The organism is Achromobacter pulmonis (assembly GCF_002885955.2).
Classification (GTDB): Bacteria; Pseudomonadota; Gammaproteobacteria; order Burkholderiales; family Burkholderiaceae_B; genus Achromobacter; species Achromobacter pulmonis_A.
This window is the reverse complement of record NZ_POQS01000002.1, coordinates 509,573-565,570: the sequence shown is the minus strand read 5'-3', so window position 1 is coordinate 565,570 and position 55,998 is coordinate 509,573. Positions and strand designations below refer to the sequence as shown.

Sequence of the window (55,998 nt, the reverse complement as noted above, 5' to 3'; positions counted from 1 at the left end):
GGCATCGCCGCCGGCGTGTTGCTGGCGTTCGCCCGCGCGCTGGGCGAATTCGGCGCCACGCTGATGATCGCCGGCAACCTGCCCGGACGCACCCAGACCCTGTCGGTGGCGATCTACGAAGCGGTGCAGGCCGGCGACGACGCCACCGCCAACCTGCTAGTGCTGGTGACTTCCGCGACCTGCATCGTGGTGTTGCTGCTGGCCGGCAGGCTGGTGCCGCTGGCCGGCGGGCGGCGCGAGGAGGGCGCGCGATGAGCGTCAGCATCCAGGTGCGTAAGCAGATGCAGTCGGGCGAACGGCGTTTTTCGCTGGACGTGGCCTTCGATTCCTCGGCCAAGCGCATCGCGCTGTTCGGCCCGTCCGGCGCCGGCAAGAGCCTGACCCTGCGCGCGGTGGCCGGCCTGCTGCGCCCGGACGCCGGGCGCATCGAGATCAACGGCCGCGTGCTTTACGACGCCGCGGCCGGCATCTGCCTGCCGGCGCAGTCGCGTCGCGTGGCCTATCTGTTCCAGGACTACGCGCTGTTTCCCCACCTGACCGTGGCGCAGAACATCGCGTTCGGACTGCGCCGCGGCTGGCTCAACCCGCCCAGACGCGAGGTCGGCCCGCAGGCGCGCCGCTGGGTGGAAGCGTTCGAACTGGGCGCCATCGTAGGCAGTTATCCCGCCGAGATTTCCGGCGGCCAGAAGCAGCGCGTGGCGCTGGCGCGCGCCCTGATGCTGCAGCCGGACATCCTGCTGCTGGACGAACCGTTCTCGGCCCTGGACGCGCAGCTGCGCGGCAAAATGCGGCTGGAGCTCAACGCCTTGCAGCGCCAGCTGGACGTGCCCATGCTGCTGATCACGCACGACCCCGCCGACGTGGACGCCCTGGCCGACGAAGTGTTCGAAGTGCGCGAGGGCAGCGTGCGCCGCTATGACGCGGACGTGGGCGTGTAATCTCCCGGACCGCCTTAATCCAGCACCCCGAGAATCACGCTCGAAGCCTTGAAGATCGCCACCGCGTCCGCGCCGACGTCCAGCCCCAGGTCCTTGGCGCTTTCGTTGGTGACGATGGCCGCCAGCGTGACCCCGCCCTCCAGCGCAATCAGGATCTCGCTGTTGACCGCGCCCGGATGCAGCGCCGAGATCGTGCCCGGCAGCTGGTTGCGCGCCGACAGGCGCAGGCCCGGTCCGGGCGCGCCGACGATGACCGACGAGGCCTTGATCAGCGCGATCGCCTCCTTGCCCACGGCCAGGCCCAGTTCCTGCGTGCTTTCGCGGGTGATGGTGGCGGTGATGGCCTGGCCGCCGGCGATGCGCAGCACGATCTCGTCGTTGACGGCGCCGGCGCGCACCTGGATGACGGTGCCCAACAGCTTGTTGCGCGCGCTGGTCTTGAGCATGAAGCGCCTCATGAGGTCGATGTCGCCGCTGGCGTCCAGGCCGGCGCGGGTCAGGTTTTCCATGAACTTGCGGTGTTCCGCCTCCAGCGCCCGGAAGGTCGCGATCAGGCGGCGGGCGCGGTCGGTGAGGCGGGTGCCGCCGCCGCCCTTGCCGCCGGCCGCGCGGATCACCAGCGGTTCGCCGGCCAGGTTGTTCATGGCGTCGATGGCGTCCCAGGCGCCCTTGTAGCTCATGCCTACGGCGCGCGCGGCGTTGGTGATCGAGCCGGTGGCGTCGATCTGCGCCAGCAGGTCTATGCGGTTTTTTCCGCCCCAGGTCTGGGCGCCGGAACGAAACCAGATCGAGCCGTCGAGTTCCAACATCGGTAGCGGGCCTGTGCGGTGTGTAGACAGGCGCAGAGTGTACTGGACGGCGCGCCGCGCGGGCACGGTGAGAATGAGATTCTGTTGATATTTCGCGGGCTTCGCGGCACTATGTTTGCGCCTTGGGCTCTCGGAGAAAACGACATGAAAGCGTTGAAATGGCTGGCGGCGGGTTCCATGACGGGGTTGTTGGCGGCCTGCGCCTCTGGCCCCACGGTGAAAGGCGACTACGACCACCAGGCCGATTTCGCCCAGTACCGCACGTTCGGTTTCATGACGCCGCTGGGCACGGACCGGGCCGGCTACAGCACGCTGCTGACCGAGCGGCTCAAGAACGCCACGCGCAGCCAGATGGAGATGCGCGGCTACACCTATAGCGCCTCCAGTCCCGACCTGCTGGTCAACTTCGGCGCCAAGATGCAGCAGAAGACGCAGGTCACCCCGGCCGCCCCGATGGGGCCGTACTACGGCTACCGCGCGGGCTTCTACGGCGGCTGGCCCGGCTACGGCTGGGGCGAGGACGTCTATCAATATACTGAGGGCACCCTGAACATCGACCTGGTCGACGCGCGCCGCAGGCAGCTGGTGTGGGAAGGCGTGGCGGTGGGAGAGGTGCAGGACCCGGACAGCACCGGCTCCCCCCAGAAGGTGGACCAGGTCGTCGCCGAGATCTTCGCCAAGTATCCGTTCCGCGCCGGCGTGGCCGCGCCGCAGGTGCCGGACAAGCAGAGCAAACCCTAGCAGCAAGGAATTCCCGCATGAGCGCACGCCGCAAGGCACAGTCCAGGAACACCGGCGATACGCCGCCCTACGAAGTCGTCGCCCTGGTGCTGCAGGGCGGCGGCGCTCTCGGCGCCTACCAGGCCGGGGTCTACGAGGGGCTGCACGAGGCGGGCATCCGGCCCAACTGGATCTCGGGGATCTCCATCGGTTCCATCAATGCGGCCATCATCGCCGGCTCGCCCGAGGACGAGCGCGTGGAGCGGCTGCGCGGCTTCTGGGAAAGCATCTGCCGCCCGGCCGGTTTCGCCGCGCTGCCCTGGGGCGAGACGCTGGCGCAGATGTTCGCCGGCGTGCCGTTCGGCTTCGGCTCGCCGGTGCTGAACGGGCAGATATCGGCGATGCAGGCCCTGTTCTCCGGGCAGCCGGGGTTTTTCAAGCCGCGCGTGCCGCCGCCGTATCTGGTGCGCGGGCAGGGCGCGGCCTCCACCAGTTTCTACGACACCACGCCGCTGGCCGCGACGTTGCGGCAATTCGTGGATTTCGATCTGCTCAACAGCGGGGCAGTGCGCGCCAGCTTTGGCGCGGTCAACGTGCGCAGCGGCAACTTCGCCTATTTCGACAGCCTCAAGCACAAGCTGGAACCCGAGCACATCATGGCTTCGGGCGCCTTGCCGCCGGGTTTTCCGGCGGTCGAAATCGACGGCCAGCATTATTGGGACGGCGGCCTCGTCTCGAATACGCCGCTGGCGCAGGTGCTGACCACCGAGACCATGCGCGACACCCTGGCGTTCCAGGTCGATCTATGGCCGGCGCGCGGCAATTTGCCGGCCTCGCTGGAAGACGTGGCCGAGCGCCAGAAGGACATCCAGTATTCGAGCCGGACCCGCCTGGTCACCGACCAGCTGCGGCGCGTGCTGAAACTGCGCCACGGGCTGCAGCGGCTGCTCGAGCGCCTGCCCCAGGCCGAGCGCAACGCCGCCGACCTGGCGGAATTGCGCAAGCTCTCGCATACGCCGGCCACCAATATCGTCAACTTGATATACGAATCCAAGCACGAAGAGCGATTTTCCAAGGATTATGAATTCGGCACCGAGGCCATGCGCGAGCACTGGGAAGCGGGGCTGGCCGATATACGCCATACCCTCGCCAAGCCCGGCATCCTGGACCGGCCCACCGAGAACAGCTGCTTCGTGACCCACGACATACACCGCAATGGCACGCGCACCTGAGGGCGCAGATTGTTGATTCCATGCCGCAAACCGGCGCGCGCGGGCGATTTTGCGAGATGAAAATCCGTGGTTTCCCCGATAACTGAGTTACATTAACGGGCTATTCAAACACCTTGATGACGAATGCGTTATTTTGACCGCGGGCAAAAGTCGCGGAAAAATAACGCGCTTGCTTGTCGCGACTACGGATACCTACGCGGGGGTTTCAATGCGGTTTTCGCCTAAGGAAGGTCTGAAGAACTCGATTTCAAACATCCAAAAATCGACCTCATGACCAAAGTATTCAAAAATGGTTAAAAACTGCTCAAATCATCGCCACTTTCGGGTTGTTTGCACCCCGATCAGGCCCGTTTTCGGGCCTGTTGGCGCTTTTTGGGCGCACTTACCCTGCCACCGCCGTCAACGGGCGGCGTGCCATCCAGATATTGGACAGCGTAAACAACATTTTCAAATGCGCAGTGTTCTTGGCCAGTCCACGGAATCTGACTTTACGAAACCCGAATTGGCATTTGATGACACGAAACGGATGCTCAACCTTGGCTCGAAGACTGGATTTGGCCCGCTCAATGTTTTGCGTCAAACGATCAATTGCGCTGTTACCCAAGGCGCGCCGTTTGCCGGGGCGCATGGCAATGTGCCAGGTTACGTCACGCCCTTGGTGCTCGGGTCGTTTGTCTACGCCTTGATAACCGGCATCGCCAAAAGCCAACGTTTCTTCACCATGCAGCAACGCAGCCGCCTGAGTAACATCATGCTCATTGGCAGCGGTGCCCACCACCGTGTGGACCAGCCCGCTGTGAAGATCAACCCCAATGTGGGCCTTCATCCCAAAGTGCCACTGGTTTCCCTTTTTGGTCTGATGCATCTCGGGGTCCCGCGTGCCGCTGGCGTTCTTGGTCGAGCTGGGTGCATCGATAATTGTGGCGTCCACAATGGTGCCTTTGCGCACCTGAATGCCTTGATCCTGCAACAGCAGGTTGACCGCCTCAAGCGCTTGGTCGGCAATGTTGTGCTGCTCGAGCAGATGACGGAAGTTCAAAATGGTGGTCTCGTCCGGCACACGACCTCCAGGCAGTTTGGCAAACTGGCGCATCGAAAAGCTGTCGTACAGCGTCTCTTCCATGGCCGGGTCCGACAGCGAAAACCACAGTTGCATGAAGTAGATGCGCAGCATCGTTTCCAGCGGATACGGTGGACGACCGATGCCCGGTTTGGGGTAATGCGGATCGACCAGATCGGCAAAGAGCTTCCACGGCACCGCACGCTCCATCTTGGCCAGAAACTTCTCACGGCGCGTTTTCTTGCGTTTGCCAACGTACTCGGCTTCGGAAAAACTCAACTGGCTCATCGGGTTCACTCGGATCGGACTGTTTTCAATAACTTATATTCTGACAGGTTCGTTGGACTTGTTCAGAGGTTCCCTAAACGTGTTTCGAGGCTGGCTTTTTCGGGCGGCGTCCTCGCGCTGATATTGGCGGGTTGCGGCGAAAAGCCGCAGATGAATCCAGGCATGCCGCAGGTAAGCGTCATCACGATCCAGCCGCAGCGCGCGCCCATCGTGTCGGAGCTGCCGGGCCGGGTCGACGCCGTGCGCGATGCGCAGATCCGTTCGCGGGTCACCGGCATCGTGCAGAAGATCACCTTCGAGCAGGGCGGCGACGTCAAGGAAAACCAGCTGCTGTTCAAGATCGACCCGGCGCCCTACAAGGCCGCCTACGATCAGGCCACCGCGCAGCTCAAGCAGGCGCAGGCCAACCTGTTCAGCGCCAAGCTGCTGGCCGACCGCTACGCGCCGCTGGTCAAGGCCAACGCCGTCAGCAAGCAGGAATACGACAACGCCGTGGCTTCGTACCGCCAGGCCGACGCCGCGGTCGCCGCTGCCAAGGCGGCGCAGGACAATGCCGCCATCAACCTGGGCTACACCGACGTCTCCTCGCCCATCACGGGCCGCATCGGCAAGCCGCTGGTCACCGAGGGCGCGCTGGTCGAGGCCACGTCCGCCACGCAGATGGCCATCGTGCAGCAGCTCGACCCGATCTACGTGGACTTCACCCAGTCCACCGCGGAACTGGCGTCGCTGCGCCGCGCCTTCGCCAGCGGCAAGCTGCAGCAGGTCGGCAAGGACATGGCGCGCGCCACCATCGTGCTGGAAGACGGCACCGAGTACGACCATCCCGGCAAGCTGCTGTTCACCGGCATCACCGTGGACCCGTCCACCGGCCAGGTCAACCTGCGCGCCGAAGTGCCCAACCCCGACGGCATCCTGCTGCCCGGCATGTACGTGCGCGTGCGCCTGGAGCAGGGCGTCGACGACAAGGCGCTGATGGTGCCGCAGCAGTCGCTGCAGCGCACGGCCGACGGCATGCAGAGCCTGATGCTGGTCAAGGACAACAAGATCGAGCAGGTGCCGGTGACCACCGGCGGCGCCATCAAGAACCAATGGGTCGTCACCAGCGGCCTGAAGGCCGGCGACGTGGTGGTCGTGGAAGGCTTCCAGAAGGTCCGCCCGGGCGCGCCGGTCAAGGCCAGCCCCTGGACCAAGCAGCAGGGCGCGGCGCACGCGCCGGGCGCCCAGCCCGCCGCAGCGCCGGAAGCCAAGCCCGAAGCCAAGCCCGAAGCCAAGCCGGACGCCAAGCCGGCCGAGCCCGCAGGCCAGAAATCTTAAGCGGCACGCGGCGCTTGCGCCGCGTTCCTCTTTCGTGAGCATCGCTTTCAGAGTCAGCCCACATGCCGCAATTTTTTATCGATAGACCGATTTTCGCCTGGGTAGTCGCCCTGTTCATCCTGCTGGCCGGGATACTGGCCATCCCGAACATGCCGGTTTCGCAGTATCCGGACGTGGCGCCGCCGGCGATCACCATCACGGCCACCTATCCGGGCGCCTCGGCCAATGAAGTGGCCGAGCAGGTCACCAGTATCATCGAGGACCAGCTCAACGGCGCCAAGGGCCTGATCTACTACGAGTCGGTCAGCGACTCGTACGGCACTTCGACCATCACCGCCACCTTCCGGCCCGGCACCAACCCCGATCTGGCGCAGGTGGACGTGCAGAACCGCGTGTCCAACGTGGTCGCGCAGCTGCCGACCGCCGTGCAGCAGCAGGGCCTGCAATACGAGCAGACCAGCACGGGCTTCCTGATGGTGGCGGCGGTGTCGTCCACCGACGGCTCGCTGGACCAGACCGCGCTGGCCGACTACATCACCCGCAACATCAAGAACCCGGTGTCGCGCGTGCCCGGCGTGGGCCAGTTCCAGCTGTTCGCCGCCCCGCGCGCCATGCGCGTCTGGGTGGACCCGGCCAAGCTGGTGGGCTTCAACCTGAGCATGTCGCAGGTCAACCAGGCCATCGCCAGCCAGAACGTGGTGATTTCGGGCGGCAGCATCGGCGCGCCGCCCAATCCGGATTCGCAGCGCATTACCGCCACGGTCACGGCCAACGGCCAGCTGAGCACGGTCGAGGGCTTCGGCCAGATCGTGCTGCGCGCCAACACCGATGGCTCCAAGGTGCTGCTGCGCGACGTCGCCCGCATCGAGGTCGGCGCCGACAACTACCAGTTCGGCGCCCGCCTGAACGGCAAGCCCACGGCGGCCTTCGCCATCGTGCTGTCGCCGGACGCCAATGCGCTGGCCACCGCGCAGGGCGTGCGCCAGCAGATGGAAGAACTGTCCAAGTACTTCCCCGGCAACATCACCTATTCCATCCCGTACGACACCGCGCCCTACGTGAAAGTGTCCATCGAACAGGTGGTCCACACCCTGGTCGAGGCCATGGTGCTGGTGTTCCTGGTGATGTACCTGTTCCTGCAGAACGTGCGCTACACCCTGATCCCGGCGCTGGTGGTGCCGGTGGCCATGCTGGGGGCGTTCGCGGTGATGCTGGCGCTGGGCTTTTCCATCAACGTGCTGACCATGTTCGCGATGGTGCTGGCCATCGGCATTCTGGTGGACGACGCCATCGTGGTGGTCGAGAACGTCGAGCGCATCATGGCGACCGAAGGGCTGCCGCCCAAGGAAGCGACCAAGAAAGCCATGCCGCAGATCAGCGGGGCCATTATCGGCATCACGCTGGTGCTGGTGACCGTGTTCCTGCCGCTGGCCTTCATGAGCGGTTCGGTGGGCGTGATCTACCGCCAGTTCTCCGTGGCCATGGCCGTGTCGATCTTCTTCTCGGCGCTTTTGGCGCTGACCTTCACGCCGGCGCTGTGCGCCACCATTCTCAAGCCGGTGCCCAAGGGCCACCACAACGAGAAGAAGGGTTTCTTCGGCTGGTTCAACCGCAAGTTCGACGCCACCACCCACGGCTACCAGAACTGGGTGTCGCGCATCCTGCACCGCGGCGGGCGCATGATGCTGGTGTTCGCGCTGCTGGTGGTGCTGCTGGGCTGGCTGTACCTGCGCCTGCCTTCGTCCTTCCTGCCCGAGGAAGACCAGGGCTACGTGGTCAGCAACATCGAGCTGCCTACCGGCGCCACCGCCAACCGCACGGTCGAGGTGATCGAACAGGTCGAGAAATACTTCTCCGAGGTGCCGGCCGTCGAGAACGTGATCGCGGTGCAGGGCTACAGCTTCAACGGCAACGGCCTGAACGCCGCCATCGCCTTCGTCACGCTCAAGGACTTCGCCGAGCGCAAGGAGCGCCAGGATTCCGCCGGCGCGATCGCGTTCAAGGCCTTCGAGACGCAGCTGATGGGCATCCACGACGCGCAGGTGTTCACCCTGGTGCCGCCGGCCATCTCGTCGCTGGGCAACGCCACCGGCTTCGACTTCCGCCTGCAGGACCGCGCGGCGGCGGGTTCGGCCGCGCTGGCCGCGGCCACCGGCCAGCTGATGGGCGAGGCCATGAAGAGCCCGGTGCTGTCGCAGGTGCGCATCACCGGCCTGGGCGCCGGCACGCAGCTGAACCTGACGATCGACCGGGACAAGGCGGCCGCGCTGGGCGTGGACTTCAACGAGGCCGCCTCGCTGATCTCCACGGCGGTGGGCTCGGCCTACCTGAGCAAGTTCCCCAACATGGGCCGGATGCAGAACATCTGGGTGCAGGCCGACGCGCCATACCGCATGCAGCTCAACGACGTGCTGCAGCTCAACGCGCGCAACGCCCAGGGCGGCATGGTGCCGCTGTCGACCTTCGTCAAGGCCGAATGGCAGCAGGGTCCGGTGCAGGTGGTGCGCTACAACAGCTACGAGTCCATGCGCATCAGCGGCGACGCGGCGCCGGGCTACACCACCGGCGAGGCCATGGCCGAGATGGAACGCCTGGTCGGGCTGCTGCCGCAGGGCTTCGGCTTCGAGTGGAACGGCCTGTCCTACCAGGAACGCCAGGCCGGCAACCAGGCCCCCATCCTGATGGGCCTGTCGCTGCTGGTCGTGTTCCTGGTGCTGGCGGCGCTGTATGAAAGCTGGGCGATCCCGCTGTCGGTGATGCTGGTGGTGCCGCTGGGCATGCTGGGCGCCGTGGCGCTGATCAGCGCGCTGGGCATGTCCAACGACGTGTACTTCCAGGTGGGCATGGTGACCGTGATCGGCCTGGCGGCCAAGAACGCCATCCTGATCGTGGAGTTCGCCAAGGACCAGTACGCCCGCGGCATGGGGCTGTACGAGTCCGCGGTGGAAGCCGCCAGGCTGCGTTTCCGCCCCATCCTGATGACCTCGCTGGCCTTCATCCTGGGCGTGGTCCCGCTGGCGATGGCGACCGGCGCGGGCGCGGCCAGCCAGCGCGCGGTGGGCCTGGGCGTGCTGGGCGGCATGCTCGCCGCCACGCCTTTCGCCGTGATTTTCGTGCCGACCTTCTTCGTGGTGGTGCTGGGCCTGTTCAAGACCCGCCCGCGCCTGCTGGGCGCCGAACTGCGCGCCTTCGAGGAAGAGCAGGCCGCCAGGAAGGCTGCCGGCGAGTCCGCGCAGGAACCCGCACAACCCAATGGTGGCCCGGAGGGCAAGCAATGATGGCCCTGAAGTTCAGACAGACCGCCTTGTCCGCCTGCGTGGCGGTGGCGTTGGCCGGCTGCTCGCTGGCGCCCGACTACAAGCGTCCCGATCCCCCGGTGTCGGGCCTGTGGCCCGACCAGCCCAAGGTGCAGTACGGCGGCTACGCCAAGCCCACCACGCTGGGCACCCAGCCGTCGACCGGGGTGATGCCGCAGGACGGCACGCCCGCGGCCGACCTGGGCTGGCGCGACTTCTTCCGCGATCCGCGCCTGCAAAGCCTGATCGAACTGGCGCTGGTCAACAACCGCGACCTGCGCGTGGCGGTGCAGCGCGTCGAAGAAGCCCGCGCCCAGTACGGCATCCAGCGCGGCGCGCAATGGCCCAGCATCGGCGCCGGCATCCAGGGCCAGCGTCAGCACCTGCCCGAAAACATGCGCATGCCGGGCGCCGGCTCGATCAGCAGCTCCTACCAGGCCGGCATCGGCCTGACGACCTTCGAGATCGACCTGTTCGGCCGCCTGCGCAACCTGTCCGAGGCCGCCTATCAGCAATACCTGTCGACCGAACAGGCGCAGAAAAGCGTGCACATCACGCTGGTGGGCGCGGTCGCTCAGTCGTATTTCAACCTGCGCGCCGCCGAGGTCCAGCTGGACCTGACGCAGCGCACGCTGGCCTCGCGCCAGGAGTCCTATGACCTGGTCAAGCGCCGCTTCGACGGCGGCGTGGCCTCGGAACTGGACCTGAACCAGTCCAAGTCGCTGCTGGATTCGGCCTCGGCCGACCTGGCGCAGCTGGCGCGCGCCCAGGCCCAGGCGACCAACGCTCTGGTGCTGCTGGTGGGCACGCCGCTGCCGCAGGATCTGCCGGCGCCGGCCACGTTCGGCCGCGACCAGCTGCTGGCCACGGTGCCGGCCGGCCTGCCGTCCGACCTGCTGGAGCGCCGCCCCGACATCGTCGCCGCGGAGAACCAGCTGAAGGCCGCCAACGCCAATATCGGCGCGGCGCGCGCGGCGTTCTTCCCGACCATCTCGCTGACCGGCCTGCTGGGCGTGGCCAGCCCGTCGCTGGGCGATCTGTTCAAGGGCGGGCAGGGGTACTGGAGCTTCTCGCCCTCGATCACCACGCCGCTGTTCGCCGGCGGCAGCATCCGCGAAGGGCTGAACCTGGCCAAGGCGCGCGACAATATCGCCGTGGCGCAGTACGAGCAGACCATCCAGCAGGCGTTCCGCGAAGTCTCGGACGCGCTGGCGGGCGAGGCCACCTATTCCGCCCAGCTCGACGCCCAGCGCGCGTTGCAGACCGCGTCGGCGCGCACCCTGGAACTGTCGAATCTGCGCTATACCAATGGTATCGACAGCTACCTGCAGGTGCAGACCGCGCAGGTGGACTTTTTCAATGCCCAGCTCGCGCTGGTCCAGACCGGCCTTGCGGCGCTGATCAACCGCGTGGAACTGTACAAGGCCCTGGGCGGCGGCTGGGAAGCAACGACGAAAGTGCAATGATAGAACTTGGTGTAAACATCGATCACGTCGCCACGCTGCGGCAGCAGCGCCACACGGCCTATCCCGACCCGGTGGCCGCCGCGCTGCGCGCCGAGGACGCCGGCGCCGACCTGATCACGCTGCATCTGCGCGAAGACCGGCGCCACATCCAGGACGCCGACGTCTACGCCATCCGGCCGCAGCTGCGCACGCGCATGAACCTGGAATGCGCGGTCACGCCCGAAATGCTGGAGATCGCCTGCGCGGTCAAGCCCGACGACGTCTGCCTGGTGCCCGAAAAGCGCACCGAGCTCACCACCGAGGGCGGGCTGGAAGTGGCCGGCGCCCTGGGCCCGGTGTCCGACGCCGTGGCGCTGCTCTCCGAAGCCGGCATCCGCGTCTCGCTTTTCATCGATCCGGACCCGGTCCAGATCGAGGCCGCGGCCAAGGCCGGCGCGCCGGTGATCGAACTGCATACCGGCGCCTACGCCGAAGCCGAAGGCCAGGCCGCCGAGGCCGAGCTGCAACGCCTGCGCGTGGCGCTGGCCGAGGGGCTGCGCCACGGCCTGCGCGTGAACGCCGGCCACGGCCTGCACTACGGCAACGTCGCGCCGGTGGCCGCGCTGGACGGCATCTCCGAGCTCAATATCGGCCACGCCATCGTGGCGCAGGCGGTGTTCGACGGCTGGGAGAAGGCCGTGCGCGACATGAAGGCGCTGATGGTGCAGGCCCGCCTGCAGGCGCTGCGCGGGCGCTGAGCCCCGGCTTCGCATGGCTGCTCCCGTTCCCGCTCCCGCAGGCGCCATCGCCGGCATCGGCATGGACCTGCTGCGCATCGACCGCATCGAGCGCGCGCTGGCGCGCCACGGCGACCGCTTCGCCGAAAAAATCCTGGGCGCCGAGGAATTGCAGAAATTCCACGCCCGCCGCGCGCGCGATCCGGCGCGCGGCCTGCGCTTTCTGGCCACGCGTTTCGCGGCCAAGGAAGCGTTTTCCAAGGCGATCGGCCTGGGCATGCGCATGCCCATGACCTGGCGGCGCGTGCAGACGCTGAACGCGCCCGGCGGACGTCCGGTGCTGGTGATCGCGCCCGAATTGCAGGACTGGTATGCGCAGCGCTTCGGCGCCGCCCATGTTTCCATTACCGACGAATCCGACATGGCCGCCGCCTACGTGGTGGTCGAACGCAAGCCCTGATTCCGGCTTCGCCGGCCGGCTTGCCGGACACAGACAGAAGGACAGCCTGACATGGCCAAGAAAAAATCCAGCAAGGCGCTGCCGCCCGGCCCCGTGATGGTCGACGTGGCGGGCTACTCGCTGACCAAGGAAGAAAAGCAGCGCCTGCGCCACCCGCTGGTGGGCGGCGTGATCCTGTTCGCGCGCAATTTCGAGAACCGCCGCCAGCTCACCAAGCTGACCCGCCAGATCCACAAGGCCCGCAAGGAACCGCTGCTGATCCTGGTGGACCACGAGGGCGGGCGCGTGCAGCGCTTCCGCGAGGACGGCTTCACGCCGCTGCCGCCGATGCGCGAGCTGGGCGCGCTGTGGGAACGCGACCCGCTCATGGCCATGCGTCTGGCGACCGAGGCCGGCTACGTGCTGGCCGCCGAGCTGCGCGCCTGCGGCGTGGACATGAGCTTCACGCCGGTGCTGGACCTGGACTACGGCGTGAGCAAAGTGATCGGCAACCGCGCCTTCCACCGCGATCCGCGCGTGGTGGCCATGCTCTCGCGCGCGCTGATCCAGGGCCTGCAGCTGGCCGGCATGTCGGCCTGCGGCAAGCATTTCCCCGGCCACGGATTCGTCGAGGCCGATTCGCACCACGAGATTCCCGTGGACGAACGCCCGCTGGAACGCATCCTGGAAGAGGACGCCGCGCCGTACGCCTGGCTGGGCGACGCCGTGCTGCCCTCGGTGATGCCCGCCCACGTGATCTATCCCAAGGTCGATTCCCAGCCGGCCGGCTTTTCGCGGCGCTGGGTGCAGGACATTCTGCGCAAGCGCCTGGCCTATGATGGCGTGGTGTTCTCCGACGACCTGACCATGGAAGGCGCCGCGGTGGCCGGCGACATCCTGGCCCGCGCCCAGGCCGCGCTGGGCGCCGGCTGCGATATGGTGCTGGTGTGCAACCGGCCCGACCTGGCCGACGACCTGCTGGCGCGCCTGGAATTCGAGCATCCGCCCGAATCCGTGGCCCGGATCCGCCGCCTGATGCCGCGCTACGCGGCGCCGGACTGGGACGCCCTGCAGGCCGAAACCCGTTACCAGAATGCCCGACGACTTCAATCTCAAATCGTTCCTGGCTGACCTGCCGCATCTGCCGGGCGTGTACCGGCACCTGGATGCGGCCGGGGAGGTCATGTATGTCGGCAAGGCGCGCGACCTGAAAAAGCGCGTCTCGTCGTATTTCCAGAAGAACCTGGCCAGCCCGCGCATCGCCCAGATGGTGGCGAAGGTGGCGCGGCTGGAGGTCACCGTCACGCGCTCGGAGGCCGAGGCGCTGATCCTGGAAAACAACCTCATCAAGAGCCTGAAGCCGCGCTACAACATCCTGTTTCGCGATGACAAGTCGTATCCGTACCTGCTGATCACCGGCCATGCCTGGCCGCGCATCGCCTACTACCGAGGCGCCACCAACAAGCGCGGCCAGTTTTTCGGCCCGTTCCCCAACGCCTGGGCGGTGCGCGAAACCATACAGATCCTGCAGAAAGTCTTCCGCCTGCGCACCTGCGAGGACACTGTTTTCGCCAATCGTTCGCGGCCCTGCCTGCTGCACCAGATCGGCCGCTGCTCGGCGCCCTGCGTGGGCGCGATCGAGGCCGCGGAATACGAACGCGACGTACAGCGCGCCGTGCGCTTCCTGAACGGCGAAGCCAAGGACGTGATGGGCGAGATCGAAAGCCGCATGCTGCAGGCCTCCAGCGAACTGCGCTTCGAGGAGGCCGCGGCGCTGCGCGACCAGATGGGGTCGCTGGCGCGCGTGCTGCATCAGCAGACCATGGAAAACGTCAGCGGCGAGGACACCGACATCATCGCGGTGGCCATCGCCGGCGGCAAGGTCTGCGTGAATCTCGCGATGGTGCGCGGCGGCCGCCACCTGGGCGACAAGCCTTTCTTTCCCTCGCACGCCGAGGGCGAGGCCGCGCCCCAGGTGCTGGAGGCCTTCGTGGCCCAGCACTACACCGACAACGTCATGCCGCCCGTGCTGGTGTGTTCGCACGCGCTGCCGGACGCCGGCCTGATCGAACTGCTGGTGGAGCAGGCCGGCGGACGGCCCGCCAGGGTGCTGACCCGGCCGCAAGGCACGCGCCGCGCCTGGCTGGAGCAGGCCGGCAAGAACGCCGAGATGGCCCTGGCGCGCGCGCTCACCGAATCCGGCGCGCGCGCGGCCCGCACGCTGGCGCTGGCCGAGGCGCTGGACCTGGACACCGACGAAGCCGCGCTGGACGCGCTGCGCATCGAGTGCTTCGACATCAGCCATACCGCCGGCGAGGCGACGCAGGCCTCCTGCGTGGTGTTCGAGCACCACGACATGCAGCCCTCGCTGTACCGCCGCTACAACATCGCTGGCATCACGCCGGGCGACGACTACGCCGCCATGCGCCAGGTGCTGACCCGCCGCTTCGCCAAGGTCGCCGACGGCGAGGCGCCGATGCCCGGCCTGGTGCTGATCGACGGCGGCAAGGGCCAGGTCGAGGTGGCGCGCAAGGTGTTCGCGGAACTGGGCCTGGACATCCAGACCCTGGTGGGCGTGGCCAAGGGCGAGGGCCGCAAGGTCGGCCTGGAAACCCTGGTCTTCGCCGACGAACGCCCGCCCGTCGCCCTGGGCGGCGAATCCGCGGCCCTGATGCTGATCGCCCAGGTCCGCGACGAAGCCCACCGCTTCGCCATCACCGGCATGCGCGCGCGCCGCGCCAAGGCGCGCAATGTCTCGCGCCTGGAAGAAATAGAAGGCGTAGGCGCCCGCCGCCGCCAGCGCCTGCTGGCCCGCTTCGGCGGCTTCTCCGGCGTGGCGTCGGCCAGCATAGAAGACCTGGCCTCGGTAGACGGCATCTCCTACGACCTAGCGATAAGAATCTATGAAGCCTTGCGTTAACCCCACAACGCTAAACTCCAAGCCCCCGACCTAGCCAAAAAACCCCACCCCCCGCAAGCAACCGCCGCCCCACAATTCAGGCCGCACAGATCCGGCTCCGCCGGTCTGTAGCGGCGCCCCCCTGGGGGGGAAGCGCCGCAGGCGCTTCGGGGGGGGTCTTGCTGTAGCATACGGACACTATGCCAATTAACGTACCCATTATCCTGACATGGCTGCGTATCGCCATGATCCCGCTGGTGGTCGGGCTGTTCTACCTGCCCGATAGCTGGATGTCCGTGCCCACGCGCGATACGCTCGCGGCCTGGGCCTTCATCATCGCGGCCCTGACCGACTGGTTCGACGGCTGGCTGGCCCGCCGCTGGAACCAGACTTCCGCGTTCGGCGCCTTCCTGGACCCGGTGGCCGACAAGCTCATGGTCTGCGCCGCGCTGATCGTGCTGCTGGACCTGAGCCGGGTGGACGCCTTCATCTCGCTCATCATCATCGGCCGGGAAATCACCATTTCCGCGCTGCGCGAATGGATGGCCAAGATCGGCGCCAGCGCCAGCGTGGCGGTGCACCGCCTGGGCAAGTTCAAGACCGCCGCGCAGATGGTGGCGATTCCCTGTCTGCTGTACAACCAGCCGATCTACGGCATCGACGCCAAGCTGCTGGGCGACGTGCTGATCGTCATCGCCGCGGTCCTGACCGTTTGGTCTATGCTGTATTACCTGCAGCGCGCCTGGCCCGCGATCCGCGAAAAGGCCATGTAGCGGCCGGGCCCGTCACGGCCCTGAACCTCAACCAGAATCCGACGCCGGGCCCATGCCGGACGTCGGCCGGAGACAACCCGCGCGGCGCCCCGGGCGCTGCGCACTTTGCCGCTATCGGCGGCCTTTTGCGATGAATACCGCTGCGAATACCCTGGCCGTGGACGCCGCCGTCCGCCGGCGCGACTGGAAAATCATTCTGCTGATCGGGGTGGCCCATGCCTCCTCGCACTTTTTCCAGCTGGTGCTGCCCTCGCTGTACGTTTCGCTGGGCAATGAATTCGGGCTGGACTTCGCCCGCCTGGGGCTGCTGGTTTCCACCTTCTACGTGGTGTCGGGCATCGGCCAGGCCTCCTCGGGCTTCGTGGTCGACCGGGTCGGCGCGCGGCCGGTGCTGTGGTTCGGGCTGGCCTGCTTCGTGCTGTCGGGGCTGCTGATCGGCTCGGCCACGGGCTACGCCATGCTGGTCGCGGCCGCCGTCGTGGGCGGCGTCGGCAACTCGGTATTCCATCCGGCCGACTATTCCATCATCAATCACCGCATCACCGCGCCGCGGCTGGGCCACGCGTTTTCCACGCACGGGCTGACCGGCAACCTGGGCTGGGCGCTGACGCCGGTGTTCATGACCACCATCACGCTGCTGGCCGACTGGCGCGTCGCGGCCTACAGCGCGGCCGGCCTGGTCGCGCTGGTGCTGCTGCTGACCGTGCTGGGACGCGACCTGCTCGGCGGCCCCTTGCCGCAGGCCGAACAGGGCGAGGCCGAACCGAAGCCCGCCGCCGGCAAGTCCTCGCCCAAGCCGCAGGAAGGCGTGCTGACCACGCTGGCCACGCTGCTGTCCAAGCCGGCGTTGTGGGGCGCGTTCCTGTTCTTCGCCTGCACCTCCATCGCGCTGTCCTCGGTGCAGAACTACACCATCCCGCTGCTGGGCCAGTTGTACGACTTGTCCAAGGTCGCCGCCAGCTCGGCGCTGTCGGGCTATATGGTGGCTTCGGCCGTCGGCATGGCCGCGGGCGGCTTCCTGGTGTCGGCCAATCCGCGCACCGAGCGCACGGTAATGGTGGCGCTGATCCTGGCGGGCCTGACGCTGGTGGTGCTGGCGCTGGGCCTGGTGCCGGCCGTGCTGGCCGCGCCCGTGGTGGGCCTGGCCGGTTTCTGCTCCGGCGTGGCCGCGCCTTCGCGCGACATGCTGATCCGCCGCGTCACGCCCAAGGGCGCCACCGGCTCGGTCTACGGCCTGGTCTATTCCGGCATGGACGTGGGCTCGGCCCTGGGGCCGCTGGCCTTCGGCCTGCTGCTCGACGCCGGCCTGCGCCAGGGCCCGTGGGTGGGCGCCGGCGTGGCGTTCGCGGCCGCGGCCCTGCTGGCGCAGTGGATCGCGGTGCAGGCGCGCCGCGCCGAACCCGCCGCCGCCGGCGGAGCGGTGGCGCGCCCCTGAGCGCACGGCCGGCGCCCGCCGGCCGCCTCTTGACACGACGCAAAGCCCGCCCGGCTTCAGCCTGATGTAATGACCTTGCAGTCATAAAGGTCATTACCCAGGAGAAGCAAATGAAGAAGGCAAGCGTGTTGCTGGCAGCGGGGATCGCCTTGGGCGGCTGGAACGCCCTGGCTTCGGCGGCCTCGCAGGAACCGATACAGCCGGTGGAACCCGCCGTCGTCAAGGACCCCGCCAAGGTCGAACTCGGCAAGAAACTGTTCTTCGATCCGCGCCTGTCGCGGTCCGGCGCGATTTCCTGCAACTCCTGCCACAACCTGGGCATGGGCGGTTCGGACAACCTCAAGGCCTCCATCGGCCACCAGTGGCAGAAGGGCGGGATCAATTCGCCCACCGTGCTCAATTCCAGCCTGAACATCGCGCAGTTTTGGGACGGCCGCGCCAAGGACCTGCGCGAGCAGGCCGGCGGCCCCATCGCCAACCCCATGGAAATGGCGTCCACGCACGAACTGGCCATCCAGGTGCTGAGCTCGATTCCCGGCTACCGCGCCGAATTCAAGCAGGTTTTCGGCAAGGACGGCATCACCATCGAGGAAGTGACCGGCGCGCTGGCCGCGTTCGAGGAAACCCTGGTCACGCCCAACTCGCGCTTCGACCAATGGCTGCGCGGCGACAAGAAGGCGCTGACCGTGCGCGAGCTGGCCGGCTACGAACTCTTCAAGAACAGCGGCTGCGTCGCCTGCCACAACGGCGTGGCGGTGGGCGGCAACTCGTTCCAGAAGATGGGCCTGGTCATGCCATATCAGACCGAGAACAAGGCCGAGGGCAGGGCGGCGGTGACCGGCAAGGACGCCGACCGCTTCAACTTCAAGGTGCCCACGCTGCGCAACGTGGCGCTGACCTATCCGTACTTCCATGACGGCGAGGCCGCCACGCTGACCGAAGCCGTGGACATCATGGGCCGGCTCCAGCTGGGCCGCACCTTCACGCCCGACGAGAACGGGCAGATCGTGGCCTTCCTGAAGACGCTGACCGGCGACCAGCCGGCGATCCAGTACCCGATACTGCCGCCGTCGGCCGACGACACCCCGCGGCCCGAGCCCTTCGTGAAGTAAGGCCCGGGCCGGGGCAGGGCGGCGCTACTGGCGGACCGTGCGCAGGTCCGGCGGCGGCGCCGCCTCGAAATTGCTGCGCCACGGATTGATGTCCAGCCCGCCGCGGCGCGTGTAGCGCGCATACACGGTCAGCTGCTCGGGCCGGCAGGCCTGCATGATGTCGGTGAAAATCCGTTCCACGCAATGTTCATGGAATTCCGCATGCTGGCGGAACGACACGATATAGCGCAGCAGCGACTCGCGGTCTATGGGCGCGCCGCGGTAGCGGATCTGCACGCTGGCCCAGTCGGGCTGGCCGGTCACCGGGCAGTTCGACTTGAGCAGGCGCGAAGCCAGCGTTTCCTCGACCGGATCGCCGGCGCGCGTGCGCAGCAGCTCGGGCGCCGGCTCGTACGTGTCGATCTCGATGTCCAGCTTGTCGATATAGATCCCGTCCAGCTCGCCCATCTGCAATTCGGAAAAGCGCTGCGGCAGGAAGAAGTCCAGCCCGACCGGCGCGCCGGCCGCGGCGCTGAGGTCGCGCTCCAGGCGGCCGCGCAAGGCGGCCGAATTGACCAGCCGGGTCTGGTTGAACGAATTCAGGTACAGCTTGAACGACTTGGACTCGATGATGTTGGGGCTGTCGGCCGGCACCGAGAACGTGGCCATGGCGATGCGCGGCTTGCCCTTGGCGTCCAGCCACGACAGCTCATAGGCGTTCCACAGGTCCACGCCCTTGAACGGCAGCTTGCCGTCGGCCAGGTTCAGGGCGGCGCGGTTGTGCGAGCGCGCGATGGGAAACAGCAGCGTCGGATCGTATTGCGAGACGTAGGACACGCTCTGGCCGAGCGGACCGTGGGACAAGGTCATGGCGGTATCTGGAAAACAGGGGAATGGGCGTATTTTAGGCGCTCCGCGGTGCCTTATTTTTCGCATCGTGAAATGTAACCCTCGCCATGTGAAAGTGCCTGCTGCGCAGCAGCGTCAGTGCATTTCACAGATGACAATTGGGTTTCGTGATACGAAATTGAGTTTATAACATGTTGATTATATTGAATAATATTTTTTGTCTTGTATAAGACATATGCCTACCTTGCTCTGCAGCACGGGCTTAGACTTTCTCCAACGATTCAAGCAATGCAGGACCCCGAATCCAGAAGTCTTTCCCATCACTGACCAGGAGCATCACCATGAGCAACCGCGAAACCGAAATCCGCAATCTGCAGAAGGACTGGGCCGAGAATTCCCGCTGGCAAGGCATCAAGCGCGACTACAGCGCCGAAGACGTGATCCGCCTGCGCGGCTCCGTCGCCGTGGAGCACACGCTGGCCCGCCGCGGTTCGACCCGCCTGTGGGAACTCCTGCACAGCGAGCCCTTCGTCAATTCGCTGGGCGCCCTGACCGGCAACCAGGCCATGCAACAGGTCAAGGCCGGCCTGAAGGCCATCTACCTGTCCGGCTGGCAGGTCGCCGGCGACGCCAACCTGGCCGGCGAAATGTACCCCGACCAGTCCCTGTACCCCGCGAATTCGGTGCCGCAGGTCGTGCGCCGCATCAATAACTCGCTCACCCGCTGCGACCAGATCCAGTGGATGGAAGGCAAGAACCCGGGCGACGAGGGCTACATCGACTTCTTCGCGCCCATCGTGGCCGACGCCGAAGCCGGCTTCGGCGGCGTGCTCAACGCCTTCGAGCTGATGAAGGCCATGATCGAGGCCGGCGCCGCCGGGGTGCACTTCGAAGACCAGCTCGCCTCCGTGAAGAAGTGCGGCCACATGGGCGGCAAGGTCCTGGTGCCCACCCGCGAAGCCGTCTCCAAGCTGGTCTCGGCCCGCCTGGCCGCCGACACCATGGGCACGCCCACCGTGCTGCTGGCCCGCACCGACGCCGACGCCGCCGACCTGGTGACCAGCGACGTGGACGAGAACGACCGTCCCTTCATCACCGGCGAGCGCACCGTCGAAGGCTTCTTCCGCACCCGCGCCGGCATCGACCAGGCCATCTCGCGCGGCCTGGCCTATGCGCCCTACGCGGACCTGATCTGGTGCGAAACCTCGACGCCCAACCTGGAATACGCCCGCAAGTTCGCCGAGGCCATCCACCGCCAGTTCCCCGGCAAGCTGCTGGCCTACAACTGCTCGCCCTCGTTCAACTGGAAGAAGAACCTGGACGACGGCACCATCGCCAAGTTCCAGCGCGAACTGGGCGCCATGGGCTACAAGTTCCAGTTCATCACCCTGGCCGGCTTCCACGCCCTGAACTACGGCATGTTCGAACTGGCCCACGGCTACGCCCGCCGCCAGATGAGCGCCTTCGTCGAACTGCAGCAAAAGGAATTCGCCGCGGCCGAAATGGGCTTCACCGCCGTCAAGCACCAGCGCGAAGTGGGCACCGGCTACTTCGACGCCGTCACTCAGACCATCGAAGGCGGACAGTCGTCGACCACCGCGCTGACGGGCTCGACCGAGGAAGCCCAGTTCGAGCACGGCAAGGCTCAGAAGGCTGCGTAAGGGAGCGTTATTGGAAAGTTACGTGGTTGTAGTGCTGTTGTAGGGTGGATTTGGGTGCCTGCGGGCACCCTTTTTTTGTCTGCGGGGGCAGGCGGCACATCAGGGTGGGTAAAAAGCTCACGCACCGCAGGATTGCGCGGCGTCCATACGCTATTTTCACATCGTAGTTGACCAGGCCTGCGTTCCTGGAATGCGGCAGGCCTTGAGATCTCCAGAAAATATGTATAAAATTTTATACGGCGATCGCGTATGCAATGCATGAAGGAAATTCGTTGGGTCGGGTCCGCCTATGAAGATCTGGTGGCATTCCCCGACGAACCGCGGCGAGATGCCGGTTTCCAGTTGAGCCTGGTCCAGGCGGGGCTGGAGCCGGACGCCTGGAAGTCTTTCGATGCGATAGGCGCCGGAGCGCGGGAAATCCGAATCCGCGACATGGTGAATGCTAGAAGAGGCAGGATATGAACGTCGACACGAAAATCCGCCACGTCACCAAAGCAGACGCGAACCTGTTCCTGGAACTGGGGTTTCCGGCCGAGGAAGCCGCGCGCCTGCAGGCTGCGGCGAAACAGCAGATCAATGACACGCAGCTGCTCAAGGAACAACTGATGTCGGCCTTGGCCGACTGGATCGAGCAGCACCATCTGAAGCAGGCCGAGGCCGCGCGGATACTGATGGTGTCGCGCCCGCGCGTATCGGACGTGGTGAACAAGAAGACGGCGAAGTTCACCATCGACACGCTGGTCGAGATGCTGAGCCGCGTCGGCAAGCCCGTCCGGCTGGCGATAGGCTGAGGCGGGCTTGACAGGTAAAGGCGACTAAACCCCAAAAAACGCCACATACACCAGCCGCTCTTCCACGATCCGCCGCTGGTGCTGCGCATTGCCGCGCCGCTGCGTGATGCTTGCGTCCGTGTAATACCGCTCATACTCCCGCACGGCGATACGCGCCGGCTTGCCGCCGGCGTCCGGGACCGCGACGCTGGCGGACCAGATGACGGGATCGAGCAGGTCGCCCAGCAGCGGGCCTTCCAGCACCGGCGGAAAGCGCAGGGCGCCGCCGCCGGATCGCAAGACTTCGCTGAAGGCGGCCGGCGTCGCGACTTCCCGCAGCGGCAGGTCGCGCCAGCGGTCGGGGATGACGGGCCTGTCCGGCGTACGCGCGGGACCGGACGGATCGAGCAGGCCGGAGGCCAGCACCTTGGCGTCGGTCCAGGCCAGGTCGCTTTCCAGCGCCGGGTCGCGGGTCTGCAATACCAGTTCGATGCGGTTGCGGCCGCTTTCGGGCGTCTGGCCGATGCCGGGGATGTATGAAATGTCCAGGTATTCCGAGTCCACCGGGAATTTCATCGGTCCATGCGCCGGCACCACGCCGCGCAGTTCGAATTCGAGTTTGCCGCGCTTGTGCTCGAACACGGCGCGGCGGCGCGGCAGCAGCTGTGAGAATTCGGCCAGCACGACGCGCGAGAGCTTGGCGCTGGCGATGGCGTTGGGCTGGTAGCGCGCCAGCGCCAGGCGCACGAAGGGCATGTAGGTGCGCCCGGGGTCGAGTTCGATGTCGCAGTACCAGCGGGCCCGGGCCTCGTCCCAGTGCACGCGGTGGCCGACGACGTGGACGTTGGCGGGAAGCTCCTGGAGCCGGACGGCTTCGTCGGCCACGCGAGCGGGGAAGTCGGAGGCGCGCGCGCGGTGCTTGGGCTGGGCCGTGTCCCACAAGGGGTCCATGCCCCATTGCGTGACCAGCGGCACCAGGTTGTCGGGGATGTCGGTGAAGTTCCTGCCGTCTCCGCCGATCACGACGCCGAGCAGTTCGCCGTCGCCGGACGAGAACCAGGGGCGTTCGAGCCAGACGCGCAGGCCGTTGCCCAGGCGGGTCACGTCCAGGGTGCCCGGGCCAGGGGTTTCTTCCCAACGGAAGGTGGGCAGCACGTACATGAGGCGCGGGACGTCGGGCGGCGCGCTGGCGGGCACCACGGTGTTCTGCGCCGTGCCGGCGCGCACCTGCTGCGGCGCGCCGGGATCGTCGTCGGCGCCGGTCTCGACCACGGGGCCGTCGGCCACGGGGCCCAGGCGCGTGACTTTGTCGGGCTGGGCGTACAGCGTCGGCGGCAGGTATTCGCGAAAGCGGGTGGCGGCGCGCAGACGGTAGCGGATCAGCCGGTAGCGGGTGTCGCCGAATTCGTGGCGGTTGCCGGCCGCGCGCTGCTTGCCGCCCTCGGCCTGTTGTTCCGCCACGGCGTTGCTGAGGCTGAAGAGGTTGGGATAGTTCTCGGACAGCGCGATCTCGGCCAGCACGCCATGGCCGGCCACGCGTTCGGGGCGCGGCTTGTCCAGGTCGTCGACCCATTCGTGCCAGTCGGCTTCGATTTCGATCTTGCCGGTGGTGGGACCATGCAGCCGGACGCGGGCCTGCAGGTCGACGTGGGAGGCGCCGGGATCGCGCGCCAGTTCTCCGGGCAGCAGCAGCACGGGATCGCAGACCGGCTGCTGGGTGGCGTGCACCAGCACCAGCGGGCGGTAGGGCGTGACCATCCAGCAGCTGCCCAGCATGGCGGCCAGGCGCAGTCCGGCGCTTTCGCCTTCGGCGCCGGCCCAGGCCGGGATGCCGAAGGCGTCGATCAGGCCGGGATTGACGAAGCTGGCGTAGCGCAGCCGGGCGATGCGGCCCTTGGGCAGGTACAGGGTGAGGACGCGCGCGGCCTCGTCCCAGGTGGGCGCGCCGTCGTCGGCGTAGCGTTCCGCGCAAGGCGGGTCGTCCAGCGTGGCCTTGCGTTCCTGCAGCACGATGCGGAAACCCTGGGTGTCGGGCCAGGCGCCGGCGTGGCGCACCAGCAGCACCAGTTCCTGGGACGGGGTCTGCGCGATGGCGGCGCTGGGGCCCAGCGCCTTGGGGCCGGTCACGCCGGGCAGGGTATGGCCGGGCTGCGCGCGCAGCGCGAAGCCGCCGGCCGCCGGGTCGGGCAGATAGGGGGTGTCGACCAGCGCCTCGCGGTGGATGACGTACTGGCCCGCGGCCAGGCGTTCGCCGGCGGGATGTTCGGGCGAGGGCAGCTGCGGCGGCACGGCGTCGGTGGTGGCGACGCCGGCCAGCGCCTGCGGCGTGACCAGTTCGATCTGCGTGCCGGGGCCGGCGTCGTACAGCGTGGCCGCGTCGCGCGCGGCGATGGCATAGGCCTGCTTGATGCCGGCGGGGCTGTCCATCATGGCGTCGAACAGGCCGTGCGTTTCGCATTGCAGCTGCGAGGCCTTGGGCGGCACGACGTGGCGTTCGTTGGCGGGCGTGTCGTCGAAATCGGTGGGGCCGGACTGCTGGCGCGCGGCCTTGAAGTCGGGGCTGGCGAGCCAGGCTTCGGGGTCCATGCCGGCGTTGCTGCGGATCACCATGCGCTCCAGCGATTCGCCTTCGCTGACGCGGGCGCGGTGCAGCAGCGCCGGCGGGTCCACCGGTTCGAAACGCCAGTAGCCGACCGGCCGGGTGGCGTTGTCGTCGCGCTCCAGCGTGGGGTCGTCGTGCGCCAGGCTGTTGCCGGCCAGGTCGACCAGCCGCGCGCGCAGGCGGTAAGACATGCCGAAGCGCAGGCGCGGCAGGCTGCCCTTGCGCGCGGCGAAGCTGACCGCCAGGCCGTTGCCCGCGCCGGCGGGCGCGGCGTCCTGCACGTCTTCGGGCGTCTCGCCCTGCACGCCGCTGGCGGGATCTTCGCGCGCGCGCAGCGTGCGCCCGGGGCGCGGCGCGGCCAGGCTCCAGCCAGTCCAGCGGAACAGCGATTCGTGCAGGTAGTGGTCGTCGGGCTGCGCGCCGCCGCTGGTGGTGGACGCGCCCTTCACATAGCCTTCGTCGTCGGGCAGCTCCAGCGGCGGGCCGCCGTCGGCGCAGCGGTAGACCCCGGTGCGCAGGCACAGCGAGCGCCACGGTTCGGGATCGCCCGGCCCCTGCGCCTGCACGTCGACGCGGTAGCCGCGCAGCAGGTCTTCGGCGTAGAGCACGATGCTGCCCGGCGCGCCGCCGAGCGCGGCGTTCTTCAGGGCCGCGGCCGCGGCGTTCTGCGCCACCTCCCAGGCGCGCCCGCGCCGCGCCACGCCCAGGCCGCCGGAGCGCAGCGCGGCCAGCCCCTGCTTGTCGCCGGTGGTGTAGGTCACGGCGCCGTCGGCGCCCAGCGCCAGGCTGCGGGCGATCAGGTTCTGCGCGGTCAGGACGAAGTCCACGGTTTTCAGGGCGGCGCCGTCGGGGTCGACCTGGTAGACGTCGAACGGGCTGCGCGGCTCGTACAGGTCCCAGCTGTCGTCGGCGCGGCGCAGCTTGAGCATGCCGCGTTCGTGGTCGGGATTGCGCGGCCGCGTGACGAAGCGCTCGGGGTCCGCGGCCCAGGCGGTGGCGGGACAGGCGTCGTCGGCGGGATCGTGCGCGTCCTGCCAGCGCAGGACCAGGAAGAAGCGGCCCTGCGCCGCGCCGGCCGCGGCCAGTTGCCGCTCCAGCGGCGAGTCCGCCGGCAGCAGGCAGTCGATGACCAGGCCCAGCCGGCGCAGCAGCGCCGGATAGTCGGCGTAGGAGGCCACGATGGCGTGGAAATCCATGTCCGGCGCCGCGGGGGCGGGCGGCGTGGGGGAACCGTCGGGCCTGAGTATTTTCTGCTGTTCGATGCTGGGCGGTTCGCGGCGGTAAAAGCGGTTTGCCTGATACAGGGAGTACTCGGCCTGCGAATTCCATTGCTTCATCAGGTGCTGGTCGGTGTTGTTGAGCGCCGCGTCGTTCCAGCGGGTCGGCAGCGCACGCAGCGCGAAGCCGGAGGCGGGCAGCGGGTTGCCGTCGTGGTCCGCGCCGGGGGCGGCGGCGCGGCCATGGTAGATGCTGCCGGGGCCGTAGACCTGGGCGCGCAGCGCGCGTTCCGTGCCTTCGGCGCCATCGTCGAAGAAGCGGCCGAAGCCGGGCAGCGCCACTTCGATGCGGCGGTCGCCGATGGGCAGGATGGCGGTGCGCGTGCCGCAGTCGCTCAGCATGTCCTTCAGCACGGGATGCGCCTCGCGCCAGGGCAGCAAAGTGGGGTGGGTGCCGGTGGCCAGCACCGCCATCCGGCCGTAGTGCTTGCGCGCCAGCCCCAGCAGCGCGGCCACCGAATAAGAAAACAGATTCACCGTGCTCATGTCGCGGAACACGAAGCCGGCGACCGGCGTGGCTGCGGGCAGCAGCCGGTCCCACAGCGCCGGGTCGGCCTGCAGCTGCGGCTCCAGCTCGATTTCCTCGGCGCCGGTATTGAGCCCGAAGCGCAGGCGCTCGAGCGTGCGCGGCCAGTTGCGCCAGTCGGCGTAGGCGCCCAGCCGCTGTTCGTCCTCGGATTCCGGCGTCAGCCGGGGCGAGGCCACGATGGAGACGCGCAGCCGGCCGGCGTCGGCGCCGTCAGGCACGCGGCCGTGGGGGATCACGGTCCAGACGATGGTTTGCTTGGCCATGGAACGCTCCTCAGGCAAAGGCTTCGGCGTACTCGCGCCAGGCGTATTGCGTGTCGTCGTCGATCTGCGCCAGCTCCTGCGCCAGCGGCAGGTCGGGCCTGGGACCCATCAGGTCGCGCAGGCCGGGGTCGCCGTTGGAGCCGGCGAACTTGCGCTCGCACGACAGCGACACGCTGGTCGAAAACATGAAGACTTCGATCTCGACGGTGATGGTCGCGCGCCCGGCGCATTTGCCGCTCTCGAATTCGTAGCGCAGTTCCAGGTAGATCTCGATCGAGATGCTGACGATGCCCAGCACGCTGACGCAGCCGCCCATTCGGAAATAGCCGGCCAGCGAGCAGGCGTCTTTTTCCATGCGGAAGTAAATGCCCGCCATCACGTGCACGCCGCCGGAAGCCACGCCCAGGTTGACCGAGACGCTGGCGCCGAATTCGAACGCGGCCTCCAGCAGCTGGATGCCGGACGGGTCCAGCGTGACGCCGAAAAAGCCGCCGCCGCCGAACATGCAGACCGACAGGTTGAAAGGCTGCTCGCGCGTGCAGAAATTGAAGCGCACGGCCAGCGGCTGGCCGATGAAGGGCACGGTGAAGCCGGCGCCCAGGCTGAGGTTGGACAGGTTGAACACGCCGATGGCGATGGCCGGCAGCGCCACGTCGAAGCCCGCGTCCACGCCCTTGGCCGAGATGTCCAGATAGGGCGGATCGGAGAAACCGTCCAGCGGGATCAGGTCGCGCAGCGTTTCCACGAAGGACAGGGGGCCGACGAACTTGATGTCGGAAAGCAGCACGTCCACGTCCATCTTGGCGGCCGTGTCGATGCGGAACTCGATCTTCTCGAAGTTCAGTTCGAGGAAGCTGGCCGGCGCGATCAGCACCAGGTCGAAGTGCTTGAGCGAGCAGGCGACCGAGAGCTTGGGCGCGCTCTGTCCGTTCTTGCGCACGCGCGCCTCGACCGCGATGCGCAGCCCTTGCGGGTCGTTGGCGACGAATATCGATTTGCCGGCTTCGGCCGGCCAGTTGCGGATCACCGGGTTCCAGTCGAAGCGCAGGGTCAGCTCGTCGCCGCACAGCAGGTCCAGCAGCTGGGCGCTGGCCAGCACGGCGTCGACCGCCAGCTGCACCGCGCGCAGCGCGCCCTGCGCGACCTGACGGGGCGCGCCTTCGAGCAGGCGCGCGGTGCCGATGGTCTGCGACAGGGGCTGGGCGGCATCGCCGATGGCCTGCAGGCGCAGCTTGAGCGTCGCGGCGTCCGAAAAAAGTTGATCCAGCTGGCCCGGCTGGCCGACGACGGCGTCGAGCGCGTCGTACAACGCCTTGCCCTGGACCAGCAGCGCGGGAATCGCGCCCAGGCTGTCCAGCAGTTCCTGCGCGGCGCCGGCGGCCTGCCGCAGCGACTGGCGATAGCCGTCCGGCAGGCCCACGCCGCCGACCTGGGCGTCGGCCGCGGTGCGCACGGCCGTGGCGGCGGCGCGCGCGGCGTCCAGCGCGGCGGGCAGCCCCGGCAGGGCGGGCGCGGCGTCGAAGGACTGTCCGGCAAGCAGTTCGATCTGCGCCACCACGTCCTGCATCGCCGCGCTCAGCGCGTCGACGCGGGTCCGGGCGCCGGCCACCAGGGCCGGCGCGTAGGCCAGGGCCTGGGCCTGCAGGTCCTGGAACCTGGCCTGCAGCGCTTTCAGGGCGCCCTGGGCGATGCGGCGGGGCTGCTGCGCCAGGTCCGCCACCAGGGCGTAGAGCCGTCCCATGTCGTTGGTCAGGCTTTCCAGCTGGCTGCAGCCTTCGGCCACGAAGCGCGGCACCCGCTCGGGCGTGTTGGCCGCGTTGGCCACGGCCTCGATCACCTCGCCCAGCGGGATACAGCCGAACAACAGCGGCAGGGGCAGGTCCGACAGCGTCTTGGGAAAGACGTCGTCGCCTTTCATGCGGCCGGCGACGAACTCCTGCACCGAGCCGCTGACCGGTCCGGCCAGCCGCGACAGCGCCGTGGGGCGCAGGTTGGGCTGCACGAAACCGCCCGCGCGGTCGCCCTGCCGGGAAAAGTCCAGCGCCGCGTTGCCGCGGTGCAAGGGGTCGGCGTCGATGTCGCCGAAGACCTGGCCGACGTTGGCGGCGTCGAAGCCGAAGCGGAGATAGTGCGCATTCCAGCTGAGGACGCTGTGGCCGTCGCCGCCGGCCAGCCCGGACAAGGCCGCGATGCGGATGGAGGCGCGCTTGACGCCCGGATAGAACAGCGCGTCGTTGAGCCCGTCGCTGTAGGCGCGCAGTCCGGCGTTGCCGGGATCGACCACGGCGTCGAACTCGATGGATTCCACCTCGGCCGCTGTGTCGCCGGCCTTCTGGCTGGGCGCCAGCGTGACGCGCTGGCGGTTGAGCTGCGCGACCCGCCGGCCGCTGCGGTCGGGCCGCCGCCAGGCCGTCTGCGCCTGCTGGGCGAAGGCCTCGGCCTGCGGCCACAGCGGCACCAGCGACTGCCCGCTCTGGCCGCGCGGACTGGCCTTGTCGCCAATCATGAAGATCATGGGCAGGCCGAACTGCACGCTGCGCCCGTCGGTGTCGGTGGCCGAACAGGCGAAGCTGAAAGGCGCGCCCGCCACGCAGGGCCAGAACAGCTTGATGTCCTGGTTGTCGATATTGCTGGCGGGGCTGCCGGCCGGGTCCAGGTTGGGCGTGACCGTGGTGAGGATGCGCACGCTGGAGAACGGCATCTGCAGGTTCAGCAGCATCGGGTCGCCGACGCCGCCGTCGCGCGCCGGCTGTTCGAGGTCGTACACGCGCTCGCGCTGGCGCACGATGATGAACTGGCGCTGGCGCAGATAGGCGACGTTTCCGGGCCGGCCCGGGTGGAACTTGCGTTCGCTGACCTTGATCAGCGCCGCGCGGTGGCCGAACGGAAACAGGAAGCCCTTGTAGACGATGCGCACGTAGTGGTCGCGGCCCATCGCGCCGCGGTGCGTCCATTCCTCCAGCGACAGCCCGGGGCCGTCCCAGTTGCCGCGCGAATCCAGCCAGGCGCCCAGCGAGGACAGCATCAGCAGGCGGGTGGCGATAGGCTGCGGCGTGTAGCTGGCGGCCGAGAAGTTCGACGACAGGTGCGCGATCTGGTAGCGATCGTAATCGTTCATCGGCATGAGGAACGGCGAGGCGTCGGGCGCGGGCAGGCGCTGGTCGGCCGGCACCGGATAGGCCGACTGCATGGGCATGGACGAGCCCTCGCCGCTCAGCGCCCAGATCGCGCGCAGCGTGCGCCGCGCATCCGGCGCGGGCGGTTCGACCGCGTCGCCGTCCTGCGTCGCCAGCAGCCGCGTGTGCCACAGCTCGGTGTGCAGGGTGGCGGCCGAGGTGGCGGGAGACTTGGCGTGCCGCCAACTCGTCTGCGCGTGCGGGCTGAGGATCAGGCGCCACGGTAGTTCGATGGCGGTCTGCTGCGCGCCTGGGGCCGCGGGCCGGGGGCCGCGCTTGAGGATGTCGATGATGGCGCCGGCGCGCTGCGGCGTGCGGACCGCGGCGACCGGGCCGGGCCGCGGCGGGCGCAGGCCGACGCCGCCGCCGGCCAGGCGCCGCTGCAGCGCGCCGGGCGCGTCCTGGCGCATGGCCAGGCGCGCATTGCGCAAGGCGAAGCTCGACAGCGCCGCGCGTTGCGCCGGGCTGAGCTTGTCCAGGCGCTTGTCGAACAGATCGCGCAGGACCAGGCGCGGGGCGGGCGCGGCCGGGGGCCGGGCGTTGGCGGCCACGGCCGGCGGCAGCGATTCGATGGCGGCCAGCACGCCTTCCAGCGTGTAGGGCGCGTCGAAATCATCCGGGACCGCAAAGGCCAGCCGGGATTCGCCCGCGATGCGCGCCCGCACGGGCGGAGGAGCAAGCGAGTCCTCGTCCTGGCTGGCCGCGTTTTCCAGGAAGGTCTGTTCCGCGATCGACTGCGGCGGAAAGTGCACGATCAGCGTGGCCGCGCCGCTGCCGGTCTTGCGCAGCCGCGGCGGCTGGCCGGGCGAGACCGTCAGGTTGTGCAGCTCGATGCGCAGGGCCAGCAGGTCGGCCGGACGCAGCACGGGCTGGCCCGGACGGGTGCCGTCGAAGAAGTTGCGGTTGGGATTGGGGGCGAGGACGGGAATGTGCAGCCTTCTGGTGACCATGCCAGCTCTCCTGCAAAGAAGAAAACCTGGGAACACGACCAACTGCCAGCGTATAGAACTGCAATTCGCCGAAATCTATCGTTGTGTTGCGTTAGCGGTCAACAACGGCGCGTCCGTGCGCGAGGACGCCGCCGCGCAAGGCGGGATGTGGCTTTTGGATGTAGAAAGCGGGGGCGCGCAAGCCGGAATCCATATCGAAACCCAGCCGGCGGCAGCCATCCGGCACGGAGAACGCAGGATGGCGCGCACGGGCGCGGCGCGCGGATCGCGGCCGCGCGCGCCGGATTTATTTTGTACGCATTCGTAACGGCGGCTAGCCCGCCACGGCCGGCGCGCCGCCCAGTTCGGTCAGGCAGTCTTCCAGCGACGGGATGCCGCAAGCCAGGGCCTCGACGGTGGCGGCGTCGACCTTGGACAGCGGCGGGATCTCGGCCAGCACGCGCACGTTGCCGAAGCGCTCGATGGCTTCCTTGTTGCCGGCCGACAGCGGCCCGCTCATGATCACGCCGAGCACGGCGATGCCGCGCCGCCTGAGCGCCTCCAGGCTGAGCAGGGTGTGGTTGATGGTGCCCAGCCCGCTGCGCGCGGCCAGCACCACGGGCAGGTCCAGACGCGCGATCAGGTCGATCATCATGTGGGTGTCGTCGATCGGCACGTAAAGCCCGCCCGCGCCTTCCACGATGAGCGGGGCCTGGGTGGCGGGCGGGACGATGCTGGTGGCGTCGACCACGGCGTCTTCCAGCGTGGCCGCCGCCCACGGCGACAGGGGCGCCTGCAGCACGTAGGCGGGCAGGTGCAGCCGCTCGGGCGGCAGCCCGGCCAGCTGGGCCACGGTGTCGGTATCGCCGGGTTCCTCGGACACGCCGGTCTGCACCGGCTTCCAGTAGTCGGCGTTCCAGGCGCGCGCCAGGATGGCCGACACCAGGGTCTTGCCGATGCCGGTGTCGGTGCCGGTCACGAATACCCCGGCGGGGCGTTGATCAGTTTTTTTCCACATGCCATAGGCCAGGTGATAGGTCACCGTGGCTCCTCTTCGATCGAATGCCGCCAGCACCCGCCGCAATCCGGCGGGNCACCTCGGCCGCTGTGTCGCCGGCCTTCTGGCTGGGCGCCAGCGTGACGCGCTGGCGGTTGAGCTGCGCGACCCGCCGGCCGCTGCGGTCGGGCCGCCGCCAGGCCGTCTGCGCCTGCTGGGCGAAGGCCTCGGCCTGCGGCCACAGCGGCACCAGCGACTGCCCGCTCTGGCCGCGCGGACTGGCCTTGTCGCCAATCATGAAGATCATGGGCAGGCCGAACTGCACGCTGCGCCCGTCGGTGTCGGTGGCCGAACAGGCGAAGCTGAAAGGCGCGCCCGCCACGCAGGGCCAGAACAGCTTGATGTCCTGGTTGTCGATATTGCTGGCGGGGCTGCCGGCCGGGTCCAGGTTGGGCGTGACCGTGGTGAGGATGCGCACGCTGGAGAACGGCATCTGCAGGTTCAGCAGCATCGGGTCGCCGACGCCGCCGTCGCGCGCCGGCTGTTCGAGGTCGTACACGCGCTCGCGCTGGCGCACGATGATGAACTGGCGCTGGCGCAGATAGGCGACGTTTCCGGGCCGGCCCGGGTGGAACTTGCGTTCGCTGACCTTGATCAGCGCCGCGCGGTGGCCGAACGGAAACAGGAAGCCCTTGTAGACGATGCGCACGTAGTGGTCGCGGCCCATCGCGCCGCGGTGCGTCCATTCCTCCAGCGACAGCCCGGGGCCGTCCCAGTTGCCGCGCGAATCCAGCCAGGCGCCCAGCGAGGACAGCATCAGCAGGCGGGTGGCGATAGGCTGCGGCGTGTAGCTGGCGGCCGAGAAGTTCGACGACAGGTGCGCGATCTGGTAGCGATCGTAATCGTTCATCGGCATGAGGAACGGCGAGGCGTCGGGCGCGGGCAGGCGCTGGTCGGCCGGCACCGGATAGGCCGACTGCATGGGCATGGACGAGCCCTCGCCGCTCAGCGCCCAGATCGCGCGCAGCGTGCGCCGCGCATCCGGCGCGGGCGGTTCGACCGCGTCGCCGTCCTGCGTCGCCAGCAGCCGCGTGTGCCACAGCTCGGTGTGCAGGGTGGCGGCCGAGGTGGCGGGAGACTTGGCGTGCCGCCAACTCGTCTGCGCGTGCGGGCTGAGGATCAGGCGCCACGGTAGTTCGATGGCGGTCTGCTGCGCGCCTGGGGCCGCGGGCCGGGGGCCGCGCTTGAGGATGTCGATGATGGCGCCGGCGCGCTGCGGCGTGCGGACCGCGGCGACCGGGCCGGGCCGCGGCGGGCGCAGGCCGACGCCGCCGCCGGCCAGGCGCCGCTGCAGCGCGCCGGGCGCGTCCTGGCGCATGGCCAGGCGCGCATTGCGCAAGGCGAAGCTCGACAGCGCCGCGCGTTGCGCCGGGCTGAGCTTGTCCAGGCGCTTGTCGAACAGATCGCGCAGGACCAGGCGCGGGGCGGGCGCGGCCGGGGGCCGGGCGTTGGCGGCCACGGCCGGCGGCAGCGATTCGATGGCGGCCAGCACGCCTTCCAGCGTGTAGGGCGCGTCGAAATCATCCGGGACCGCAAAGGCCAGCCGGGATTCGCCCGCGATGCGCGCCCGCACGGGCGGAGGAGCAAGCGAGTCCTCGTCCTGGCTGGCCGCGTTTTCCAGGAAGGTCTGTTCCGCGATCGACTGCGGCGGAAAGTGCACGATCAGCGTGGCCGCGCCGCTGCCGGTCTTGCGCAGCCGCGGCGGCTGGCCGGGCGAGACCGTCAGGTTGTGCAGCTCGATGCGCAGGGCCAGCAGGTCGGCCGGACGCAGCACGGGCTGGCCCGGACGGGTGCCGTCGAAGAAGTTGCGGTTGGGATTGGGGGCGAGGACGGGAATGTGCAGCCTTCTGGTGACCATGCCAGCTCTCCTGCAAAGAAGAAAACCTGGGAACACGACCAACTGCCAGCGTATAGAACTGCAATTCGCCGAAATCTATCGTTGTGTTGCGTTAGCGGTCAACAACGGCGCGTCCGTGCGCGAGGACGCCGCCGCGCAAGGCGGGATGTGGCTTTTGGATGTAGAAAGCGGGGGCGCGCAAGCCGGAATCCATATCGAAACCCAGCCGGCGGCAGCCATCCGGCACGGAGAACGCAGGATGGCGCGCACGGGCGCGGCGCGCGGATCGCGGCCGCGCGCGCCGGATTTATTTTGTACGCATTCGTAACGGCGGCTAGCCCGCCACGGCCGGCGCGCCGCCCAGTTCGGTCAGGCAGTCTTCCAGCGACGGGATGCCGCAAGCCAGGGCCTCGACGGTGGCGGCGTCGACCTTGGACAGCGGCGGGATCTCGGCCAGCACGCGCACGTTGCCGAAGCGCTCGATGGCTTCCTTGTTGCCGGCCGACAGCGGCCCGCTCATGATCACGCCGAGCACGGCGATGCCGCGCCGCCTGAGCGCCTCCAGGCTGAGCAGGGTGTGGTTGATGGTGCCCAGCCCGCTGCGCGCGGCCAGCACCACGGGCAGGTCCAGACGCGCGATCAGGTCGATCATCATGTGGGTGTCGTCGATCGGCACGTAAAGCCCGCCCGCGCCTTCCACGATGAGCGGGGCCTGGGTGGCGGGCGGGACGATGCTGGTGGCGTCGACCACGGCGTCTTCCAGCGTGGCCGCCGCCCACGGCGACAGGGGCGCCTGCAGCACGTAGGCGGGCAGGTGCAGCCGCTCGGGCGGCAGCCCGGCCAGCTGGGCCACGGTGTCGGTATCGCCGGGTTCCTCGGACACGCCGGTCTGCACCGGCTTCCAGTAGTCGGCGTTCCAGGCGCGCGCCAGGATGGCCGACACCAGGGTCTTGCCGATGCCGGTGTCGGTGCCGGTCACGAATACCCCGGCGGGGCGTTGATCAGTTTTTTTCCACATGCCATAGGCCAGGTGATAGGTCACCGTGGCTCCTCTTCGATCGAATGCCGCCAGCACCCGCCGCAATCCGGCGGGGCTGAGCGGCTTGCTGCCGGGCGCCGGGCTGGTGGCGCCGATGCCCTTCAGGCCCTTCAGGAAATGCAGGCCGTCAGGATGATTATGTAGCAGCCGTTCGCCGCGCACGCCACCCGTCAGATTGCCCATGCCCGGACGNGCGGGCGCAGGCCGACGCCGCCGCCGGCCAGGCGCCGCTGCAGCGCGCCGGGCGCGTCCTGGCGCATGGCCAGGCGCGCATTGCGCAAGGCGAAGCTCGACAGCGCCGCGCGTTGCGCCGGGCTGAGCTTGTCCAGGCGCTTGTCGAACAGATCGCGCAGGACCAGGCGCGGGGCGGGCGCGGCCGGGGGCCGGGCGTTGGCGGCCACGGCCGGCGGCAGCGATTCGATGGCGGCCAGCACGCCTTCCAGCGTGTAGGGCGCGTCGAAATCATCCGGGACCGCAAAGGCCAGCCGGGATTCGCCCGCGATGCGCGCCCGCACGGGCGGAGGAGCAAGCGAGTCCTCGTCCTGGCTGGCCGCGTTTTCCAGGAAGGTCTGTTCCGCGATCGACTGCGGCGGAAAGTGCACGATCAGCGTGGCCGCGCCGCTGCCGGTCTTGCGCAGCCGCGGCGGCTGGCCGGGCGAGACCGTCAGGTTGTGCAGCTCGATGCGCAGGGCCAGCAGGTCGGCCGGACGCAGCACGGGCTGGCCCGGACGGGTGCCGTCGAAGAAGTTGCGGTTGGGATTGGGGGCGAGGACGGGAATGTGCAGCCTTCTGGTGACCATGCCAGCTCTCCTGCAAAGAAGAAAACCTGGGAACACGACCAACTGCCAGCGTATAGAACTGCAATTCGCCGAAATCTATCGTTGTGTTGCGTTAGCGGTCAACAACGGCGCGTCCGTGCGCGAGGACGCCGCCGCGCAAGGCGGGATGTGGCTTTTGGATGTAGAAAGCGGGGGCGCGCAAGCCGGAATCCATATCGAAACCCAGCCGGCGGCAGCCATCCGGCACGGAGAACGCAGGATGGCGCGCACGGGCGCGGCGCGCGGATCGCGGCCGCGCGCGCCGGATTTATTTTGTACGCATTCGTAACGGCGGCTAGCCCGCCACGGCCGGCGCGCCGCCCAGTTCGGTCAGGCAGTCTTCCAGCGACGGGATGCCGCAAGCCAGGGCCTCGACGGTGGCGGCGTCGACCTTGGACAGCGGCGGGATCTCGGCCAGCACGCGCACGTTGCCGAAGCGCTCGATGGCTTCCTTGTTGCCGGCCGACAGCGGCCCGCTCATGATCACGCCGAGCACGGCGATGCCGCGCCGCCTGAGCGCCTCCAGGCTGAGCAGGGTGTGGTTGATGGTGCCCAGCCCGCTGCGCGCGGCCAGCACCACGGGCAGGTCCAGACGCGCGATCAGGTCGATCATCATGTGGGTGTCGTCGATCGGCACGTAAAGCCCGCCCGCGCCTTCCACGATGAGCGGGGCCTGGGTGGCGGGCGGGACGATGCTGGTGGCGTCGACCACGGCGTCTTCCAGCGTGGCCGCCGCCCACGGCGACAGGGGCGCCTGCAGCACGTAGGCGGGCAGGTGCAGCCGCTCGGGCGGCAGCCCGGCCAGCTGGGCCACGGTGTCGGTATCGCCGGGTTCCTCGGACACGCCGGTCTGCACCGGCTTCCAGTAGTCGGCGTTCCAGGCGCGCGCCAGGATGGCCGACACCAGGGTCTTGCCGATGCCGGTGTCGGTGCCGGTCACGAATACCCCGGCGGGGCGTTGATCAGTTTTTTTCCACATGCCATAGGCCAGGTGATAGGTCACCGTGGCTCCTCTTCGATCGAATGCCGCCAGCACCCGCCGCAATCCGGCGGGGCTGAGCGGCTTGCTGCCGGGCGCCGGGCTGGTGGCGCCGATGCCCTTCAGGCCCTTCAGGAAATGCAGGCCGTCAGGATGATTATGTAGCAGCCGTTCGCCGCGCACGCCACCCGTCAGATTGCCCATGCCCGGACGGATGGCGTCCAGCGGCGGATAGGCCGGCGTGGCCGCGCTGAGCCCGGCCTCGCGATGGGCCGCGCGCCATTCCTGGAACGTGCCCGCAGCCAGGGTCGCCACCGCCAGGCGGCCGCCCGGAGCCAGCAGCGCGGCCAGCCGGCCCAGGCCGGCGTTCAGGTCGGAGAACCATTGCACCGCCAGGCTGGAGCAGATCAGGTCGTAGCCCCCGGGCAGCCCTTCGGGGCGCTCGCCGTCGAGCAACCGGTAGCGGACCGTGCCGGGCGGGGGCGGACGGCTTTGCGCGGCCGCCAGCATGCCGGGCGAGATGTCCGTCACGGTCCAGTCGGCCGGCCCGATGCGGCGCGCCAGCGCCCGGGTCAGCAGGCCGGTGCCGCAGCCGATCTCCAGGATGCGCGGATGGCGCGGCAGCGGCAGCAGCGCGATGTCGTCGGCCAGGCGTTCGGCCGTGATGCGCTGCACTGGCGCATGGTCTTCGTAACGGCGGGCGGCCGCGCCGAAGCGCGCCGCGACGGGGACGGCCGTCATGGCGCGCCCGCCGCGCGGGCGATGAAGGCACGCAGCGCGTCGGCGCACCAGCGCGCGTCCGAGACCGGCAGCAGATGCCCGCCGCCTTCGCGCCAGCGCAGCTCGCAGCCGGGCGCGCCGGCGAAGGCCGCCTGCGTCATGGCGGCCGGCACGATGGGGTCCTGCGCGCCGGCCAGGACCAGCAGCGGCGCCGGCAGCGCGGCCAGGGCGGCGCGCCGGTCCTCGTCGCGCAGGGCCCGCAGATCGCGTTCGAGCGGCTCCAGCCGGGGCGGACCGAACGGCGCGTCCGCGCCGCAGCGCTGGCGGAAGTCGCGCAGCACGGCCTCGGGGTCCGCGGCCAGGCGCTTCTGCATGCGGTCCAGCATGCGGGGCGGCACGCCGGCCTCGAAGCCGGGTCCGGCGGCGAAGCGCGCAAAGCCGTTGATGGCCGCCAGCCCCAGGCAGCCGGGCGGCAGGCGGCGCAGCAGGCGCAGCGCGCCCAGCGAGTGGCCGATGGCGATGACCGGGCCGTCGACGGCGGGGTCTTCGGGCGCGCCGAAATAGCCGGCGTCGAAGGCCGCCTGCGGCCAGTCGCCAAGCTCGGCGCGCAGCGGCGTCCAGACCGAGGCGTCGAAGGCCCAGCCGTGGACGAACAGCAGGGTGGGGCGGCGCGTCACGCCAGCACCGCGGCGAAGCCGTCGATCAGGCGCGCCACGTCGGCGTCGCGGTGCGCGGCGCTCAGGGTCACGCGCAGCCGGCTGGTGCCGGCCGGCACGGTGGGCGGGCGGATCGCCACCGCCAGCAGGCCGCGCTGTTCCAGGGCCGACGCCATCCGCAGCGCGCGGGCCGCGTCGCCGACGATGGCCGGCACGATCTGGGTGGACGAGTCGCCGGTGTCCAGCCCCAGCGCCTGCAAAGACGCGCGCAGATGGTCGCCGGCGGCCGCCAGCCGGGCGCGTTCGGCGTCCAGCGTGGGCACCAGGTCCAGCGCCGCGTCCATGGCGCCCAGCACCGCGGGCGGCAGCGCCGTCGTGTAGATGAAGCCGGAGCAGGCGTTGACGAGGTAGTCGCACAGCGCGCGCGAACCGGCCACATAGGCGCCGAATCCGCCCAGCGCCTTGCTGAAGGTGCCCATGGCCAGATCGATCCGGCCCGGCGCCAGCCCGGCCAGCCCCATGCCGTTGGGGCCCAGCACGCCGGTGGCGTGGGCTTCGTCCAGGTAGACGAAGGCGTCGTAGCGGTCGGCCAGGTCGGCCAGGCGCGCCACGTCGGTCCGGTCGCCGTCCATGCTGAATACGCTTTCGGTGACGATGAAGCGGGTCACGGGCTTGTCCGCCGGGTTTGCGGCGCGCGCGGCCAGCAGGCTTTCCAGGTGCGCCAGGTCGTTGTGGCGGAAGCGGATCTGGCGCACGCCGGCGGCCTGGCAGCCGTGGTGCAGGCTGGCGTGGTTGAGCTTGTCGGCGTAGAGCTCGACCTCGCCCCGGCCGGCGGCCGCGCGCAGCAGGGCGGGCAGCACGGCGGCGTTGGCCTGCCAGCCCGAAGCCAGCAGCAGCGCGGCCTCGGTGCCTTTGAGGCGGGCGAGCTTGGCTTCGACTTGTTCGTGCAGGTCCAGATTGCCGCAGACCAGGCGCGAGGCCTGGGCGCCGGCGCCGTGGCGGGCCGCCCATTCGCGGGCGCGCTCGACCAGCAGCGGGTGGCGCGCCAGCCCCAGGTAGTCATTGCTGGAGAAGTTAAGCATGGGCGCGCCGCCCAGCAGCAGATGCCCGGGGGCGGCGGCGCCGGCCGTGCGCAGGCGGCGCCTGACCTGGCGCGTTTCGGCGCGCGCCAGCTCGGAGAAAAACAGCGTATCCAGTTTCGACATCGACCCGTCCTGCGGCGGCCGGGCGGACCGTGAGGTCGGCGCCAGGCCGTAGAATGCGGGCCATTGTAGTGGAGGTGATTCATGCACACGCCCGACTGGATGGCCCGGGGCCATCCCCACATCTGGCTGCCCTATGCCCAGATGAAGACGGCCACGCCGCCGCTGCCGGTGGTGCGCAGCCACGGCAGCCGGCTCGAACTGGCCGACGGCCGCAGCCTGATCGACGGCGTGGCGTCCTGGTGGACCGCCTGCCATGGCTATAACCATCCGCACATCGCCCAGGCGGTGCGGGCGCAGCTGGACGCGATGCCGCACGTGATGTTCGGCGGGCTGACGCACGAACCGGCCCTGACGCTGGCACGCCGCCTGGCCGCGCTGCTGGGGCCGGGCCTGGACCGCGTCTTCTATACGGACTCCGGCTCGGTGGCGGTGGAAGTGGCCATGAAGATGGCGCTGCAGTTCTGGCTCAACCAGGGCGAGCGCGGACGCACCCGCTTCCTGGCGTTTCGCGGCGGCTACCACGGCGACACCTTCGGCACCATGGCGGTGTGCGATCCGGAAGAGGGCATGCACAGCCTGTACCGCGGCATGCTGGCCGAGCACGACATCGTCGATCTGCCGCAAGGCGAGGCCGAGCTGGCCGCGCTCGAGGACCACCTGGAGCGCCACGCGCCGCGGCTGGCCGGCATCCTGGTCGAGCCGCTGGTGCAGGGCGCCGGCGGCATGCTGCTGCACGACCCGGAAGTCCTGCGGCGGCTGCGCCGCCTGGCCGACCGCCACGGCCTGCTGCTGATCTTCGACGAGATCTTCACCGGCTTCGGGCGCACCGGCACCATGTTCGCGTTCGAGCAGGCCGGCATCCGGCCGGACATCCTGACCTTGTCCAAGGCCCTGACCGGCGGCACCCTGCCGCTGGCGGCCACCGTCGCCAGCAGCCGGGTGTTCGACGCCTTCTGGTCCGACGATCCTTCGCACGCGCTGATGCACGGCCCCACTTTCATGGGCAATGCGCTGGCCTGCGCGGCGGCCAACGCCTCGCTGGACCTGTTCGAGCGCGAGCCGCGCCTGGAACAGGCCCGCGCCATCTCCGAGGCCCTGGCGGCGGGACTGGCGCCGTGCCGCGACCTGCCCTGGGTGCGCGACGTGCGGGTGCTGGGCGCCATCGGGGTGGTGGAGCTGGACGGCATCGGCGACCGCGAGGCGCTCAAGCGGCGGCTGGTCGAGGCCGGCGTCTGGGTGCGGCCTTTCGGCAACGTGGTCTACCTGACTCCGGCGCTGACCATAGAAGAGGACGACCTTGCCGGCCTGATGCGGGCCGTGAACGAAGTGCTGGGGCGCCAGCGTCCCTGAGCCGGGCGCAACAAACCGCCAGGGGCGCCTTGATTCAGATCAAGGCAGGGCCGCCCGGCGCTGGGTACGATCGGCGCATGCGAGCCAAATCGATCTTTGCCGTCCCGGCGGGCCTGCCCCAGGCCGACCGCCAGTTGCGCCGCCATGCGCTGGTGCGCCTGTCGCTGGCGTGGCTGGCGATGATGCAGGTCATGATGTTCGCCTGGCCCGGCTACCTGCGCCACGACGGCATCCCGGCCGACGCGCTCGAGACGCTGGACTGGGCCATCGTGCTGATGAACTGGGCCAGCCTGGCGCTGACCGTGCCGGTGGTGCTGTATTCGGCCTGGCCCATCTGGCGCCTGGCCGGCGAGAACCTGCGGCGCGGCCGCGCCGGCATGGACGTGCCGGTGGCGCTGGGCATCGTCGCCGCCTTCATTCCCAGCGTCCACGCCACCTACACCGGGCGCGGCGAGGTGTATTTCGATTCGGTCACGATGTTCGTGGCCTTCCTGCTGACCGCGCGCTATCTCGAACTGTGCGCCCGCCAGTCCTTCGGCGGCGCCGCAGGCGGGGCGCGCCACGAGCGCATCGAGGCCGAGCGGCTGGCGCTGGGCGCGCGCGCCGACCGGCTGGCCTCGCGCTTCGTCATGGTCCAGGTGGCGCTGGCGCTGGCCGCGGCCGCCGTCTGGGCCTATATCGACGCCGCCCACAGCATCCCCGTGATGGTGGCGCTGCTGGTGATGAGCTGCCCCTGCGCCATGTCGATGGCGGTGCCCACCGCCATGGCCTCGGCCCATTCGGCGCTGGCCGCCGACCCCGCCATGCCCGACGCCGCGCTGGACGCGCTGCTGGCCGAGGCGCGCAAGAAGGCTCGCCAGAACCTGCACGGCTCCGTTGTCTGGCACCTGCTCATGACGCCGCTGGCCGTGGTCGGCTGGGTCACGCCCTGGCTGGCCGCCATCACCATGCTGGTGTCGTCGCTGGCGGTGGCCTACAACTCGTGGCGCCTGTGCCGCCGCGACTGGTCCGGCGCGCCGCCGTCGGCCGCGCTCGAGGCTGCGCCGTGACCATCCTCTATCTGCTGCTGCCGCTGTCGCTGCTGTTCGTGCTGGCCATCGGCGTGTCGCTCTGGTGGGCCGTGTTCAACGGCCAGTACGACGACACCGACGAAGCCGGCAGCGCCATTCTGCGCGACGACGACAGCGGGCCCGCCGGACGGGGCTGAAGCCCTCATGCCCGCCGCGCCAGCCATAGATCTGTTGCGCAACCTGCTTGTTCCCCCGTACTGCCGACAGGGTTTGATTCATATCAACGTCCGTTTGGCCGCCAACCGCCATCATGGCAACTTGGATCTAATTGTTTCTCTTTAGGGGAAGGTGATGAACGATTGCGCCGCAATCGCAAACAAGGCCGATACCTTCAACTACCGGATCGTGAGGCAGTTCGCGCTCATGACGGTGGTCTGGGGCATCGTCGGCATGGCCGTGGGCGTATTTATCGCCGCGCAGCTCATCTGGCCGCAGCTGAATTTCGACACGGCGTGGCTGTCCTACGGCCGCCTGCGCCCGCTGCACACCAACGCGGTCATCTTCGCATTCGGCGGCAGCGCGCTGTTCGCAACGTCGTATTACGTCGTGCAGCGCACCTGCCAGGCCCGCCTGTTCTGTGGCCCGCTGGCCGCGTTCACGTTCTGGGGCTGGCAGATCGTCATCGTCGCCGCCGCCATCACCTTGCCCATGGGCTTCACCAGCAGCAAGGAATACGCCGAACTGGAATGGCCGATCGACATCCTGATCACGCTGGTGTGGGTGGCCTACGCCATCGTGTTCTTCGGCACCATCGTCAAGCGCCGCTCCAAGCACATCTACGTGGCCAACTGGTTCTTCGGCTCGTACATCCTGACGATCGCCATCCTGCACATCTTCAATAACATCGAGATGCCGGTTTCGATGTGGAAGTCCTACTCGGCCTACGCCGGGGTGCAGGACGCGATGGTGCAGTGGTGGTACGGCCACAACGCGGTGGGCTTCTTCCTGACCACCAGCTTCCTGGGCATGATGTACTACTTCGTGCCCAAGCAGGCCGGGCGTCCCATCTATTCCTACCGCCTGTCCATCGTTCACTTCTGGGCGCTGGCCTTCACGTACATGTGGGCGGGCCCGCACCACCTGCTGTACACCTCGCTGCCCGACTGGACCCAGTCGCTGGGCATGACCTTCTCGCTGATCCTGCTGGCGCCGTCCTGGGGCGGCATGATCAACGGCATCATGACCCTGCAGGGCGCCTGGTACAAGCTGCGCACCGATCCGATCCTGAAGTTCATGGTCACGGCGCTGTCGTTCTACGGCATGTCGACCTTCGAAGGCTCGATGATGTCGATCCGCACCGTCAACGCGCTGTCGCACTACACGGACTGGACCATCGGGCACGTGCACTCCGGCGCGCTGGGCTGGGTCGCCATGATCAGCTTCGGCTCGCTGTACTACCTGGTTCCGCGCCTGTACGGCCGCGAGAAGATGTACAGCGTCAAGGCCATCGAACTGCACTTCTGGATCGCGACCATCGGCGTGGTGCTGTACATCGCCTCCATGTGGATCGCCGGCGTGCAGCAGGGCCTGATGTGGCGCGACACCGCCGCCGACGGCACCCTGGTGTACAGCTTCGTCGAAGAGCTGAAGACGCGGGTTCCGTATTACCTGATCCGCCTGCTGGGTGGCACGCTGTTCCTGTCGGGTGTGTTCGTCATGGCCTGGAACGTGTGGATGACGGTGCGCGGCGCGCGCCCGGTCAACCCCGCCATTCCGCTGGACGATCCCCATGGCGCGCGTCCGTCGGTCGCACCGACCGCCGTGCCGGCCACCGTTTGACGAGGACATCATGGCCAACAAGCAACGCGGCTTCTTTTCCCACGAGACGCTCGAGAAGAACATCGGCTGGATGATCATCGCCAGCATCCTGGTGGTGTCCTTCGCGGGCCTCGTACAGATCATCCCGCTGTTCTTCCAGCACAGCACGACCCAGGCGGTCGCCGGCGTCGAGCCCTACAGCCCGCTGCGGCTGATGGGCCGCGACATCTACATCCGCGAAGGCTGCGTGGGCTGTCACTCGCAGCAGGTGCGGGTGCTGGCCGCCGAGGTGCAGCGCTACGGCTCGTACTCCATCGCGGCCGAATCGGTCTTCGACCGTCCGTTCCTGTGGGGCTCCAAGCGCACTGGTCCCGACCTGGCGCGCGTGGGCGAACGCTACTCGGACGACTGGCACCGCATCCACCTGCGCGATCCGCGCAAGGTGGTGCCGGAATCCAACATGCCGGCCTATCCGTGGCTGGAGAAAACCGTCATCACCGGCGCCGACGTGGACCAGCGCATGCGCGCCCTGCGCAAGCTGGGCGTGCCCTACACGGACGAGGAAATCGCCGCGGCGCCCAAGGCCATCGAAGGCAAGACCGAGGAAGACGCGCTGGTCGCCTACCTGCAGGGCCTGGGCGTCGGCGTGCGCAAGGCCAGGCAGGCCGAAGCCGCCGAGGCGGCCAAGCGGGCGGCCCAGCCGCCCCAGCCCGCCGCTCAGCCCGTCCAACCCGCCGCGCCGGCCGCAACGGGAGAATGACCATGCTGGGCTACCTGAGCGCAATCGTCACCGCCATCTCGATGGCAACCTTTTTTGGCATCGTCTGGTGGGCCTGCTCGCGCGGCCGCCAGGGCGCCAACCGCGAATCGGCCATGCTGCCGTTCGCACTGCCCGATGAATTCGGGCCGGGACAACATGATGGAGCGAATCGGTCATGAGCGATTTCGTTAATGGCTTTTGGGGGTATTTCATCTCGATCATCGCCCTGGGCGGCGTGATCTGGTGCATCTGGCTGCTGTACACCCAGCGCCGCTGGCTCGGCACCAAGCCGGTCGCCGGCCAGGTCGAAGACACGGGCCACGTCTGGGATGGCGACCTGACCGAACTGAACAATCCGGTGCCCCGCTGGTGGACCTGGATGTACCTGCTGATGTGCCTGTTCGCGCTGGGCTACCTGTTCTTCATGCCCGGCCTGGGCGAGTACAAGGGCCAGCTGGGCTACAGCAGCACCGGCGAGGTCGCGCAGCAGCAGGCCAGGATGGCCGAAGCCGTGCGCCCGATCTACGCGCGCTTCGAGACCATGGACATTCCGCAGATCTCGCAGGATGCGGGCGCGCGCGAAATCGGCCAGCGCCTGTTCCTGAACACCTGCGCGCAATGCCACGGCTCCGACGCCAAGGGCGGGCCCAGCTTCCCCAACCTGGCCGACGGCGACTGGCTGCACGGCGGCTCGCCGGAAGCCATCATGCAGACCATCACCAAGGGTCGCGTCGGCATCATGCCGCCCTGGAAGGGCACCATCGACCCCAAGACCGCCGGCGACATCGCCCAGTACGTGCGTTCGCTGTCGGGCCTGACCGCCGATCCGGTGCGGGTGTTCCGCGGCAAGCGCGAGTTCGCCAACTTCTGTGTCGCCTGCCACGGCGTGGACGGCAAGGGCAACCAGGCGCTGGGCGCGCCCAACCTGACGGACGACGTCTGGCTCTACGGCGGTTCCGAGGCCACCATCGTCAAGACCATCCTGGACGGCCGCGACAACCGCATGCCGGCCCACGAAGAGATCCTCTCGCCGGAGCAGATCAAGATCCTGACGGCATGGGTCTGGGGCTTGTCCAACAAGCCCGGCGCCGAGTCCGTGGCGTCCAACGAGGCGGCGAAATAAGGGCAGGGGGCGGGCGATCCCCGCCCCCCTATCACTGACTTAAAGCACGGAGCAGCATATGGAAGATGGGTCAACCGCAAGCGTCGGCGGCAATTCGCCTGGCGGTGACCCGCCACCCTGGCGGCCCCACACGAGGCCGCCGCGTCCCGGCCAGGAAACCCTGGAACAGACGCTGGCGGACGTGCGCAGCAAGATCTACCCGCGGTCGGTCAGCGGCATTTTCGCGCGCTGGCGGATCGCCTTCGTGTTTCTCACGCAGATCATTTTCTACGGCCTGCCCTGGCTGCAGTGGAACGGGCGCCAGGCGGTGCTGTTCGACCTGGGCGCGCGCAAGTTCTACCTGTTCGGCCTGGTGCTGTGGCCGCAGGACGTGGTCTACCTGGCGGTGCTGCTGGTCATTTCGGCGCTGGCGCTGTTTCTGTTCACGGCCGTGGCCGGGCGGCTCTTCTGCGGCTACGCCTGCCCGCAGACCGTCTATACCGAAATCTTCATGTGGATCGAGCGCAAGGTCGAAGGCGACCGCGTCGCGCGCATCCGCCTGGACGAATCGCCCTGGAGCTGGCGCAAGGCCCGCCTGAAGCTGACCAAGCATTTCCTGTGGATCGCCGTGGCCTGGTGGACCGGCTCCACCTTCATCGGCTATTTCGCGCCCATCCGCGAACTGGGCCACGAGCTGTTCACGCTGCAGCTGGGGCCCTGGCAGTGGTTCTGGATGCTGTTCTACGGCTTCGCCACCTGGGGCAACGCCGGCTTCATGCGCGAATCGGTGTGCAAATACATGTGCCCGTACGCGCGCTTCCAGAGCGTGATGGTGGACCCCGACACCTTCGTGGTCACCTACGACAAGGTCCGCGGCGAGCCGCGCGGCGGACGCTCGCGCAAGATCGACCACAAGGCGGCCGGCATGGGCGATTGCGTCGATTGCAGCCTGTGCGTGCAGGTCTGCCCCACCGGCATCGACATCCGCGACGGCCTGCAGTACATGTGCATCGGCTGTGGGGCCTGTATCGACGCCTGCGAACAGGTCATGGACAAGATGCAGTACGAGCCGGGCCTGATCCGCTACACCTCCGAGCGCGCCATGCTCGACGGCCTGTCCACCAAGAGCGCGCGTTCGCATCTGCTGCGCCCGCGCGTGCTGATCTACGGCGCGCTGATCCTGGCGCTCGCCATCGCCTTCGTGGCCTCGCTGGCCATGCGCAATCCGCTGCGCGTCGACATCATCCGCGACCGCGGCGCGCTGGGGCGCGAAGTGGCCGGCGGCCAGATCGAGAACGTCTACCGCCTGCAGATCATCAACACCTCCGACCAGCCCATGCGCCTGCGCCTGAGCGCCGAGGGCATGCCCGGCCTGACCGTGATGGCCGGCCAGCAGGGCGCCGATACCGTCGACGTCGAAGCCGCGGCCAACAAGCTGGTGCCGATGGTGATCCGCGCGCCCGCCGGCGCCGAGCCCGGCGCCCACCCCATCACACTGCGCGCGCGCGGCCAGGACGGCGAGCAGCGCGCCATCGAAACCGACGAAGCCGCCAGCTTCTACGTTCCCGAGTAAGCACAGAACAGGATATGTCCATGAACGCAGCCCAGCCCGCGCAGCCCGCCAAACCCTGGTACCGTGAACCCTGGCCCTGGATACTGATGGCCGGGCCGTTCCTGGCCATGATCGGGTGTTTCATCACCATCTATCTGGCCTACACGAATTTCAGCAACCAGCCGATCCAGGAAGGCGTGGTCAAGCGCGGCCTGGTCGTCGAACAGACCGCGCCGAACGCCAATCCGTAGAACGGGAGTGCACTGATGGGCTTGAGATCGTTGATGTGGATACTGTGGCCGTCGTTCCTGGCCGCCGCCGCCTGTAGCGTGCTGGTCTTCGCGTTGATCGACCCGCTGGACGTGGCGATTTTCGGCCACGTCCCGACCGGGCGCGTGGGCTTCTACACCATCTCGTTCTTCGTATTGTGGGTGATGGCCGGGCTGTCCAGCACGCTGACGGCCTATCTCATGCCCAAGCCCGAGGAAGACGAGGACCTCTAGCGAGGGCCTAGGCCTTCCTGACGAATTCCGACTTCAGGCTCATGGGGCCGAAGCCGTCGATCTTGCAATCGATGTCGTGGTCGCCGTCGACCAGGCGGATGCCCTTGACCTTGGTGCCCATCTTGATCACGCCGCCCGAGCCTTTCAGCTTCAGGTCCTTGATGACCGTGACGGTGTCGCCGTCCTGCAGCACGTTGCCGGCCGAGTCGCGGTAGACGCGGGCCTGCTCGGCGGCGTCGCCCGCCTGCGCCGACCATTCGTGCGCGCATTCCGGGCAGATGTAAAGGCCGCCGTCTTCATAGGTGAATTCGGACCGGCATTGCGGACAGGCGGGCAGGGTGCTCACGGGCAAATCTCTCTGGTAAAAGGCGCTATCGCGCAACCCGCAAGTATACGGCGCGGCGGCCTCAAAGGTCCGGGTCGCCGTGCAGCAGGCCGACGAAATGCCGGGCCGCCGCGCTCAGCGGCCGGTCGCGCGGCACGATGCTGCCGAAGGCCGTCAGGCGGTGGCGGATGCGGTAGGGCAGGATGGCGAGCAGCCCGTGCGCGGCATAGCGGCCGGCCACCGATTCCGGAATCACGCCCAGCATCGAAGACTTCATCGCCAGGTTGGTGGTGGTCAGGATCGACGCCGATTCGATCAGGCCCCGCGGCGGCGCGGCGTCGTGCGCGCGGAATTCCTGCTCCATCACGTCGCGCATCGGGCTGCCGTGCGGCTGCAGCACCCACGGATATTCCATCATGGCCGCGAAGTCCACGCGCTTGCGCGCGGCCAGCGGATGGTCCACCGCGGCGATCACCGACAAGGCCTCGTCGCCGATGGGGCGGAATACGTAATGGCGTTCCGGCAGCGTCAGCATGCGGCCGATCACCACGTCCAGCTTGCCCTCGGTCATGCGGCCGATCAGCAGGTCGCTGGTGCCGGTGGAGATCTCCACCGCCAGCAGCGGATAGGTCTGCTTCAGGCGCAGCAGCGCATCGGTCAGCGGCCCCGGCGAGGCCGCCATGATGCTGCCGATGAAGAGCTTGCCGGTGCTGCCCAGCCGTACCTCTTCCAGCTCGCGCGCCAGCGACGCCACCGTGCCGCGCATGCCGCGGAAGTACTCCATGACGCACTCGCCGGCGGCGGTCAACGCCAGCCCGCGGCCGACCCGCCCGAACAGCGGCTGGCCGATGGCCAGCTCCAGTTCGTGCAGCATCTTGCTGGCCGCCGACTGCGTCATGTTGAGCTGGGCGGCGGCCGCGCGCAGCGTGCCGCGCTCCTCGATCGCCAGCAGCAGGACGATCTGGCGCATGCGCAGCCGCGACAGCAGCGCAGGGACGGAAATCGTACGTTCCATGATTGATCACCTCTGGTGAACGGTTGGTGCAAAAGTTTCATTTTACGGAAACTAAGCTTGTTTCTAAGATGGAGCCACAAAAACAGTAATGACCGCCAGGCGGCAAACCAGCTACCCAAGGAGACAACCATGAAGACTCGGCTATACGCAGCCATGGCGGCAGGGGCCTTGTGCCTGTCGGCCCTGGCCCCCCTGCAGGCGCTTGCCGGCGACTGGCCCAGCAAGCCCCTGCGGCTGCTGGTGGGCTCGGCGCCGGGCGGCGGCACCGACGCGATGGCGCGGGCCGTGGGCGACGAGCTCGGCCCGCTGCTCAAGCAGACGGTGGTGGTCGAAAACAAGCCGGGCGCGTCCAACACGCTGGCGGCCGACCAGGTCGCCAAATCCGGCGATCCGCACACCATGGTGATGGGCGTCTCCACCGCGCACGCCATCGCGCCGCACCTGCTCAAGCTCGGCTACGACAACGACCGCGACCTCGTGCCGGTGGTGTTCGTGGGCGCCGTGCCCAATATCCTGGTGGTCAACAACGACCTGCCGGCCAAGTCGGTGTCGGAGCTGATCGCGCTGCTCAAGGGCAAGCCGGGCGCCTACAACTTCGCCAGCAGCGGCGCGGGCAGCACCCAGCACATCGCGGCCGAACTGTTCCAGGATGCCGCCGGCGTGAAGATGGTGCACATCCCCTACCGCGGCAGCGGCCCCGCGCTGGTGGACCTGATCGGCGGGCAGGTGCAGGTGGCCTTCGAAACGGCGTCGTCCGTCATCCCGCACATCAAGACCGGCAAGGTGCGTCCGCTGGCCGTGCTCAGCAAGCAGCGCAACCCGCAGATTCCCGACGTGCCCACGATGGAGCAGGCCGGCCTGCCGGGCGTGGAAATGAGCGCGTGGTACGGCATCTACATGCCCAGCGTCACGCCCTCCGCCGTCCAGACGCAGGTGCACGACCTGGTCAACCAGGTCCTGGCGCTGCCGGCCACCCAGAAACGCCTGCAGGCGATCGGCGCCGACCTCAACCCGATGAGCCAGGAGCAGTTCGCGCAGTTTCACAAGGCCGAGAACCAGCGCTACGCCGCCATCATCAAGAAAAACAATATTTCCGTGGAATGAGTCCCGAACCATGACGACTACGCAGCACAAACCCGTCATCGCCCTGACCCTGGGCGACCCCGCCGGCATCGGCCCCGAACTGATCGCCCGCCTGCTGGCCAGGCCCGAAGCCTGCCAGCACGCCAACATCGTGCTGGCGGGCGACGCCTGGCTGTGGCGCGAAGGCCAGCGCGTGGCCGGGGTGCAGGTGCGCACCCAGCCGGTGCCGGGCTTCGAGGCGCTGCGCGACCGCCCCGACAGCACGGTCCCGGCCTGGCTGGAGATGGATACGGTGCGGCAGGACGAAGTGCGCGTCGGCCTGGCCCAGCCGGCCGGCGGCGCCTCCGTGCTGTGCGTGCTCGACGCCTGTATGGATGCCGCGCAGGACGGCCACATCGACGCCATCTGCTTCGCGCCGCTGAACAAGTACGCGATGAAGCTGGGCGGCATGGCTCACAACGACGAGCTGCACCATTTCGCGAAATACCTGGGCGTGACCGGCTACTTCTGCGAGTTCAACACCCTGGGCGATCTCTGGACCTCGCGCGTGTCCTCGCACATTCCGCTCAAGGACGCGGCCGCCGCGCTCAGCGTCGACGGCATCAAGGACGCGGCGCGGCTGATCCACCGCTCGCTGCAGGCCAACGGCGTGGCGCAGCCGCGGGTGGCTGTGGCGGCGTTCAACCCGCATGGCGGCGACGGCGGCACCTGCGGACGCGAGGAAATCGACATCATCGCGCCGGCCGTGCGCCAGCTGAACGACGAAGGCCTGCCGGTGCGCGGCCCGTTCCCGGCCGACACCATCTTCCTGAAAGCCCAGGCGGGCGAGTTCGACGCCATCGTCACCATGTACCACGACCAGGGCCAGATTGCGCTCAAGCTGCTGGGGTTCTCGCGCGGGGTGACGGTGCAGGGCGGCCTGCCCATTCCCATCACCACGCCCGCCCACGGCACCGCCTACGACATCGCGGGCCAGGGCCGCGCCGACCTGGACGCCACCTGGCAGGCCTTTCTGATCGCATGCCGCATGGGCGCGTCGCACCGCGCCTCGCGCCTGGCGGCGGCCTGAGGCCCGCTTCTTCCCATCTTCTGCACGCAGGTAAGCTCCCATGAAAATCAAATCCGTCCGCGCTCGCGTCTACGAATGGACCGGCAAGACCGTTCCGCCCCAGGGCAACTTCTGCTCCAACGCCATGGACCTGCTGTATTCGCCGCAGGAAACCATGAGCACCTTCCGTTTCCACGGCTGGACCGTGGTCGAAGTCGAGACCGACGACGGCATCGTCGGCCTGGGCAACGTGGCGCTGGCCCCGCGCGTGGCCAAGGCCATCATCGACCAGTACCTGGCGCCGCTGGTGATCGGCCAGGACCCCTGGGACTACGAATACCTGTGGCAGCGCATGTACCGCGCCACCCACGCCTGGGGCCGCAAGGGCGTGACCATGGCCGCCATCTCGGGCGTGGACCTGGCCATCTGGGACATCCTGGGCAAGTCGGTGGGCAAGCCGGTCTTCAAGCTGCTGGGCGGGCGCACCAAGGAAAAGATCCCGGTCTACTACTCCAAGCTCTACCGCACCGACCTGGACGCCATGCAGCAGGAAGCCCAGACCTACCTGGACCAGGGCTTCACCGCCTTCAAGATGCGCTTCGGCTACGGCCCGGCGCATCTGCAGAAGGGCGTGGTCGAGAACCTGAAATCGGTGGAGGCGGTGCGCGAAGTGATCGGCTACGACACCGACCTGATGCTGGAATGCTATATGGGCTGGAACCTGGAATACGCCAAGCGCATGCTTCCCAAGCTCGAACGCTTCGAGCCGCGTTGGCTGGAAGAGCCGGTCATCGCCGACGACATCGACGGTTATGCCGAGCTGAACCAGCTGAGCTCGATCCCGATCTCCGGCGGCGAGCACGAGTTTTCGCTGTACGGGTTCAAGCAGCTGCTGGACCGCAAGGCGGTGTCGGTGGTGCAGTACGACACCAACCGGGTGGGCGGCATCACGGCGGCGCACAAGATCAACGCGCTGTGCGAGGCCTACAGCGTGCCGGTCATTCCCCACGCCGGCCAGATGCACAACTATCATCTGACCATGAGCACGCTGGCCTCGCCCATGAGCGAGTACTTCCCCATGTTCGACGTGGAAGTCGGCAACGAACTGTTCTACTACATCTTCGACGGCGAGCCGGTGGCCGAACGGGGCTTCATCGACCTGGACGACGACCGGCCCGGCCTGGGCCTGTCCCTGAAGACCGAATACCTCGACAGTTTCAACATCATCGAATAAGGCGCCATGACCCTCTCCAAGACGCCGCGCTACCGCGGCATATTCCCCGTCGTCCCCACGCCTTTCACCGAGTCCGGCGAGCTCGACCTGCCCAGCCAGAAGCGGGCGGTGGACTTCATCATCGATTCGGGCGTGGACGGTCTTTGCATCCTGGCCAACTTCTCCGAACAGTTCGTGCTGTCCGACGAGGAGCGCGAGATCCTGACCCGCACGATCCTGGAGCACGTCGCCGGCCGCGTCCCGGTCATCGTGACCACGACCCACTTCAGCACCCAGGTCTGCGCCGCGCGCAGCCGGCGCGCGCAGGAGCAGGGCGCGGCGATGCTGATGATCATGCCGCCGTACCACGGCGCCACGATCCGGGTGTCCGAAGAGCAGGTGCACGGCTTCTTCCAGCGCGTGTCCGACGCGGTGGACATTCCCATCATGATCCAGGACGCGCCGGTCGCGGGCACGCCGCTTCCGGCCGCGACGTTGGCGCGCATGGCGCGCGAGATCGAGCAGGTGTCGTACTTCAAGATCGAGACGGCGGGCGCCGCCACCAAGCTGCGCGACCTGATCGAACTGGGCGGCGCGGCGATCGAAGGCCCCTGGGACGGCGAGGAAGCCATCACCCTGCTGCCCGACCTGGACGCCGGCGCCACCGGCTCCATGACCGGGGGCGCCTTCGCCGACGGCCTGCGGCCCATCATCGAGGCGCACCGGGCCGGACGCCGCGACGAGGCCTACCGCCTGTACGAGCGCTGGCTGCCGCTGATCAACTACGAAAACCGCCAGGGCGGCATCCTGACCGCCAAGGCGCTGATGAAGGCCGGCGGCGTGATCGATTGCGACGCGCCACGCCACCCGTTCCCCGCGATGCGGCCGGAAGTCAGGCAGGGGCTGCTGGAGACCGCCCGGCGTCTGGATCCGCTGGTGTTGCGCTGGGGGAGGTAAGAGGAAGGGCGGCTGGGGCTGCCTGATGGGTTTCGCGCGCAGCATGGCTGAGTTCTTGCGCAGGGATTCTCGCGCTGCGCCCATCCTACGGTCCCGCCATCGTAGGATGGGTGCAGCGCGAGACATCCGGGATAAAAAATCAAATATCGAACGCGCGAAACCCATCAGGCGGCCCCAGCCGCCACCCCCCCCATTTCCAAAACAGACTGTTCCGCCACCTCGAACAAGCCGCGCCGGCGTGGCGAGTAAAATCCCTGGCTGTCTATCAAGTCGGGGGCGCGTGTGCAGCCGGTCATTTCAGTCCAGGACCTAACCAAGCGGTACGCATCGGGATTCCAGGCGCTCAAGAACGTGAACCTGGATATCCAGCGCGGCGAAATCTTCGCCTTGCTGGGGCCGAACGGCGCGGGCAAGACGACGCTGATCAGCATCATCTGCGGCATCGTCAATCCCACTTCCGGCACCGTGCTGGCCGATGGCCACGACATCGTGCGCGATTTCCGCGCGGCGCGCGCCAAGATCGGGCTGGTGCCGCAGGAAATCTCCACCGACGCGTTCGAGAGCGTCTGGAACACCGTCAACTTCAGCCGGGGCCTGTTCGGCAAGCCGACCGACCACGCGTACGTCGAGAAAGTGCTGCGCGACCTGTCGCTGTGGGACAAGAAGGACAGCCGCATCATGGCGCTGTCGGGCGGGATGAAGCGCCGCGTCATGATCGCCAAGGCGCTGTCGCACGAGCCCGCCATCCTGTTCCTGGACGAACCCACCGCCGGGGTCGACGTCGAGCTGCGCCGCGGCATGTGGGAAATGGTGCGGCGCCTGCGCGAAAGCGGCGTCACCATCATCCTGACCACGCACTACATCGAGGAAGCCCAGGAAATGGCCGACCGGATCGGCGTGATCCGCAAGGGCGAGATCATCCTGGTCGAGGAAAAGCACGCCCTGATGAAGAAGCTGGGCAAGCGCCAGCTGGCCCTGACGCTGAAGGCGGCGCTGCCCGGCATCCCCACGGCGCTCGACGGCTTCCAGCTGGACCTGTCGGCCGACGGCCACACGCTGGTCTATACCTACGATAACCAGGGCGGCGGCGAGATTTCGCGGCTGCTGCACGAGCTGGGCAGGCTGGAGATCGAATTCACCGACCTGAATTCATCGGAAAGCTCGCTCGAGGATATCTTTGTCAGCCTGGTGCACGGTCAATCATGAACTTCTACGCCATCCGCGCTATCTACCTGTTCGAAATGGCACGCGCGTGGCGCACGCTGATGCAAAGCGTGCTGTCGCCCGTGATCTCCACCTCGCTGTACTTCGTGGTGTTCGGCTCGGCCATCGGCTCGCACATGGTCGAGATCGACGGCGTGAGCTACGGGGCCTTCATCGTGCCCGGCATGATCATGCTGTCGCTGCTGACGCAAAGCATCGCCAACGCGTCATTCGGCATTTACATGCCGCGCTTTTCGGGCACCATCTACGAGATCCACTCGGCGCCCATCTCGTACGTGGAAATCGTCATGGGCTACGTCGGGGCGGCGGCCAGCAAGTCCATCATCCTGGGGCTCATCATGCTGGCCACGGCGCGGCTGTTCGTCGACTTCGACGTGGTCCACCCGTTCTGGATGCTGGCCTTCCTGGTGCTCACGTCCGTCACCTTCAGCCTGTTCGGCTTCATCATCGGGATCTGGGCCGACGGCTTCGAGAAGCTGCAGATCATCCCGCTCATGATCATCACGCCGCTGACCTTTTTGGGCGGCACCTTCTATTCCATCAAGATGCTGACGCCGTTCTGGCAGGCCGTCACGCTGTTCAACCCCGTGGTCTACCTGGTCAGCGCGTTCCGCTGGGCGTTCTACGGCGCGGCCGACGTGAGCGTCGGCGTCAGCGTGGGCATGACGCTGGTGTTCCTGCTGGCCTGTCTGCTGGGCGTGCGCTGGATCTTCAAGACCGGCTACCGGCTCAAGACCTGATCAGGCTGCCGCGGTGGGCGCGGCGCGCGCCATGCCATCGAAGGCGTCGAGCAGACGTTCGCGCCAGGCATGGACCGGGTCGTCCGCGGCCAGCAGGTCCAGCGCACTGGTGCAGCGCGCCCACATGAACATGCCGAACACGGCGTAGTCGGCATAGGCGGGCCGCTCGCCGGCCAGATAGGGCTGCCGGGCCAGCGTCTGGCGCAGGGGCAGCAGGGCGGCGCGCAGCGCGGCGATCTGCGCTTCGTAGCCGGCCGGCAGGTCTTCCAGCCTGCCGAAGCGCTTTTCGCGCGTGGCGCGGAAGTAGTCCTTGTCCTTCTCGTGGATCAGCCCGTGGATGCTGGGCAGGAGCAGGCGCGCCAGCGTCGGCACCAGCGTGCTGTCGGCCCAGGAATTGGCGAACAGGCTCAAGGCCCGGCCGGCCGGGCCGCCGAACAGCGAGGGGCGGTCGGCATAGGTGTCTTCGAGATAACAGGCGATCTGCCAGGAGTCGCTGACCACGTGGCCGCCGTCCACCAGCACCGGCACCAGCTTCTGGCCGGAAAAATCGATGGCTTCCTTCTCGGTGAAGCGCCACGGCACGGTCTGGGCCGACAGGCCCTTGTGGGCCAGCGCCATGCGCGTCTTCCAGCAATGCGGGCTGAACCGCAGCGACGGGTCGGCACCCGCCAGGTCATAGAGAGTGAGGTCCGGGGTCAAGATGTCGCGCTCCGCTAAGACGGGTCTGGGGAATTAGAGGATAAGGCCAAAACGGGAAAAGCGGGCTTGCCCTGTTGCTCCGGACAGGTCAGCGCTTGAACAGTTCTTCGACCATGAAGTCGATGAATACACGCAGCTTCGGAGCCAGATTCTTGCTCGACGGCCACAGCAGCCGGAAGGCGCCCTGGTGCTCGATGTGCGCATCCAGCACGGTGACCAGTTCGCCCCGCTCGATGGCTGGGCGCAGCATGTAGTCCGGCAAGCAAGCGATGCCGAGGCCGGCGAGCGCCACTTCCATCAGCGCCGCCGACGTGTTGCAGACCATCGAGACCGGCAGCCTCGCTTCCGCGGCGCCTTTCGCGCGCTTGAGCGGCCAGGCTTCGAGCTTTCCCGTACTGGGGAATTTGTGTTGCAGGCAGGCGTGGTGGATCAGGTCGGCGGGAACCTCGGGCGTCCCGCGCTTCGCCAGGTAGTCCGGCGAGGCGGCCAGCTGCAGTCGGTAATTGCCCAGGGGCCGGGACATGAGGCGCGAGTCGGTCGGTTCGCCGGTACGCATCACCACGTCGAAACCTTCCTCGATCACGTCCACCAGGCGGTCCGAGAAATCCACATCCAGTTCGATAGCCGGGTAGCGGTGCATGAAGGCCGTCAGCGCCGGCATGACCAGCATGCCGACCAGGGGCAGGCTGATGCGCAGCCGGCCCCTGGGCGCCTGTCGGGTTTCGGACAGCTCCAGCTCGGCCGCCTCGACTT

48 protein-coding genes and 2 pseudogenes (2 of these 50 only partly in view) are annotated in these 55,998 nt (G+C 68.2%); 36 read left to right on the top strand and 14 right to left on the bottom strand.

Translation table 11 applies throughout. From position 1 onward, the window contains the following. A protein-coding gene (locus C1I89_RS35845; protein WP_440130630.1) for a molybdate ABC transporter permease subunit crosses the window boundary here: on the top strand, positions 1-255 show its 3' portion. Its footprint begins 84 nt before the window's first position; the window shows 255 of its 339 coding nt (coding positions 85-339); its start codon lies off the left edge, out of view; its stop codon occupies positions 253-255. Beyond that, positions 252-938, top strand: coding sequence for an ATP-binding cassette domain-containing protein (locus C1I89_RS08705; RefSeq protein WP_102772372.1), 687 nt, complete (start codon positions 252-254; stop codon positions 936-938). The genes C1I89_RS35845 and C1I89_RS08705 overlap by 4 nt, the downstream gene beginning before the upstream one ends. A gap of 14 nt (positions 939-952) precedes the next feature. Here the strand turns inward: C1I89_RS08705 and C1I89_RS08700 are convergent, their stop codons facing one another. Then, positions 953-1,747: a TOBE domain-containing protein gene (locus C1I89_RS08700; protein ID WP_102772371.1), complete on the bottom strand. Its 795-nt coding sequence runs from the start codon at positions 1,745-1,747 to the stop codon at positions 953-955. 144 nt (positions 1,748-1,891) lie between these two features. On the opposite strand from C1I89_RS08700, the gene C1I89_RS08695 reads away from it, so the two are divergent. Together C1I89_RS08695 and C1I89_RS08690 are read left to right on the top strand one after the other, a co-directional pair. Beyond that, entirely contained in the window at positions 1,892-2,488 is a 597-nt protein-coding gene (locus C1I89_RS08695; RefSeq protein WP_102772370.1) for a DUF4136 domain-containing protein, read from the top strand. Positions 2,489-2,505: 17 nt separating this feature from the next. Beyond that, positions 2,506-3,699 (top strand): DUF3734 domain-containing protein, encoded by a 1,194-nt coding sequence (locus tag C1I89_RS08690; protein ID WP_102772369.1) that lies wholly within the window; start codon positions 2,506-2,508, stop codon positions 3,697-3,699. A gap of 382 nt (positions 3,700-4,081) precedes the next feature. Here C1I89_RS08690 and C1I89_RS08685 read toward each other — a convergent pair whose 3' ends face one another. Beyond that, positions 4,082-5,047 carry an IS5 family transposase gene (locus C1I89_RS08685; protein WP_102770808.1) on the bottom strand — a complete coding sequence of 322 codons (966 nt, stop codon included), beginning with the start codon at positions 5,045-5,047 and terminating at the stop codon, positions 4,082-4,084. A 150-nt stretch (positions 5,048-5,197) separates the two neighbouring features. Between C1I89_RS08685 and C1I89_RS08680 the strand changes: the two genes are divergently transcribed. From C1I89_RS08680 to C1I89_RS08635, 10 genes are all read left to right on the top strand, one after another. Continuing rightward, a complete protein-coding gene (locus tag C1I89_RS08680) occupies positions 5,198-6,364 on the top strand; it encodes an efflux RND transporter periplasmic adaptor subunit (RefSeq protein WP_102772368.1) in 1,167 nt (388 codons plus the stop codon). 62 nt (positions 6,365-6,426) lie between these two features. Then, the gene (locus C1I89_RS08675; protein WP_102772367.1) at positions 6,427-9,642 is read left to right on the top strand and encodes an efflux RND transporter permease subunit; all 3,216 of its coding nucleotides are present in this window, start codon (positions 6,427-6,429) and stop codon (positions 9,640-9,642) included. Beyond that, positions 9,639-11,126 (top strand): efflux transporter outer membrane subunit, encoded by a 1,488-nt coding sequence (locus tag C1I89_RS08670; RefSeq protein WP_102772366.1) that lies wholly within the window; start codon positions 9,639-9,641, stop codon positions 11,124-11,126. The genes C1I89_RS08675 and C1I89_RS08670 overlap by 4 nt, the downstream gene beginning before the upstream one ends. Further along, positions 11,123-11,863, top strand: coding sequence for a pyridoxine 5'-phosphate synthase (locus C1I89_RS08665; protein ID WP_102772365.1), 741 nt, complete (start codon positions 11,123-11,125; stop codon positions 11,861-11,863). Before C1I89_RS08670 ends, C1I89_RS08665 begins: the two co-directional genes overlap by 4 nt. Positions 11,864-11,876: 13 nt before the next feature. Further along, positions 11,877-12,302 carry a holo-ACP synthase gene (gene acpS / locus C1I89_RS08660; RefSeq protein ID WP_102772364.1) on the top strand — a complete coding sequence of 142 codons (426 nt, stop codon included), beginning with the start codon at positions 11,877-11,879 and terminating at the stop codon, positions 12,300-12,302. Positions 12,303-12,353: 51 nt separating this feature from the next. Continuing rightward, entirely contained in the window at positions 12,354-13,412 is a 1,059-nt protein-coding gene (gene nagZ, locus C1I89_RS08655; protein WP_102772363.1) for a beta-N-acetylhexosaminidase, read from the top strand. Beyond that, positions 13,375-15,201 (top strand): excinuclease ABC subunit UvrC, encoded by a 1,827-nt coding sequence (gene uvrC / locus C1I89_RS08650; RefSeq protein ID WP_102772362.1) that lies wholly within the window; start codon positions 13,375-13,377, stop codon positions 15,199-15,201. The genes nagZ and uvrC overlap by 38 nt, the downstream gene beginning before the upstream one ends. Positions 15,202-15,380: 179 nt before the next feature. Beyond that, positions 15,381-15,953, top strand: a complete 573-nt coding sequence (pgsA, locus tag C1I89_RS08645; RefSeq protein WP_102772361.1) for a CDP-diacylglycerol--glycerol-3-phosphate 3-phosphatidyltransferase — start codon at positions 15,381-15,383, stop codon at positions 15,951-15,953. Positions 15,954-16,083: 130 nt separating this feature from the next. Then, positions 16,084-17,388, top strand: a complete 1,305-nt coding sequence (locus tag C1I89_RS08640) for an MFS transporter (protein WP_102772360.1) — start codon at positions 16,084-16,086, stop codon at positions 17,386-17,388. A gap of 110 nt (positions 17,389-17,498) precedes the next feature. After that, positions 17,499-18,500 carry a cytochrome-c peroxidase gene (locus C1I89_RS08635; RefSeq protein WP_102772359.1) on the top strand — a complete coding sequence of 334 codons (1,002 nt, stop codon included), beginning with the start codon at positions 17,499-17,501 and terminating at the stop codon, positions 18,498-18,500. A gap of 24 nt (positions 18,501-18,524) precedes the next feature. Here C1I89_RS08635 and queF read toward each other — a convergent pair whose 3' ends face one another. Beyond that, a complete protein-coding gene (gene queF, locus C1I89_RS08630) occupies positions 18,525-19,349 on the bottom strand; it encodes an NADPH-dependent 7-cyano-7-deazaguanine reductase QueF (RefSeq protein WP_102772358.1) in 825 nt (274 codons plus the stop codon). A gap of 320 nt (positions 19,350-19,669) precedes the next feature. Between queF and aceA the strand changes: the two genes are divergently transcribed. From aceA to C1I89_RS08615, 3 genes are all read left to right on the top strand, one after another. After that, positions 19,670-20,989 (top strand): isocitrate lyase, encoded by a 1,320-nt coding sequence (aceA, locus tag C1I89_RS08625; protein ID WP_102772357.1) that lies wholly within the window; start codon positions 19,670-19,672, stop codon positions 20,987-20,989. A gap of 249 nt (positions 20,990-21,238) precedes the next feature. Next, complete coding sequence (locus tag C1I89_RS08620; RefSeq protein ID WP_102772356.1) at positions 21,239-21,451, top strand: type II toxin-antitoxin system RelE/ParE family toxin; 213 nt, start codon at positions 21,239-21,241, stop codon at positions 21,449-21,451. Continuing rightward, positions 21,448-21,780, top strand: a complete 333-nt coding sequence (locus tag C1I89_RS08615; RefSeq protein WP_102772355.1) for a helix-turn-helix domain-containing protein — start codon at positions 21,448-21,450, stop codon at positions 21,778-21,780. Before C1I89_RS08620 ends, C1I89_RS08615 begins: the two co-directional genes overlap by 4 nt. A 24-nt stretch (positions 21,781-21,804) precedes the next feature. Here C1I89_RS08615 and C1I89_RS08610 read toward each other — a convergent pair whose 3' ends face one another. Continuing rightward, positions 21,805-26,430, bottom strand: a complete 4,626-nt coding sequence (locus C1I89_RS08610; protein ID WP_102772354.1) for a hypothetical protein — start codon at positions 26,428-26,430, stop codon at positions 21,805-21,807. A gap of 10 nt (positions 26,431-26,440) precedes the next feature. Beyond that, positions 26,441-30,556, bottom strand: coding sequence for a hypothetical protein (locus tag C1I89_RS08605; protein ID WP_102772353.1), 4,116 nt, complete (start codon positions 30,554-30,556; stop codon positions 26,441-26,443). On the opposite strand from C1I89_RS08605, the gene C1I89_RS34035 reads away from it, so the two are divergent. Beyond that, on the top strand, positions 30,555-30,863 hold the full coding sequence (locus C1I89_RS34035; protein WP_146196880.1) for a hypothetical protein: 309 nt from the start codon (positions 30,555-30,557) through the stop codon (positions 30,861-30,863). The genes C1I89_RS08605 and C1I89_RS34035 overlap by 2 nt on opposite strands. Before the next feature lie 6 nt (positions 30,864-30,869). Here the strand turns inward: C1I89_RS34035 and bioD (C1I89_RS08600) are convergent. After that, positions 30,870-31,637: pseudogene (bioD, locus tag C1I89_RS08600) on the bottom strand (dethiobiotin synthase); the annotation flags it as partial. Positions 31,638-33,448: 1,811 nt separating this feature from the next. Between bioD (C1I89_RS08600) and C1I89_RS34030 the strand changes: the two are divergent. After that, positions 33,449-33,757, top strand: a complete 309-nt coding sequence (locus tag C1I89_RS34030; RefSeq protein WP_146196880.1) for a hypothetical protein — start codon at positions 33,449-33,451, stop codon at positions 33,755-33,757. A 6-nt stretch (positions 33,758-33,763) separates the two neighbouring features. On the opposite strand, the pseudogene bioD (C1I89_RS08590) reads toward C1I89_RS34030, so the two are convergent. Next, positions 33,764-34,651: pseudogene (gene bioD / locus C1I89_RS08590) on the bottom strand (dethiobiotin synthase); the annotation flags it as partial. A 615-nt stretch (positions 34,652-35,266) separates the two neighbouring features. On the opposite strand from bioD (C1I89_RS08590), the gene C1I89_RS34025 reads away from it, so the two are divergent. Continuing rightward, entirely contained in the window at positions 35,267-35,575 is a 309-nt protein-coding gene (locus C1I89_RS34025; RefSeq protein WP_146196880.1) for a hypothetical protein, read from the top strand. Between the two features lie 6 nt (positions 35,576-35,581). On the opposite strand, the gene bioD (C1I89_RS08580) is transcribed toward C1I89_RS34025, so the two are convergent. From bioD (C1I89_RS08580) to C1I89_RS08570, 3 genes are read right to left on the bottom strand one after another with little or no spacing between them, the layout of a single operon-like run. Next, positions 35,582-37,006: a dethiobiotin synthase gene (gene bioD / locus C1I89_RS08580; protein ID WP_102772351.1), complete on the bottom strand. Its 1,425-nt coding sequence runs from the start codon at positions 37,004-37,006 to the stop codon at positions 35,582-35,584. Continuing rightward, a complete protein-coding gene (locus C1I89_RS08575) occupies positions 37,003-37,662 on the bottom strand; it encodes an alpha/beta fold hydrolase (protein WP_102772350.1) in 660 nt (219 codons plus the stop codon). The genes bioD (C1I89_RS08580) and C1I89_RS08575 overlap by 4 nt, the downstream gene beginning before the upstream one ends. Then, entirely contained in the window at positions 37,659-38,846 is a 1,188-nt protein-coding gene (locus C1I89_RS08570; protein ID WP_102772349.1) for an aminotransferase class I/II-fold pyridoxal phosphate-dependent enzyme, read from the bottom strand. Before C1I89_RS08570 ends, C1I89_RS08575 begins: the two co-directional genes overlap by 4 nt. An 81-nt stretch (positions 38,847-38,927) precedes the next feature. On the opposite strand from C1I89_RS08570, the gene C1I89_RS08565 reads away from it, so the two are divergent. The 10 genes from C1I89_RS08565 to C1I89_RS08520 all read left to right on the top strand — a co-directional run bounded on the left by C1I89_RS08565 (position 38,928) and on the right by C1I89_RS08520 (position 46,941). Beyond that, on the top strand, positions 38,928-40,196 hold the full coding sequence (locus tag C1I89_RS08565) for an adenosylmethionine--8-amino-7-oxononanoate transaminase (RefSeq protein WP_102772348.1): 1,269 nt from the start codon (positions 38,928-38,930) through the stop codon (positions 40,194-40,196). Positions 40,197-40,273: 77 nt separating this feature from the next. After that, positions 40,274-41,245 carry a P-type ATPase gene (locus tag C1I89_RS08560; RefSeq protein ID WP_102772347.1) on the top strand — a complete coding sequence of 324 codons (972 nt, stop codon included), beginning with the start codon at positions 40,274-40,276 and terminating at the stop codon, positions 41,243-41,245. After that, positions 41,242-41,403: a cbb3-type cytochrome oxidase assembly protein CcoS gene (gene ccoS, locus C1I89_RS08555; protein WP_102772346.1), complete on the top strand. Its 162-nt coding sequence runs from the start codon at positions 41,242-41,244 to the stop codon at positions 41,401-41,403. The genes C1I89_RS08560 and ccoS overlap by 4 nt, the downstream gene beginning before the upstream one ends. 154 nt (positions 41,404-41,557) lie before the next feature. Then, entirely contained in the window at positions 41,558-43,045 is a 1,488-nt protein-coding gene (ccoN, locus tag C1I89_RS08550; protein WP_102772345.1) for a cytochrome-c oxidase, cbb3-type subunit I, read from the top strand. Between the two features lie 10 nt (positions 43,046-43,055). Further along, on the top strand, positions 43,056-43,784 hold the full coding sequence (gene ccoO, locus C1I89_RS08545; protein WP_102772344.1) for a cytochrome-c oxidase, cbb3-type subunit II: 729 nt from the start codon (positions 43,056-43,058) through the stop codon (positions 43,782-43,784). 2 nt (positions 43,785-43,786) lie between these two features. Next, positions 43,787-43,963 (top strand): cbb3-type cytochrome oxidase subunit 3, encoded by a 177-nt coding sequence (locus C1I89_RS08540; protein ID WP_102772343.1) that lies wholly within the window; start codon positions 43,787-43,789, stop codon positions 43,961-43,963. After that, positions 43,960-44,907, top strand: a complete 948-nt coding sequence (gene ccoP / locus C1I89_RS08535) for a cytochrome-c oxidase, cbb3-type subunit III (RefSeq protein ID WP_102772342.1) — start codon at positions 43,960-43,962, stop codon at positions 44,905-44,907. The genes C1I89_RS08540 and ccoP overlap by 4 nt, the downstream gene beginning before the upstream one ends. 58 nt (positions 44,908-44,965) lie before the next feature. Continuing rightward, on the top strand, positions 44,966-46,459 hold the full coding sequence (gene ccoG, locus C1I89_RS08530; RefSeq protein ID WP_102772341.1) for a cytochrome c oxidase accessory protein CcoG: 1,494 nt from the start codon (positions 44,966-44,968) through the stop codon (positions 46,457-46,459). Positions 46,460-46,479: 20 nt separating this feature from the next. Then, positions 46,480-46,689: a FixH family protein gene (locus C1I89_RS08525; protein ID WP_102772340.1), complete on the top strand. Its 210-nt coding sequence runs from the start codon at positions 46,480-46,482 to the stop codon at positions 46,687-46,689. A 15-nt stretch (positions 46,690-46,704) separates the two neighbouring features. After that, entirely contained in the window at positions 46,705-46,941 is a 237-nt protein-coding gene (locus C1I89_RS08520; protein WP_102772339.1) for a hypothetical protein, read from the top strand. A 7-nt stretch (positions 46,942-46,948) separates the two neighbouring features. Here the strand turns inward: C1I89_RS08520 and C1I89_RS08515 are convergent, their stop codons facing one another. After that, entirely contained in the window at positions 46,949-47,287 is a 339-nt protein-coding gene (locus C1I89_RS08515) for a zinc ribbon domain-containing protein YjdM (RefSeq protein ID WP_102772837.1), read from the bottom strand. Positions 47,288-47,348: 61 nt separating this feature from the next. Next, positions 47,349-48,281, bottom strand: a complete 933-nt coding sequence (locus C1I89_RS08510; RefSeq protein ID WP_102772338.1) for a LysR family transcriptional regulator — start codon at positions 48,279-48,281, stop codon at positions 47,349-47,351. Positions 48,282-48,410: 129 nt separating this feature from the next. Between C1I89_RS08510 and C1I89_RS08505 the strand changes: the two genes are divergently transcribed. The 6 genes from C1I89_RS08505 (at position 48,411) to C1I89_RS08480 (ending at position 54,546) form a co-directional block, all read left to right on the top strand. Then, entirely contained in the window at positions 48,411-49,385 is a 975-nt protein-coding gene (locus C1I89_RS08505) for a Bug family tripartite tricarboxylate transporter substrate binding protein (protein WP_102772337.1), read from the top strand. A 10-nt stretch (positions 49,386-49,395) separates the two neighbouring features. Then, a complete protein-coding gene (locus C1I89_RS08500) occupies positions 49,396-50,433 on the top strand; it encodes a 4-hydroxythreonine-4-phosphate dehydrogenase PdxA (protein WP_102772336.1) in 1,038 nt (345 codons plus the stop codon). 40 nt (positions 50,434-50,473) lie between these two features. After that, positions 50,474-51,646, top strand: a complete 1,173-nt coding sequence (locus C1I89_RS08495) for an L-rhamnonate dehydratase (RefSeq protein ID WP_102772335.1) — start codon at positions 50,474-50,476, stop codon at positions 51,644-51,646. A gap of 6 nt (positions 51,647-51,652) precedes the next feature. Beyond that, on the top strand, positions 51,653-52,582 hold the full coding sequence (locus C1I89_RS08490; RefSeq protein WP_102772334.1) for a dihydrodipicolinate synthase family protein: 930 nt from the start codon (positions 51,653-51,655) through the stop codon (positions 52,580-52,582). A 282-nt stretch (positions 52,583-52,864) separates the two neighbouring features. Next, positions 52,865-53,788: an ABC transporter ATP-binding protein gene (locus tag C1I89_RS08485; RefSeq protein WP_102772333.1), complete on the top strand. Its 924-nt coding sequence runs from the start codon at positions 52,865-52,867 to the stop codon at positions 53,786-53,788. Beyond that, the gene (locus tag C1I89_RS08480; RefSeq protein WP_102772332.1) at positions 53,785-54,546 is read left to right on the top strand and encodes an ABC transporter permease; all 762 of its coding nucleotides are present in this window, start codon (positions 53,785-53,787) and stop codon (positions 54,544-54,546) included. The genes C1I89_RS08485 and C1I89_RS08480 overlap by 4 nt, the downstream gene beginning before the upstream one ends. Here the strand turns inward: C1I89_RS08480 and C1I89_RS08475 are convergent, their stop codons facing one another. Both C1I89_RS08475 and C1I89_RS08470 read right to left on the bottom strand, forming a co-directional pair. Further along, positions 54,547-55,245, bottom strand: coding sequence for a glutathione S-transferase family protein (locus C1I89_RS08475; RefSeq protein ID WP_102772331.1), 699 nt, complete (start codon positions 55,243-55,245; stop codon positions 54,547-54,549). 88 nt (positions 55,246-55,333) lie between these two features. Further along, positions 55,334-55,998, bottom strand: partial view of a LysR family transcriptional regulator gene (locus C1I89_RS08470; RefSeq protein WP_102772330.1) — the 3' portion only. Its footprint extends 223 nt past the window's final position; the window shows 665 of its 888 coding nt (coding positions 224-888); its start codon lies off the right edge, out of view — the gene reads right to left on this strand; the stop codon is at positions 55,334-55,336.

Bases quoted from the DNA above. Each gene is read 5' to 3' on its own strand.
- C1I89_RS08640 (WP_102772360.1), top strand. From the start codon at position 16,084: ATGAATACCGCTGCGAATACCCTGGCCGTGGACGCCGCCGTCCGCCGG.
- C1I89_RS08610 (WP_102772354.1), bottom strand. From the start codon at position 26,430: ATGGCCAAGCAAACCATCGTCTGGACCGTGATCCCCCACGGCCGCGTG.
- C1I89_RS08565 (WP_102772348.1), top strand. From the start codon at position 38,928: ATGCACACGCCCGACTGGATGGCCCGGGGCCATCCCCACATCTGGCTG.
- C1I89_RS08665 (WP_102772365.1), top strand. From the start codon at position 11,123: ATGATAGAACTTGGTGTAAACATCGATCACGTCGCCACGCTGCGGCAG.
- C1I89_RS08685 (WP_102770808.1), bottom strand. From the start codon at position 5,047: ATGAGCCAGTTGAGTTTTTCCGAAGCCGAGTACGTTGGCAAACGCAAG.
- C1I89_RS08605 (WP_102772353.1), bottom strand. From the start codon at position 30,556: ATGGTCACCAGAAGGCTGCACATTCCCGTCCTCGCCCCCAATCCCAAC.
- C1I89_RS08615 (WP_102772355.1), top strand. From the start codon at position 21,448: ATGAACGTCGACACGAAAATCCGCCACGTCACCAAAGCAGACGCGAAC.
- ccoN (WP_102772345.1), top strand. From the start codon at position 41,558: ATGAACGATTGCGCCGCAATCGCAAACAAGGCCGATACCTTCAACTAC.
- C1I89_RS34035 (WP_146196880.1), top strand. From the start codon at position 30,555: ATGCCAGCTCTCCTGCAAAGAAGAAAACCTGGGAACACGACCAACTGC.
- C1I89_RS08695 (WP_102772370.1), top strand. From the start codon at position 1,892: ATGAAAGCGTTGAAATGGCTGGCGGCGGGTTCCATGACGGGGTTGTTG.
- C1I89_RS08525 (WP_102772340.1), top strand. From the start codon at position 46,480: ATGAACGCAGCCCAGCCCGCGCAGCCCGCCAAACCCTGGTACCGTGAA.
- C1I89_RS08680 (WP_102772368.1), top strand. From the start codon at position 5,198: ATGAATCCAGGCATGCCGCAGGTAAGCGTCATCACGATCCAGCCGCAG.
- C1I89_RS08635 (WP_102772359.1), top strand. From the start codon at position 17,499: ATGAAGAAGGCAAGCGTGTTGCTGGCAGCGGGGATCGCCTTGGGCGGC.
- queF (WP_102772358.1), bottom strand. From the start codon at position 19,349: ATGACCTTGTCCCACGGTCCGCTCGGCCAGAGCGTGTCCTACGTCTCG.
- C1I89_RS08620 (WP_102772356.1), top strand. From the start codon at position 21,239: ATGCAATGCATGAAGGAAATTCGTTGGGTCGGGTCCGCCTATGAAGAT.
- C1I89_RS08510 (WP_102772338.1), bottom strand. From the start codon at position 48,281: ATGGAACGTACGATTTCCGTCCCTGCGCTGCTGTCGCGGCTGCGCATG.
- acpS (WP_102772364.1), top strand. From the start codon at position 11,877: ATGGCTGCTCCCGTTCCCGCTCCCGCAGGCGCCATCGCCGGCATCGGC.
- C1I89_RS34030 (WP_146196880.1), top strand. From the start codon at position 33,449: ATGCCAGCTCTCCTGCAAAGAAGAAAACCTGGGAACACGACCAACTGC.
- C1I89_RS34025 (WP_146196880.1), top strand. From the start codon at position 35,267: ATGCCAGCTCTCCTGCAAAGAAGAAAACCTGGGAACACGACCAACTGC.
- C1I89_RS08560 (WP_102772347.1), top strand. From the start codon at position 40,274: ATGCGAGCCAAATCGATCTTTGCCGTCCCGGCGGGCCTGCCCCAGGCC.
- C1I89_RS08670 (WP_102772366.1), top strand. From the start codon at position 9,639: ATGATGGCCCTGAAGTTCAGACAGACCGCCTTGTCCGCCTGCGTGGCG.
- C1I89_RS08495 (WP_102772335.1), top strand. From the start codon at position 50,474: ATGAAAATCAAATCCGTCCGCGCTCGCGTCTACGAATGGACCGGCAAG.
- C1I89_RS08675 (WP_102772367.1), top strand. From the start codon at position 6,427: ATGCCGCAATTTTTTATCGATAGACCGATTTTCGCCTGGGTAGTCGCC.
- C1I89_RS08505 (WP_102772337.1), top strand. From the start codon at position 48,411: ATGAAGACTCGGCTATACGCAGCCATGGCGGCAGGGGCCTTGTGCCTG.
- ccoG (WP_102772341.1), top strand. From the start codon at position 44,966: ATGGAAGATGGGTCAACCGCAAGCGTCGGCGGCAATTCGCCTGGCGGT.
- uvrC (WP_102772362.1), top strand. From the start codon at position 13,375: ATGCCCGACGACTTCAATCTCAAATCGTTCCTGGCTGACCTGCCGCAT.
- C1I89_RS08480 (WP_102772332.1), top strand. From the start codon at position 53,785: ATGAACTTCTACGCCATCCGCGCTATCTACCTGTTCGAAATGGCACGC.
- C1I89_RS08700 (WP_102772371.1), bottom strand. From the start codon at position 1,747: ATGTTGGAACTCGACGGCTCGATCTGGTTTCGTTCCGGCGCCCAGACC.
- C1I89_RS08570 (WP_102772349.1), bottom strand. From the start codon at position 38,846: ATGTCGAAACTGGATACGCTGTTTTTCTCCGAGCTGGCGCGCGCCGAA.
- C1I89_RS08705 (WP_102772372.1), top strand. From the start codon at position 252: ATGAGCGTCAGCATCCAGGTGCGTAAGCAGATGCAGTCGGGCGAACGG.
- C1I89_RS08500 (WP_102772336.1), top strand. From the start codon at position 49,396: ATGACGACTACGCAGCACAAACCCGTCATCGCCCTGACCCTGGGCGAC.
- bioD (WP_102772351.1), bottom strand. From the start codon at position 37,006: ATGACGGCCGTCCCCGTCGCGGCGCGCTTCGGCGCGGCCGCCCGCCGT.
- C1I89_RS08520 (WP_102772339.1), top strand. From the start codon at position 46,705: ATGGGCTTGAGATCGTTGATGTGGATACTGTGGCCGTCGTTCCTGGCC.
- nagZ (WP_102772363.1), top strand. From the start codon at position 12,354: ATGGCCAAGAAAAAATCCAGCAAGGCGCTGCCGCCCGGCCCCGTGATG.
- C1I89_RS08540 (WP_102772343.1), top strand. From the start codon at position 43,787: ATGCTGGGCTACCTGAGCGCAATCGTCACCGCCATCTCGATGGCAACC.
- aceA (WP_102772357.1), top strand. From the start codon at position 19,670: ATGAGCAACCGCGAAACCGAAATCCGCAATCTGCAGAAGGACTGGGCC.
- C1I89_RS08690 (WP_102772369.1), top strand. From the start codon at position 2,506: ATGAGCGCACGCCGCAAGGCACAGTCCAGGAACACCGGCGATACGCCG.
- ccoP (WP_102772342.1), top strand. From the start codon at position 43,960: ATGAGCGATTTCGTTAATGGCTTTTGGGGGTATTTCATCTCGATCATC.
- C1I89_RS08490 (WP_102772334.1), top strand. From the start codon at position 51,653: ATGACCCTCTCCAAGACGCCGCGCTACCGCGGCATATTCCCCGTCGTC.
- ccoO (WP_102772344.1), top strand. From the start codon at position 43,056: ATGGCCAACAAGCAACGCGGCTTCTTTTCCCACGAGACGCTCGAGAAG.
- pgsA (WP_102772361.1), top strand. From the start codon at position 15,381: ATGCCAATTAACGTACCCATTATCCTGACATGGCTGCGTATCGCCATG.